Source organism: Sutcliffiella cohnii (assembly GCF_002250055.1).
Taxonomy (GTDB): Bacteria; Bacillota; Bacilli; order Bacillales; family Bacillaceae_I; genus Sutcliffiella; species Sutcliffiella cohnii.
Genome location: NZ_CP018866.1, coordinates 3,496,079 through 3,553,749 on the forward strand (window position 1 = coordinate 3,496,079; position 57,671 = coordinate 3,553,749).

Genomic DNA, 57,671 nt, shown 5'->3' on the forward strand with positions numbered 1-57,671 from the left:
TTACTTTTATTTTCGGCGCATTTGCAAGCGGTTCCAGTTTATTAACACCGATTGGTATAGGAACAGTTATGGGTGGTATATTTATTTTTCTTATGGGAATGTTTTTTATTATAACGGAAGAAGTTTTAGAAAAAACAACGAAAAAATTAAACCCACAAAAATAACATGACAACATATAAAAAGAGCAGAAGCGAATATTCGCTCCTGCTCTTTCTTTTTAAACATAACCCCAAACCATTGTAAGCATTGTACCTAAAATAGTAACAATTGCAATAATGATCCCATATAACACGTTTGTATAAATGGATGCTTTATCGTTTGATTCACCAGCGTGCATAAACAGTATTAACTGTAGACCAGCTTGAATGAAAGCTGTTACTAAAAGAATAGTCATCCCTACAGCAAAAGACATATCAAACAGTAAGACAGCTAACGCTACTGCGGTCAAAACTAATGAAAAAATAAAGCCCATTACTTGCTTGAGAGGAAATAACTCTTTCATATCACATCATTCCTTTCAAGTAGACGAAGCTGAAGATGAAAATCCAGACTACGTCTAAGAAATGCCAATACAATGAAAAGATAAACGACTTATTAGCTGTTTTTGATGTCAAACCATGCTTTTTAACTTGAAGCATGATAAATAATCCCCATACTAACCCAAACGCCACGTGGGCTCCGTGCGTCCCTAAAGTCGTTAGTAGGATCGCTGTAAATGCACTAGTTTGCAGGCCCGCTCCTACATGTACATAATGGAAGAATTCATAAATCTCCACTCCTAGGAACGCTAAACCTAAAACTAATGTAATTCCGAAGAAAGCTAGCATCGCTTTTTGTCTACCAAGTCTCATTGCATGAATAGCAAGACCAATCGTAAAACTACTTGTTAATAATAAAATAGTTTCGATTAATACAGGTGTTATTTCAAATATTTCTGCACCCGATGGCCCATTGCCAGTGCGATCGACTAAAACGAAGTACGATGCAAATAGCGTTGCGAAAAGCATAATTTCCGCACCCAGAAAAATCCAAAAGCCTAATATTTTCAAACGATTTTCTTCCGTACTATATTCAAGAGGGAGTGAATGATCTATTTTCATATTTTTGTACCTCCCAATTTTTCTTCTGTTTCTTTTACTTCTTCTACAGATATATATCGGCCATCGTCTTTTTCAAATGACTGATAAGCCATACATGCAAAGATAGCTATTGTCGAAAGGATTAAAGGTATCCACATCGCAAATATGAACGAGAATCCCCAAATAAAGAAAATGCTAGCCATTATAAATGGAACGCCACTATTATTTGGCATGTGAATTTTTTCAATTTTACCTTTAAATAGCTCATGACCATGCTTTTTAGCATCCCATAATGCTTGACTTGATTTTACGTTTGGAACAATTGCAAAGTTGTACTCAGGTACTGGACTTGGTGTTGCCCACTCTAATGAACGTGCATTCCAAGGGTCTGAGCCGACATTTCTCGGTGCATAACGAATGCTGTAATAAATGTTATATACTATTAGAATAAATCCAATTGCTAGACCAATTGCCCCAACAAAAGAAATCATATTCCAAATTGTAAAGCCAGTTGATTCAGAATACGTGTACATTCTACGCGCTTGACCGTCTAAACCTGAAATAAACATCGGCATAAACGCCACAAGTGTACTTATAGCAATAATCCACGCGGAAATTTTTCCGATTTTTTCGTTAAGCATAAAGCCAAACATTTTCGGCCAATAAAACGTTAGCCCTGCTAACATCGCAAATACAACACCTGGAATAATTACTAAATGGAAGTGAGCTACTAAGAACATCGTATTATGATATTGATAGTCAGCTGCAGACATCCCTAGCATAACTCCAGTTACTCCACCAATTGTAAAAATCGGAATAAATAGTAATGAGTATAGCATTGGAGTAGTAACTTCGATTTTCCCTTTCCAAAGTGTAAGTAACCAGTTAAAGATTTTAACACCTGTTGGCACTGCGATTGCCATTGTTGTAATAGAGAAAATACTATTTACTAATGCTCCTTGCCCCATCGTATAGAAATGGTGTACCCAAACGGTAAACGACAATAGTGAGATGATAACCATCGACCAAACCATTGACTTATATCCGTAAAGGTTACGTCTAGCGAAAGTTGAAATAACTTCACTATATATACCGAAAGCTGGCAAGATTAAAATATAAACTTCAGGATGTCCCCAAACCCAGAACAGATTGGCCCAAAGCATATCCATCCCACCATTATCTGATGTAAAGAAATTTGTTGCAAACAAACGGTCCATCGTTCCCATCGCTAGTGCTACAGTTAAAACCGGGAAAGCAAATACGATGATAACGTTAGTAATTAGAGCAGACCATGTAAACATAGGCATTTTCATTAGTGTCATGCCTGGTGCACGCATTTTTAATATAGTTGCAATAAAGTTAATACCTGTCATTAGCGTACCTAATCCAGCAATCTGAAGAGCGATCATATAATAATTCGTACCGACAGATTTACTAAACTCGGTACCCGCTAATGGGAAATAAGAAGTCCATCCTGCATCAGGAGAGCCCCCGATGACGAATGATATATTAAATAACATTGCGCCCATAAAGAATAACCAAAAGCTAAGTGCATTCAGTCTTGGGAATGCTACATCTCTTGCTCCAATTTGTAGCGGTACAACGTAGTTCATTAATGCAATAATGAAAGGCATCGCCATGAACATAATCATAACAACTCCATGAGTTGTAAAGACTTCATTATAGTGTTGTGCATCTAGTACTGTGTTTTCTGGTACCGCTAGCTGTGCACGCATCATAATCGCGTCCACACCACCACGGAATAACATTAACAGAGCAGAAATAAGGTACATGATACCGATTCTTTTATGGTCAACAGTTGTAAGCCATTCTCTCCATAAGTAGCCCCATTTTTTAAAGTACGTCAACCCTGCTATTATCGCAATAACAGTAATACCTATCGCAACCATCGACGCATATATTGCGGGACTTGGATGAGGTATGGCAAATCTTTCAAAGAATTCCATACAATTTAACTCCTTTCAGGAAGTATAGAAGCTTGTTATCTATCAAGCTTGCAGTTTACTAATTAATGGTGATGATGTTCTTCATCTTTATCGTGATCATCATGATCGTTGTTTGTACTACTTGAACCGTGATTATGTCCACCATGTTCTCCTTCAGGAGGCGGTAAGAACGATAAGTGGGTTCCTGTAAAAGTCATTTGTCCAAGATGCCCATGTTCTAGAAGCTCAGTAAACTTCTCCTCCGTAAGAGGTTGAGCAGTATTCTTCACGTCTTCTATCCATTTATCAAACTCTGCTTGAGACATTGCTTTCACATTAAACGTATTTTCGGCAAACCCTTCACCGTTGAAATTGGCGTTTCTTCCCATATACTCACCAGGAACGTCTGCTGCTAAGTGCAACGTATTAACCATGTCAGCCATTCCATATTTTTGTCCACCTAATTGTGGAATCCAAAAACTTGATATCGTTCCAAATGAATATATTTTAAACTCAAGTGGACGGTCTGTTGGAATATATAAGTAGTTTAAAGTTTCTATATCCTCTTCTGGATAGCTAAAGTGCCATTTCCAGTTAGAAGAAGCTGCATAAATAACTAGTGGCTCCGCTTCATAACCTTCGGGTGGAGCCTCTACTTTATAGTTACTTTGAACAGAAACGACCGATAAGAACGCAACGATTACAATTGGAATACCAATAAAAATTGCCTCTACAAGCGGGCTTCCTTCAATATGTGGTGGCTCATAATCGTCACCTTGTTTTGAAGCACGATATTTCACAAGCATATAAATTAACATTCCGAATACTACGAGGACAATAAATAACATAATTCCAGCTGAAAGTATGATATCTCTTGCCTGAACGGCTGCTTGTGGACCTTTCGGGTCTAGTACTATCATTTGCTCACAACCTGTTAACACAGTTGCAATAGTAAGAACAAAAAATAAAATAGCCCATTTAAATCTCATATTAGGACCTCCATTTCAATAAAGTGAAACTTCAATCATTGGGGGACCCAATGATTGTTAGTTGAACCAATTGGGGTGTTACCAACCGTTACTTCCACACTTACTTCCTTGACTTTACTTACTATTGGTGGAAGTTTACGGATGGTTACACCGGGATAAAGTGAAACTTCAATCATTGGGGGACCCAATGATTGTTAGTTGAACCAATCGGGGTGTTACCAACCGTTACTTCCACACTTACTTCCTTGACATTGCTTACTAATGGTGGAAGTTTACGGATGGTTACACCGGGATAAAGTGAAACTTCAATCATTGGGGGACCCAATGATTGTTAGTTGAACCAATCGGGGTGTTACCAACCGTTACTTCCACACTTACTTCCTTGACATTGCTTACTAATGGTGGAAGTTTACGGATGGTTACACCGGGATAAAGTGAAACTTCAATCATTGGGGGACCCAATGATTGTTAGTTGAACCAATCGGGGTGTTACCAACCGTTACTTCCACACTTACTTCCTTGACTTTACTTACAGATGGGGATGTTTTTACGGTTGGTTGAATTATTATACCGTTATAGAGTTACTACTCATTAATACATGTTATTCTTTGAGACTGCTAGAAAACAATAGTTTGTGAAACATGACACAAAATAGTCAATAATTCTTTGACTAAAATGCCACAATTCGTTCAAAAATTTAAGCTCTTTTTCTAGACGAGGAAATTTTTAGTCGAAATAAAGCGCTTATAACTACATTTTATAAATATATTAGAATAATATTTCTAAGATTGTTTTTCTAAGAAAAAGAAACTTGTACTCCCAGAAACATAAATATCGTTTCGTATAGTATGTTTAAATACTATTAATATTTATGGAGGTCTAATTATGAAGATGGCCAAGTTGGATATAGATGAACTGCTAGATGCAACATCTGAAATGACCAAAATAGATACTAAAAATGTGATAAAACTTATTGAAATAGATCATTTATTAGAAACTACTAAAGAGTGGTAGTTTGTGTTTTAACATCTACTATTTTAAAAATGAAAAAAAGCTTTAAGAGGATTTTTTCCTCTTAAAGCTTTTTTCTTCTTATTATTTAGGAAGACTTCCTCCATTTTTGTATCGTCCGATATGCTCGTCCATTTACATAGAAGAAGAAGGCTGTTCCTCCGCTAGAGCGGATAATTTTTTTCGCCAACGTAGATACTTCCTTACGTTCAGCTACTTTACGATCCGACAAATACACACCAAGCAACCCTCGATTTATTAATCGATGAAATTTTTCGTTTGGTAGTCCTGCAGTAAACTCATCTGCCTTTTCTAAAAAGTGCTGGAGTCGTTCCAAAAGTTTTGTCTCATCTGGGTAGTAAAAACAAAAATTCAAATCTCCACCAAGTTGGTCCTCTTCTTGATCAATAAAATAATCTAATAAAATATGTAGCCCTTGAATATACGGAAAATAACCTTTCACAATTCGCTTGCCATGCTCTAATTGAAATGATTGATGGAAAGAAGAAGAAACTAAGCAGAAAATTCCTAAAGTGGAACCTGAGCAAGCAGAAAATTCATACCACTCCATTTCAGGCAGTGTACTTTTATTTTCAGTAAACCACTTTTGCAATCTTGGGACTCTTTCTTCTTCCGCTACATGTTTATGCACTTGTAAATCACAATAGTAGTTCGCTAACTGTAATAGCTCTTGCCGAATACTGGCATAATGTTTATTTTCCTTTAACACCGATTGACAAGCAAGAACGAGATCAGCTAAGTAACCCCCATCCTCTTGATCCTCTCTATAGGCATAATAATTTTTTATCGGTGCGCCTACTGTTAGTGCATCAGGCATTGCATCATGTAAAGCTCGAAAATCGATAGGATCTAGTGATGTACTTCTGTCACACAAATTATCTAAGTAATCACTAATCGTTTGGTAGGCTACAATAAATTTAATACACTTTTCTAGTTCATCTTCTGATAATAATGAAAGAATTGCCCCACCTTCGCAATGAAACGTCTTTGTTTCAATACTAGCTAATGCTTGCGTCCGTAATTCATCATTAGGGATTTTTTCTGCTCTCGCTTTCCAATAACTTAATTCACGGTAGACAATTGGGAATACATCTCTATAAACTCGCTTCATTAGACTAATTGGATGGGTAGGAATCTTCAAGATTAATCACTTCCTTCCAAGTTCAATTGTAAAAATGCAAGGATATGGCGATACACTTGTTTTCTTTCTGGTTCATTAAAGAGCTCATGATATAAACCGTTAAATTCACGATAACTTTTATTTATACTCGCTAAACGATCGAACCATTGAATAGTAGATTCTTTTTCCACCACTTGATCGTCACCCGCTTGCAACACTAAAAGTGGTAATTCGTAAGGAAAATAATCTTGTTCATTAAAAGCTAATTTCATTGCGTTCGTTACTTCTCGATACCAATGAACGGAGATTTTGGCACTATATTTCGCGTCCTCTCTCCCAATAAGATACATCTCTTCATTTCTTGTAACATCTTCTATACTTAATCCTGTCGAGATTAGTAACGAAGGCTTAATTTTATCTAATCCCTTCGCAAACAATTCTATCCCTTTGCTAGGTTTTTTAGAAAGTTCGAGGCTTGGGGATGATAATATAACACCTTGAATTAATAAATCCTGTCTTTTTTGTAACGTTCTAATAACAGCAAGCCCGCCAATGCTATGGCCATATACAAATACTGGCGGTTCTAATAAATATGCTTGCTTTACCCATTTATCCACTTCATTTATATATTCCTCAAAGCTTTCTATATGACCTTTCCTTCTAGTCGATAACCCTTGACCAGGAAGATCACCCATTATGACATGAAAACCAGAACGGTTGAAAAATTTAATAAGTAATTCATATCGTCCGTGATAATCTAAAGCACTATGTACAATTACAATTGTACCTTTTTTGTTATCAGCAGTTGTTAACCATTGTCTCACATTCTCAACTCCCACATGTAAATATGTAAGTTTCTTTGTTATGATAAAAGAAAAAGCATATTGGGGGTAACCAACATGTATAAACTTTATCCTTACAAAGATAAGAAACCAAATATTGATTCTACCACATATATTGCTGATTTCGCAGTAATTACTGGTGACGTTACAATTGGCCAACAGTGTAGTATATGGTTTCACACTGTAATACGCGGTGATGTCGCTCCAACTATTATTGGAAACCGAGTAAATATTCAAGATCAGTCTCTTCTTCACCAAAGTCCAAATCGTCCGTTAGTTATAGAGGATGACGTTACAATCGGCCATCAATGCACATTACATAGCTCGATTATTCGAAAAGACGCACTAATAGGCATGAATTCCATTATTTTAGATGGTGCTGAAATAGGAGAAGGAGCTTTTATAGGGGCAGGTAGCTTAGTACCTCCCGGCAAAGTAATTCCTCCTAATACGCTAGCGTTCGGAAGACCAGCAAAAGTAATTCGAGATTTAAATGACGAAGATCGTAAAGATATGGCACGTATTAGAAGAGAATATGTGGAAAAAGGCCAATATTACAAATCCATCCAATCATAATTATTTTCTACTATTATCTATTATTACTATTTTGTTATGAATCGTAATTAAATTCAAATTATACGCTAATGATACAATCTTTCGCTTTGTATTAATGATTTTGTTGCCAGTCGCTTTAACATGACCATGAATGTATTCATACATGGTCATTTTTTGGTTGAAAAAAGCTTTAACATTCTTTTTACAACATGTTAGTATTTCCTAAATATTCCTCTATTAAAATGATTATAAAAGAAATGAAAAGGGGTTATAAGATGGCTAAGCTTTTCACTCACATTTATACATTCGAATGCTTCCTTTTTAAGTATATTAACCAATTTTACAAGAGAAAGCTATTAAACACATTTTTTCATGGGGTTACACATTTAGGTGGAGCATCTTTTACTATTTCAATTTCACTACTTTTCATTATTTTTTCTTCTCATTCACTGCATACTACTGCAATAGCAAGTGCAGTTGCTCTTACTATTAGCCATATTCCAGTTGCTCTATTAAAAAAATTATTACCTAGGAAACGTCCCTATTTAGTAATTGAACATATTAACGTTACTCAAAATCCTTTAAAAGATCATTCTTTTCCATCTGGTCATACGACAGCAATCTTTTCCATTGTAGTTCCTTTTATTATTTTTTATCCTACATTATCAATTTTATTACTGCCTGTCGCTTGTGCTGTCGGTCTTTCTAGAATTTATTTAGGACTGCACTATCCATCAGATGTTATTGTCGGTTGTTTACTAGGCTGTACAGCGGGATATGTTTCTCATGCTTTTATACACACCTATTTTATCTAATTTGGAGGGAATACAATGAAAATCGCTATTTTCACTGATACTTTTTTTCCTGAAGTTAATGGGGTTGCGAAGACTTTAAAACGCTATACAGATTATTTAACAAAGGAACAAATTGAATTCCGTGTTTTTGCACCGGAAAGTACCGAAAAAGAATTTTTCTCTACACATGTTCATCGTTTTACTAGTTTTCCATTTTTCCTATATCCAGAATGTCGACTCGCCTTACCTAAAACATCACAAGTAAAAGAAGAGCTTATTCGATTTAAGCCTGACATTATACACGTTGCTACTCCCTTTAATATGGGGTTATGTGGATTGCATTATGCGAAAAAACTAAACATCCCCATTGTCGGTTCGTATCATACAGATTTCGATAAATATTTAGAGTATTATGACCTTCAATTGTTTTCTAAACTTCTTTGGAAATACATGGGATGGTTTCATCGGCCGTTAGAAAAAATATTTGTTCCTTCTATACAAACCGAAGAACATTTAACAAAAAAAGGTTTTACAAGGTTAGCTATTTGGTCACGAGGTGTAGATAGTACCGTTTTTCATCCATTATTTAATGAACAGGAAGTGAGGGGGAAATATAATATTAAAGAAAAATATATCCTCTTATATGTAGGTAGACTTGCACCGGAAAAAGATGTTTTACTCTTACCTGAAATTGCTGAAAACCTACCTCCAGAAATCAAGCAAAACTCGCACTGGTTAGTAGTTGGCGATGGCCCACTTAAAGAAGAATTAAAGAAACTTGCACCAAAAAACATGACTTTTACAGGTTTTTTAAAAGGAGAAGAGTTGGCAGCAGTATATGCTAGCGCTAACGTTTTTGTATTTCCGTCTACAACAGAAACGTTCGGTAATGTAGTGTTAGAAGCATTAGCCTGTGGCACCCCAACGATTGCGGCAAATGCAGGTGGAGTACGTTCGATTGTCAAAGAAGGAGTAACAGGGTTTTTATGTGTTGAAAAAGATACGAATGAGTTTGTAGAAAAAATTACTTATTTTTTAAAAAATGAGGCTGTTATGTATAATATGAGTCAAAAAGCAAGACAATACGCATTAACACAGTCCTGGGATTCTATTTTCGATAATTTAGTAATGGAATACGAAGAAGTGTTAAAAAGTATTGCTCTTCAACATTTAGCTTAATTTTTTAAGAGGTGAGTAGTAATATGTCAACTTGGAATAAACAAGCTAGTAGAAATAATAATCTACCTCCTAACATGAATATTAAAAGCGAGTCTATAATAAATAAAAAGATTCAAAATAATATTCAAGAGCAAAATGGAATGGAACCGAATGAACAAGAGGAATTATTAAATAACCCACAGTCTGAAAGCTAAAGAAAAGGGTGTTCTAAATACTCGCCCCCAATTAATTACAATGGCGGCTGGCTATTTAGTACACCCTTTTAAATTATTAGCCTAAGTCTACGTTATGATAAACTTGTTGAACATCTTCTAAATCTTCTAACGCATCAATCATTTTCTCAAACTGTGCTAATGAATCTTCCGATAAGGTTACTTCCGTTTGAGGTAACATTGTTAATTCCGCTACTTTAAATTCTGTAACCCCTGCATTTTTAAACGCCTCTTGAACAGCATGAAATTGGTCTGGCTCTGCATAAACGATGACCGTATCTTCTTCCTCTAATATATCACGTGCATCAAGATCTGCTTCCATTAATAACTCTAATACCTCGTCAGCAGACTTCCCTTCTACACCAATAACCGCAGTCGAATCGAACATGTAAGCGACAGAACCACTTACACCCATGTTACCACCATTTTTACCAAAAGCAGCACGAACTTCCGAAGCTGTTCTATTCACATTGTTCGTTAATGCATCTACTATAACCATTGAACCATTCGGACCAAATCCTTCGTAACGAAGTTTATCGTAAGTTTCTTCTCCGCCACCTTTTGCTTTTTCAATGGCACGGTCAATAATTGCTCTCGGAACATTATATGTTTTTGCCTTTTCTAAAACAAAGCGTAATGCTTGATTTAGTTCTGGGTCAGGCTCTCCCTGTTTTGCTACTACATAAATTTCACGACCGAATTTCGCATATATTCGGCTCGTATTTGCATCTTTTGCAGCCTTTTTTTCTTTAATGTTGTTCCATTTACGGCCCATCAAAAACACTCACTTTCAACATAAGTCTATAAGCAGAAGTTTTATAGCAAATATATTATAACGCTATAGGCTATGATTTGTTAAGTGTTAGAAAAAATAAACATACAAAAGCGAAGGTGCTATAGTATTCTACCATGTTACAGTTTCACTTCGCTATCGTCCATGAATCTCTCCGGTGTATGCCTTCCGTATTCTTCTTCACTATGTTGTTAGTTTTGAAAATAAAAATCCTTTCAATTTTACACCAAAAAACTGCAAAGGAATCTCTGCAGTTTTTTGGTTACATCTATTAAGCGTTTGCTTGTTCTTTTAATGCAGTAGCTTTATCTGTACGCTCCCAAGGAAGGTCAAGGTCGTTACGTCCGAAGTGGCCGTAAGCAGCTGTTTGTTTGTAAATCGGGCGACGTAAGTCAAGCATTTTAATAATACCTGCTGGACGTAAGTCAAAATTAGCACGTACAAGTTCTACTAATTTCTCTTCTGATAATTTTCCAGTTCCGAAAGTATCAACTGCGATAGAAACTGGTTGAGCAACACCAATTGCATATGCTAGTTGCACTTCACATTTGTCAGCAAGTTCTGCAGCAACGATGTTTTTCGCAACGTAACGAGCAGCATAAGCACCAGAGCGGTCTACTTTAGTAGCATCCTTACCAGAGAAAGCTCCTCCACCATGACGTGCATAACCACCGTACGTATCAACAATAATTTTTCTACCAGTTAAACCAGCATCCCCTTGAGGTCCACCAATTACGAAACGACCTGTTGGGTTGATGAAATATTTAGTGTTTTCGTCAATTAATTCAGCTGGAACAACTGGATTAATAACGTACTCTTTAATATTGCGTTGAATTTGCTCTAACGTAATTTCTGGGTGATGTTGTGTTGAAATAACAATCGTATCAATACGAACAGGTTTGTCGTTCTCATCATACTCCACTGTTACCTGTGTTTTACCGTCTGGACGTAAGTATGGTAAGATTTCTTCTTTTCTTACTTCAGTTAGACGACGAGCTAATTTGTGAGCAAGAGATATTGGTAATGGCATTAATTCTTTCGTTTCATTACAAGCAAAACCAAACATTAAACCTTGGTCTCCAGCTCCAATAGCCTCGATTTCCGCATCTGTCATTTGTCCTTCACGTGCCTCTAACGCTTGGTCTACCCCCATCGCGATATCAGCAGATTGCTCATCTATTGAAGTTAATACTGCACACGTTTCCGCATCAAATCCGTATTTCGCACGCGTATATCCGATACCTTGAATAGTTTCACGAACAATTTTAGGAATATCTACGTATGTAGATGTTGTAATTTCACCAGCAACTAATACAAGACCTGTAGTAACAGATGTTTCACAAGCTACGCGGGCATTAGGGTCATTTGCCAAAATAGCATCCAGGATAGAATCAGAAATTTGATCACAAATTTTGTCCGGGTGTCCCTCAGTAACGGACTCAGAAGTAAATAAACGACGTTGTTTTGTCATTTTATAAAGTTCCTCCTTTATAATTATCGGTGTATATCACCATCATGATACGGATCTCCACTTTCCCAATAAAACTTTAAGATAAGCTCCAATGTTAATATATAACGCTCTCCCTTATCTTGTGTCAAAATATAAAAAACCTTTCCTTTTTTTGAGGAAAGGTTGAAGATTTATCGCCTTTCACTCTTATCACGCAAAGCATATAATACTTTGCTTCAGGTTAGCACCTTTTCTCACTTCATTAAATATGCCCAGTATGTATTGCAGTTAAATGAGCAGGTTGCTGGGTTTCATCGGGCCTGTCCCTCCACCATCTCGGGATAAGAGTATCCGTTCAGTGATTTATATTATCGTAGTGAAACTATCTATGTCAACAAAAACCGACATTTTTCCTAAAGAAAAAAAGAGAAATACTTGTATTTTTATAATATAGTGAATATATACTATGAAATAATCTTCCACTAGCTTTATCAACTACTACAATGTTAGAGTTCATCAATATGACGCTATCTATACCAAATTTGAGAAAAAAGTGTATTTTATGAACTTCCATTGTAATCTTTACATAAAATATCACAATTAGTATGGACTATTGATGTTAATGTGTTATACTTTTAATTATTAACATAAACAATACACTTTTCTGAAGGAGAGTTTAAAGATGAAAACGGTTGGTATCGATAACGGACTATCTACATTATTATATGGAAGCAATGCAAATGTACAATTATCTGTCCCACAATTGGTAGAAAAAGTTTTAGAAAGAAAAGAAGGAACTTTATCTGCAACAGGTGCAGTGCTTGCAACTACTGGAAAATACACAGGTAGATCACCGAAAGATAAATTTATCGTCCAAGACGAAATCAGTAAAGATAAAGTAGACTGGGGAAAAGTAAATCAACCTATTTCTGAAGATGTATTTGATGCATTATATAATAAGGTTGTTCATTACTTAGAAAACAAAGATGAAATTTTTATTTTTAAAGGTTTTGCAGGTGCAGACGAGAAGTATCGCTTACCAATTCAAGTTATCAATGAATTTGCATGGCACAACCTTTTTGCACACCAATTATTTATTCGTCCAACAGAAGAAGAAGTAGCAACACATGAAGCTGGATTTTCGATTATTTCGGCACCAACGTTTAAGGCTGATCCTTCAATTGATAAAACAAACTCTGAAGCATTCATTTTAGTATCGTTTAAAAAGAGAATTATTTTAATAGGCGGTACAGAATATGCTGGCGAAATGAAAAAATCAATTTTCTCGATTATGAACTACTTATTACCTGAAAACGGTATTTTGCCGATGCACTGCTCTGCTAACGTAGGTCGTGAAGGAGATGTGGCGTTGTTTTTCGGGTTATCAGGAACTGGTAAAACGACCCTTTCTGCCGATCCAAATCGTAAATTAATTGGTGACGACGAACATGGTTGGTCCAACACTGGTGTATTCAACATTGAAGGTGGTTGTTATGCAAAATGTATCGGACTTTCTCAAGAAAAAGAACCACAAATTTTTGATAGCATCCGCTTCGGATCTGTATTAGAAAATGTAGTATTAAATGAAAACAGTAGAATTCCTGATTACGATGATTCGTCACTAACAGAAAACACTCGTGCAGCATATCCATTACAAGCAATGAATAACATTGTTGATCCAAGCGTTGCTGGGCATCCAACAACTATTATATTTTTAACAGCTGATGCAACTGGGGTACTACCTCCTATTAGCAAATTATCAAAAGAACAAGCTATGTTCCATTTTTTAAGCGGTTACACAAGTAAACTTGCTGGAACAGAACGTGGCATCACTTCACCACAGGCAACGTTCTCTACATGCTTCGGATCACCTTTCTTACCACTACCTGCAACAACTTATGCAGAAATGTTAGGAAAGAAAATTGACGAACACAACGTTCAAGTATTTTTAGTTAATACAGGGTGGACCGGTGGAGAGTATGGTGTAGGTAATAGAATGAAACTTTCCTATACTCGTTCCATGGTGCAAGCAGCTCTTGAAGGTGAATTAACAAATGCAGAATTTCAACCTGATCCATATTTCGGAGTAAACGTACCTTTACATGTAACTGGTGTTCCTGACGAAGTATTACAACCTAAGAAAACATGGACTAGTGAAGCAGAATATGATAAAAAAGCACGTGAACTAGCAGAGAAGTTCAAACAAAATTTCACAAAATTCCAACATGTTCCAAATAACATTTTAGCTCTTGGTGGTCCAACAGTTTAATTAAAAAGCACGACTGTATGATAGTCTATACCATACAGTCGTGCTTTTTCTATGTAACAAGGTACTGCTATTGATTCTTCATCCACTCCGTTAATCTTCTCACTGTTCTTCGGTTTTGCTCTGGCGGAAAATAATGAGTAAATTCATAAAAATACCAACTTTCCACTCTTTTCTCTAATTCTTTCAAACGCTTCTCAAGACGAATGGAGTGTTCAATTGACACATTCTCATCCTTAGCACCATGAATTAATAGTACAGGACTTTTAATCTTTTCTACTTCATATAGTGGCGTTCGCCAATCATATCGCTCTGGTACTTTATTAGGAGTTCCACCAACTACTCTCTTTAACATTCTACGTAAATCTACTCGCTCCTCATATGTTAAATGCATATCCGAGACACCGCCCCAGCATACAACTGACAGAACAGTAGGAAAATGAATGGCTGTTAATAAAGCCATTACACCTCCTCTTGAAAATCCAAACACATGGATGCGATTTGCTTGAACTTTTTCGTATCGCTCAAGTAATTGATAAGCCGCAAATGCATCTTGGCGATCATCTCCTGCGAAGTCTTCGTTTCCCTCTCCACCTTGGTTCCCACGATAGAATGGTGCCATCACAACAAAACCTTCAGACGCAAACTGAACAATTCTTGCTACCCTAACTTGTCCAACATTTTTTATTCCCCCACGCAAGTAGAGGAAACCGTCATACTTTCCAGCCTCTTTAGGTTCGGCCAATAGACCCTTCACCTTTAAACCACCACTCATATAAGTGATTGTATATACATCTATCTTTGAACTTGGAGAAGGAAACCGTTTTTTATCAATAATTTTTCCATCATTATTCACGTTTTTCATCTCCTTAGGCATTCACACATTTTTTCCTACATGAATATTGTAATTAGTAGTTGAACTTTCCTATTCATTTAGTGATTAGTTTAACTATTCCTGGACATTCCAGCAACTATATTCATTCCCCCGTATATATTGTTGGGCTGTCCAGTTTATATAAAACACTTCAAAGAGGAGGTTAGAAGTAAGATGAAAAGATATGTAAAGATAATAAGTGCTTCCATAATTGGGTTTGTTTTATTATTTTCTATTGTTGCATGCGGAAATTCAAATGGTCAAACTGTTCGCGTTGCCGAAGTAACTCGCTCCATTTTTTATGCTCCCCAATATGTTGCGATTGAAAAAGGCTTTTTTGAAGAAGAAGGCTTGGATGTACAATTAACAACTGCATGGGGCGGGGACAAAACGATGACAGCTTTACTTAGCAATGGAGCTGATATTGCATTAGTAGGCTCTGAAACTTCTATTTATGTTTATGCACAAGGTGCAACAGACCCTGTTATAAATTTTGCACAATTAACACAAACAGATGGAACTTTTTTAGTTTCTCGTGAAAAACTGGATAATTTCAGCTGGGATGACTTGAAAGATACTACATTTTTAGGCCAACGTGTCGGCGGCATGCCACAAATGGTCGGTGAATTCGTATTAAAACAGCATGGTATCGATCCTCATAGCGACTTAAACTTAATTCAAAATATAGATTTCGGAAATATACCTAATGCTTTTGCATCTGGAACTGGTGACTTCGTACAATTATTTGAACCACAAGCAAGTATATTTGAAAAAGAAGGAATCGGTTATATTGTGGCTTCATTCGGAACAGAGTCAGGTCTTGTCCCGTACACAACTTTTATGTCAAAACAAAGCTATATAAATGAAAATGAGGAAACTGTTGAAAAATTTACGAGAGCTTTATATAAAGCACAACAATGGGTAGATAACCATTCTGCTAAAGAAGTGGCGGAAGTAATTCAAAGTTATTTTGATGATACTGAATTAGAACTAATCGAAATGGTTGTTGATCGATATAAAAGCCAAGGCTCTTTTGCTACAGACCCAATATTAGATAAACAAGAGTGGGAGAACTTACAAGCAATTATGGAAGAAGCAGGAGAACTACCGACTCAAGTTGATCATGGGACGTTAGTAAATACAAACATCGCAGAAAACGTTATTGGAAATTAAGGTGATTTAAATGAGTTTTTTAAAAATAGAAGCAGTAGATCATATATATTTATCTATGGATCGTACAACGAAAGCTTTAGAAAATGTCTCCTTATCTGTTGAAGAAGGAGAGTTCATCTCCTTTTTAGGCCCTAGTGGTTGTGGAAAAACGACGTTATTATCCATTGTTGCTGGGCTAATAAAACCAACGAATGGAGAAGTCTGGATTAAAGGAGCGAATCCACTTCTAAACCGAGGAAATATTGGCTACATGCTACAACAAGATTATTTATTTCCTTGGAAGACAATTGAAGAAAATATTTTGCTCGGTCTAAAAATCACAAATATGTTAGAAGAAGAAAAGAAACAGAAGGCACTATCTTTATTAACGGAAATAGGGTTAGAAAATGTTGAAAAGATGTATCCATCTGAACTATCGGGAGGAATGAGGCAGCGGGTAGCTTTAGTCAGAACGTTAGCAACGAATCCAATGTTATTACTTTTAGATGAGCCATTTTCCGCATTGGATTATCAAACAAAGTTAAAACTAGAAGATTTAGTTTCGGCTACATTAAAGGCTTTTGAAAAAACTGCGCTCCTTGTTACACACGATATCGGAGAAGCCATCGCAATGAGTGACCGCATATTTTTATTTAAAGCTAATCCAGGGAAAATCGCAAAGACTTTTATCGTGCCAAATTCATTAAGAGAATTATCTCCTTTTCATGCAAGACAACACCCTGACTACGCAACACTATTCCAAAAAATATGGAAGGAGTTGGAACAACTTGAACACCCAGAACAATGACAAACTGCTTCATGAAAAATATATAAAGCAGAAAAAAGTTGAAAAGCGATGGGTACGTTTTTTCCAGCTTCTCCTCTTCGTTTCTTTTTTCTCACTATGGGAAATAGCAGGAAAAAAACATTGGATTGACCCGTTACTATTTAGTTACCCATCTAAAATATTTCAACTGTTTATCGAAAAAATAGGCGATGGTTCGTTATACGTTCATACGAGTATCACTTTAATGGAAACGATATTCGGATTTATATTAGGAACTCTATTAGGTACCATTTTAGCTGCAATTTTATGGTGGTCACCATTTTTCTCTAAAGTATTAGAGCCATATTTAGTAGTACTAAATGCAATGCCTAAAATTGCTTTAGGGCCTATCTTGATTGTAGCGATTGGCCCACATATGGGTTCTATCATCGCAATGGGTGCGCTTATTTCCATCATCATTACAACAATAGTTGTTTATACATCTTTTAAAGAAGTAGACACCAACTACTTAAAAGTGTTACAAACATTTGGAGCTTCTAGAACTCAACTATTTAAAGAAGCCGTTTTACCAGCCTCCTATCCTACTATTATTTCCACATTGAAAGTAAACGTAGGGCTAGCTTGGGTTGGCGTTATTGTAGGTGAATTCCTTGTATCGTCAAAAGGTCTTGGCTACTTAATTATATACGGCTTCCAAGTATTTAATTTCACTTTAGTCCTTTTAAGCTTACTCGTAATCGCGGTCCTTGCTACAATTATGTACCAATTAGTTGAGTTTTTAGAAAAAAAGCTAATTAAACACACAAAATAAAAAAGGCTCCCTATAGGGTAGCCTTTATTTAATTAATAAATTGCTTCTCTCTTAATTTTTGTATGCTAAAAGTTAAAACATCATCTTTCATAATAAAACTATATGCATTATTACTTTTTATATTGGATGGTAACGATTGTAAAAGTACCGGACCTTTCGTTTCAAAATAATGCGCTTGTTTTTCTATTTCTTTTATTTGAGCAAAGTATACATTCTTAATAATCGTCTTATCTCGTCCGTTCACCTTATATTGCCCGACGTAGTAAAGCATATCTACTATTCCACCAGTTTCTTCTTTCACTTCTCTTATTGCCGCCTCATCAGCACTTTCTCCTTGCTCTACCTTTCCTCCTGGGAACTCTAATCCTCTATTTTTATGTTTTGTCAATAACCACGTGTCGCGATATTTACATATGACCCAAACATGTTTTGGATGTTCACTAAAAGGTAAATATTCGAAAGATAACATTACTTTATTATCGTACATATCATCAAATTGTAGCATAAAAATAACCCCAACATTCCATTTTAAGAACAAGTATTACTCATATACTTGATCGTTTTTTTACATCATAACATATCTTTCTAGCTAAATGGGAAGGAATTATTATTATGATAATGGTCCATCCAAAAGTCCCTCATTTTTAATATGCGCCTTTGTTTCGTCATCCCCTAGTTCATACAGCATTTTAAAAACTAACTGCAATCCATTATCATATCCATCGTTTTGTTTATCGTTATGATACTGAATGTATGGCACGTGCGCTCTCCAAAATGATTGCCAATCAGAAGAATAGTTTTGGTCAAATAACTCCCTTAATTTCGTTATTTCTTCGTCATTAGCTTGAATCTCATAGTCCCAAGAAGTTGCTGTTTTAACTTGAGTAATAGCTCCTTCTGCAAGTGATACGTAATAAGTTTTTTTTTCCATCTTAACCATCCCTTTCTTTTACAGTGGCATGCATCTCTTTCCATTATTCTTACTCAAACATGCCACTTTATTCTCGTTTAGAAGGTACATTGCTTATTACTACAATCGAATACATGATTACCACGTTTATACATAAGCTAAAAAAAGAGGAGGTTAAAATGATGTCATACTTAGATCGAATTTTTGAAAAATATCGGCACAAATGGGTACGTGAGGATGAAGATGTAGATGCGATTACAATTTCTATCGTCCAAAATTTAGATAGAAATAACTGCTTAACTATTTTAAAAGAACTTGAGGAAGAAGAATTACAAAGCTTAATAGCTATAGTATTACGGGAGAAAATAAAAGACAGACTATCTATAGATAGTGATATTTATCCGACTACATCTAGTAGCGGGCTGTTACATTAACATAAAAGAGCCTACAGGTTTATAGAACTATTTATAAACTTTCCTTACGATAACATAAGCATGAAAAGAGCCTTCGATAATATATCGAAGGCTTTTACAAACTATTATTGCATGAATGCTTTTAACATCCAATTATGCTTTTCTACACTTGCATGAATTGCTAACAGCATATCTCCAGTTGTTTCATCGCCTGCCTGTTCAGCAATTTCCATTCCTTCTCTTAATTCAGAAATTAAAACGTCAAAGTCAGAAGCGATAGAAGCTACCATTTGTTGAGCGCTTTTCTCTCCTTCTGCTTCTATAATAGAAGAAATTTCTAGTATTTCCTTCATTGTACCAACAGGTTCCCCACCAATTGCTAGTAACCGTTCAGCTAGAGAATCAATATGTGTAGCCGCCTCGGTATAAAGCTCTTCAAACTTAGCATGTAAAGTAAAGAACTCTGGTCCCTTCACAAACCAATGATAGTTATGTAATTTGATGAAAAGTACACTCCAATTGGCAACTTGTTTATTTACGACATTCGTTAATTTTTGTTCCATATTTATCTCCTCCTATTACTATCAATACCCGTTTATTTTTACCTTAAACTTTTATTCATATCCTCACAAATAGCTTTTTTCATGATAGAATGAAGTTGCTAGAGGAGGAATGTCATGATAAAAATATTAATTCTATGTATTGTTATCGTAATAGTTGTCTTGCTTCTAACGTTACTTACGACAAATAAAGCATATAAATATGAACATACTGTTGATCCTATAGACGATGACCAATTACGAGATGATAATTGTGAACAAAGGAATAAATAGAAAATCTCCAGTAGCTGCCGTATCCGCATGCTAACCAATTTTTTAGAGGTACGCTTTAAGACAATAACGTAAAAAAGTTGCGAATACAATTCGCAACTTTTTTAGTAATATTCATAAATATAGGGATTTTTCGGCTGTTCGATCTTTTCTAATGAATCTACTTGTATATACGGTAAAATCCATCCATTGTATTCAATTACTTCTAAAACACCTGAAACACTAACCCATTCATCTAGCTCTAGGTTTTGTCCACCAGGCATATTCGATAAAGTCCCATATACACCAGCATCCGCTACACAACACGATAAGCCGAAACGGGCTACTACAAACTGATTTTCTGTAAAATCAGGCTCCCTATAAACGAAGCCAATCATCTCAATTCGCTTTCCTACAAATTCTTCTGGGGACATGTCCACAATATTCATAATCGGAATATAACGGTCATCATCGACAACAATCGTATCAGAATTTAGTAACTCTACTTTTAATTCCTCATAAAACCCTTCAGGTGGCTCTATTATTTCAAATCCTTCTGGATGCTCTAATGGAACATCATTTAACCGTTCATCTAACGACTCCATGTATGCTTCTGGATCTTCTAAATACCGCTCCGCTCTTGACGTATCAAATTCCTCTATTTGCTCTTGGCGCTCCTCCGCAAGCTTCTTAGAGCTCGTAAAACCTCTTTTATCGATAATCGAGCTGTCTAGTATGTTATCTGAGAACATAAACCCTGTTACAATAGGAAAGATAAATAGGGAATAGATTAAAACAGACTGAATTGGAGAAGAGTTTCCTCCGTGATCAAATCCACAATTGCACACAAGTTCTTCGATTTTTTTAGAACCACTTCTCCAAATTTGTTGGATTCCTAATATGAACAACACTGCAACTGCAAAATACATAAACGGCATCATACGTGGTGCAATAAAATTAATGATATCACCACTTACAATTAATTTAAAAAACAGCAATGTAAATCCTAAAAGAATAATTCCTCGTATATAAATATGAAAACTATAGTCCCTGTTCTGTTCCACTTTTCTCACCTTCCTTAAAGAACAATTTGTTGAAATACTAGAATACTAGAAAATACCACTACCGTAACTACTGCAATAAATACTAGCACGAATTTCACTCTAAAATACGCAAATAACATGACCGTATTTTTCAGATCAATCATTGGTCCGTAAATTAAAAACGCAAGTAAGGAACCGGTAGAAAAAGTGGACCCAAATGAAGCAGCTACAAACGCGTCTGCCTCGGAACATAGTGACAGAACATATGCAAATGCCATCATTACAGCAGGTCCAAAGATTTCATGAGACCCAATAGCTGTTAGAAGACTACGGTCTAAAAACGTTTGAAATAAACTAGCGACAAAGGCACCGATAATGAAGTATTTACCCATTTCGAAAAATTCATCACTAGCATGATAGAAAGTAGTTTTCCACTTATTTTGTGGCTTTTCTTCCACCATTTCTTGCCTACCGATTAATTCATTTTTTGTCCAGCGTAATTGATTATTATTTTTAAAAAGTAAAAGCATAAGGAGTCCAATTATAATAGATAGAAAGAACGCTAGTCCAAATCTTCCATACAAAATAGTTGGATTGCCATTAAAAGCATAATAGGTTGAGAGTACAACGATGGGGTTTAATATTGGAGCACCAACTAATAAGACAACTCCTACGTGTAGCGGCATCCCTTTTTTTATTAGCCTCCGCACAACCGGAATTATCGCACATTCACAAATCGGAAAAATGACCCCTAATATAGCAGCTGGTATGATGGCACCGACCGCATTTTTAGGAAGAAACCTTTTAATGGTATCTTCCGAAACAAAAGTTTGAATGAGCGCAGAAGCAAAAACTCCAAGTAGTAAAAAAGGGATTGCTTCTAATACTATACTTAAAAAGATGGTATTAACATTCAACCATTGTCCAGGAATATTAAATGTTAAATCTTTTAAATCGACAAAGAAAAATAAATATAAAAACAGACCGATTAATCCTAGTCCAATAACTTCTTTCCAAACTTTTTTAAACATATTCATCTCCTTAAAAAAATATTTATAACTTTTACAATGTATTTATCAATTTCCAAGCGTTATTTTTTGTATTATATCATATCGTTTTTATATCTTTTTAAATATTTATTAAATTAGTAAGGGAAATAGATGGAAAAGTTGATTATAGAATAAAAAAAACTGCCACTTGGCAGTTTTTTTACATTAACCGAAAACTTTTGTTAATTCCATTTTATCTTGTGATAACCAGAAACGCATTAATCGTTTCGCACCTTCTAAATCATGCAATTTCGCCTGCCCACACTCTTTTTCAGTAGCAGCTGGAACAATTTCTGTTTCAAGCGCATCTGTTAGTGTAGCTTCTAGTAAATCGATAACCTCTTCTACTGTTGGTGCCCCACTTACTACTAAATAGTAACCAGTTTGGCAACCCATCGGAGAAATATCAATTATATCAAAATGATTATATTTTTCAGCATGTGTTCTTATGTTAATTGCTAATAAATGCTCTAACGTATGAATCACGTCTGGCTTCATCGCTTGTTTATTTGGTTGACAAAAACGAATATCAAATTTATTTACTTCACCGTCTGTACCTACTTTGTGTACACCACAATGGCGAACATACGGTGCTTTTACAGCATTATGATCAAGTTCAAAGCTTTCAACTGAAGGCATGAACAACACCCCTATCATTTAATTTAATACATCTCTAACATTATAACAAACTTTTATTCCGATTAAAACAATCCGAATTATTAGTTTTTCTCTTTTAATCGTTTTAGTCTATAATAATAGTAGGAGGCGACTGCTTTTGAAACAGCTTTTCTTACTTTTAATTAAATTTTACCAAAAAGTAATTTCCCCACTAAAACCACCAACATGTCGTTTTTATCCAACGTGTTCTCATTATGGAATGGAAGCAATCCAACGTTTTGGTGCTTTAAAAGGTGGCTGGCTAACTATAAAAAGAATTTTCAAATGTCACCCATTTCATCCAGGTGGTATGGATCCTGTACCTGAAAAGAAAGCAAAAAATTAATCGGATTCGTAACCATTTATTACTACATCTAACTTTCCTGTATGAGGATCAATGACAAGTCCATGTACAGGAAGGTTAGAAGGAAGTAGGGGATGGTTATTAATAGTATCCACACTTTCACGTACACTCTCTTCTACACTTTGAAACCCTTTTAAGAAGCTCTTAATATCTACACCTGCATATTTTAATGCTTCAATTTTTTCTACAGCAATTCCACGATCTTTCATTTTTTGAATCATAGAATCTGCGTTAATACTTCCCATTCCACAATCATGATGGCCTACTACCATTACTTCATCTGCATTTAGTTCGTATACTGCTACTAATATGCTTCTCATAATACTTCCGAATGGGTGAGAAACTAATGCACCAGCATTTTTTACGATTTTCATATCTCCATGCTTAAAGTTTAGTGCACTTGGTAGTAATTCGAGTAATCTAGTGTCCATACAAGAAAGTACAACAACTTTCTTATTTGGAAACTTAGTTGTTTCGTATTTTAAATATTCTTTGTTTCTAACAAAATTACTGTTATGTTCTAAAATTTCTTCTAAAAGTTTCAACTAAATCACCTCTAAATCAAATAATTTCATAGCCCTAAAATAAATGATAAAATAAAACTGTTGTCAAAGCCAATCTTTTTTAGTAATATACATAATGTAAATCGTAATAATTACGATTAGTTAATCATATTCATTACTCAAGCGCAGAAACACACTTTTTAAATCGTAATGATTTTGATTTAATAGTTTAATAAAAGGAGAACGAAATGAAAAAAAGAATTCCAATTACTGTCTTAAGTGGATATTTAGGGGCAGGTAAAACAACCTTACTGAACCACCTCTTACATAACCGTGAAGGTTTAAAAGTCGCTGTCATTGTTAACGATATGAGCGAAATTAATATCGATTCTACTCTTATTCAACAAGGTGGTTTTACTAGAACAGAAGAAAAATTAGTAGAAATGCAAAATGGCTGCATTTGCTGTACTCTTCGTGATGATTTAATGCAAGAAGTAGATAGGTTAGTTGAGGAAGGAAATATAGATTATATTGTCATTGAATCTTCAGGAATTAGCGAACCGATTCCTGTTGCACAAACATTTACTTACATCGATGAGGAGCTCAATATTGATTTAACAAACAAATGTCGACTAGATACGATGGTAACAGTCGTTAATGCTGAAACTTGGCCAGACGAAATTGTTAGAGCAAAAGGATTCTTTTGGCTTGCAACGAGAAATAACATGGCTGGACTCCTATCACAAGCAGGAGCATCCATTATGATTCAAGGTGCTGGCGAATGGGTGGCTAGTTATAACGAAACAGAAAGAGAACAAACGTTACGCGAAGAGCCTGAACTATTAGATGACTGGGATAGTATATATGGCGATCGAAAGAATGAACTAGTTTTCATTGGCGTAGAAATGAATAATTCAGATTTGATAGCTTCTCTAGACATCTGTCTATTAACTGAAGAGGAAATGAAGCTTGATTGGAGTTCGTTTCATGATCCATTACCAAAATTTATCGTAGAAGAATAAAAAAATATAGTTCTCAAATCGTAACGATTACGATATAATGTCAAAGGATAAAAAATATATTAACGGGGAGAGTAATATGAAAATAAAAGCAATAGTTTTTACATTTTTACTATTAATATTTACAGCTCTTGTTGGCTGTAGTAATAATAATACAACGAACGATGCAACTGAAACTAATAATAAAATAAAGGTATATACTACAATATATCCACTTGAAGATTTTACCAATAAAATTGGTGGAGAATTTGTTGATGTTGAATCCGTATATCCTCCTGGAGCAGATGCACATACGTATGAGCCAAGTACACGTGTTGTAAGTGAAATTGCTGTAGCAGATGTATTTATCTATTCAGGTGTAGGCGCAGAAGGTTTTGCTGACAAAATGAAAGATGTATTAAAAAACGAAAAAGTTATGATTATTCCTGCTGGTAAAGATATTGAACTATTAGACTATGACCATGATCACGATGCTCATGAAGAAGATCATAACCACGATCATGACCATGATCACGATGCTCATGAAGAAGATCACGACCACGATCACGATCATGAACATGATGCTCATGAAGAAGATCACGACCACGATCATGACCATGATCACGATGCTCATGAAGAAGATCACGACCACGATCACGATCATGAACATGATGCTCATGAAGAGGATCACGACCACAACCATGATCATGATACTCATGAAGAAGATCACGACCATGATCATGACAATGAACATGAGACACAAGAAGAAAGTCACGACCATGATCATGCACACGCACATGATGGCGATCCACATATTTGGATTGACCCTATTTTATCTATCCAATTAGCAGAAAATATTAAAGACGCACTTATTTCTTTAAACCCTGACCAAACAGAATTTTTTGAGAGTAACTTTAATGAATTAAAACAAGAATTAGAAGCAGTACACAATGAGTTTGATGAAATGGTTCAAACAGCTTCAACAAACAACATACTAGTTTCACATGCCGCTTACGGATATTGGGAACATCGTTACGGAATTAATCAAATCAGTGTGACAGGATTATCCCCAACAGATGAGCCTTCACAAAGACAATTAACTGAAATTATTAAAACAGCACAAGAAAATGATATAAAATACGTTATTTTTGATCAAAACATTACTGGAAAAATAGCAGAAATGGTTAGAACAGAGATTAATGCAGAAGCATTGACTCTGCATAACCTTGAAGCGCTAACCGAAGAAGATATAGAAAATAATGAAGATTACTTTTCTCTCATGAGGAAGAATATTGAAACATTAAGAAAAGCATTAAATTAAGACGAAAAGTGCAGGCGGCTCGCTCAGGTCAAAAGGAATTAAATTTTTTCCTAAACAACGAAAGAAGAGGAAGGCGGATTGTAACATCCCCCTTCCTTTTCTTTCGTTTATTTTTTATTTCTTAATAACGCTTGGTGTGCATTTACAATACCATGACCATAAATTTCATCATACCCATTTTTTCCAGCATCAACAGCAGTTTGCTGTAGACGTGTTTGTACTTGCATTGGGGATGGTTTTTTACCCGTATCCGCTAATACACTAGCGATGTACGCTGCCGCGGCTCCAGAAACTTGAGGAGCAGCCATTGATGTGCCACCTTTCCAACCATAGCCTTCTCCAAATAATGCTTTAGCTTCTAATCCTCTCGCTGTATTAAATGTCATATACGTTGGGACTGCACTTAAAACTAAATGTTTACTTCCACCTTGATTGTTTGGACCTAGGTCTCCACCTGGAGCCCCAAGATCAATAGCTCCGTTTCCATAGTTAGAATAGTACGCTAATCTATTTTCAGTACCAAAACCAGCACCAATAGAAGAAACTGTTACTACTCCTGGTATTTGAGCAGGTACATAAAATACTGCTCCTTTTGCTTCCCAACCGTCTGTTCTGCCTTCATTTATTTTTTCCGCGACTTTAGAAGGATTACTTAAATCGTAAGATGAATTTCCAGCGGATGCTACTACTGTAGCCCCTTTTTTCACAGCATATCTTACTGCACGTGTATACGCTGTATAATCTGCTGCGCTATTGCCACCTCTTATTTTTTCACCAGTATTTGGATTTGTATAGAACCATTGACCAAGAAGTCGCGTACCACCTAAGCTCATATTAATAACATCGACACCGTCATTTGCAGCAGCAATAATCGCATCCGTAATCCAAATTTGTTGTGCCCCACCGGTAGCTCCAAAAACTCGATAAGAACGTAATGTAACACCAGGTGCTACCCCTTTCATTCTACCATCAGCACCAATTGTACCTGCTACGTGAGTACCATGACTATTCCAATCCCAAGAGTCAGTTGTCCCAGGTACGAATGTTTTAGATCCTTCTAGATCAACATTTGCAACTAGATCCGGATGATTAAAATCAAATCCTGTATCGATAACAGCTACAACCACTTCACTTCTTCCCTCTTTATTAATACTATGGCTAGCCCCATTGTTTGTCACCTGCTCAATATCCCATTGATAACCCGATTCCCAAATATTCTCGATAATATTAGTGTTTGTTTCTACCTCGTTACCATCTGTTTCAAATTCAGGTAATTCAAGATTTACTTCTACGGAAGGTCCAATAGATAACACTTGTTTATTTTTCAACATTTCTTTTAGAAAAGTTCCTGAATTATTTGTTGCAACTTCAATTACACCAATTTGTGGTACTTCATATGTAATTTGTCCTCCTGCTTTTGAAACAAGTGTATTCACATTTGAAGGTAAATTCTCCGACTGAATGAAATACTACTAACAGTCGCTGTTCATGAAGTGATGCGTTAACTGTGGAAGTGTTCCCAAAACTTAATGAAGAAAAAGCTAAAATTAATACTAATGTTGCGGAAAAAATTGATTTCAACACCTTTGCCATTCCATTCCCTCCCTATAATAAAAGTCTATTTAACTTAGACAACCCTATTTTATTGTATAAGTAGGAAAAATGCGTCAACCGATAGCGCTAATTTTCAAAATATTCAAAATAGGTTTTTCTACTCTTTTTTTATTGAAAATAAGTAGAATGTTATTAAAAAACGCAAAAAAGCGTATAAGAGATATATACACTCTTTTACGCTTCATTTAATTCTCCTCTTGAAAAAGCCTCTCTATTTCTTCCTTTGATAAATCTTTCCCGATTAAAATAATTTTAGGTGATTCATTCTCCTTAATTTTATGTACAGATAATTGCTTAGCTGCGTATTGAAATTCATATAAGTCATTTGACGTATCTAAATAAACAATCCCTTTTGCCCTAATTACTTTCGTTGCTAATGACTTTAACTTTTCTTCTAGCTGCTTGCGAGTAATTGGTTTAGCCCACTTCATTTTTATTGCTTCAATATGATGGTGATGATGGTGATGATGGTGATCTTGTTCACTCACCTCTACAACATGTACCCTTTTTTCTAACAATATTTCAAGTGGAATTTCTCCATGAGTCGTCTGATACATCGGAATATCTCGATTCATCTCAAGTAAGATTTTTCTCTCTACCTTTTTCAATTCTTTTTCAGATACTAAGTCAATTTTATTTATAATAAGTAAGGAAGCAGCTTCAATCTGTTCCTTAAGGAGTGCTCTAATTTCTTTAGAACTTGCAAAAAAGCTTTGATATTCTAAATAGTGACTTGCATCAACGATACTTATCATAGATTGTAGCTCAAACGTATCAATAAAATGAGGATCAAAAAGTATGTCTCGGATTTCTAACGGGTTTGCTACACCGGTTCCTTCAATTAGTAACACATCAATGGGCTCATTTTTTAATGATTGGAGCGTACCCTTTAAATCACCTTGGATCGTACAACATATACAGCCATTTAAAAGTTCAATCATCTTTTCTTCACTAAAGAGATGTTTCTCTACGTTTTCATCTCCTAGTTCATTTAATATAATGCCAGGCTGTTTATTCTCCTTTTTGAAGTGGTTAATCATGTGAAGTAAAACCGTTGTTTTTCCACTACCTAAAAATCCACTAATAACGTAGACAGGTATCTTTTTCATGACCTTCCTCCTTATTTTTCCCTCTATTATCGTTATTCCCATTTATCGCTTTCATACTCATTATTGTATACTTTATTATAACATAAAGCGTAACAATTACGATTTATGTTATATTTGAATAACCACTGAAATAAATAAATGGTGAGTATAATATGAAAAGACACGTTGAGGAAAATGCACCTTGCACTCCCACTTATTAACAGAATTATCTTCTTTTTGACGATACATAATAATGTTGTATCTTCTGAAAAAGGGGGCACAACAATGGGAAGAGAAGTTGAAGTTTTATGTGAAGTGAAAAACTGTCACTATTGGGGACAAGGAAACCTTTGTAATGCAGATGCCATTTATGTTGTATCACATAGAGGTACTGAAGCATCTGATTCGAAGGAAACGGATTGTAAAACATTTGAACCAAGCACTAGCATGTAAAAAAAGTAGCAGTTCCAGATTTACACTGGAACTGCTCTTAATTGGAGCTCGATTGAACGAATTTTTTACGAACTAACCATTTAATAAATATCCCATGTTTCGGGGAGAAGAAAAAGCATAAAACAAAAAGAATCCCTGCCATTGTTGCCATTGAACCTGAAATAGACACATTTAAAATAGATGCTGCGTAATACCCTAAACCTGCTGCTAAAACACCAAGTAAAGCACTTAGTAGTAACATAATACTTAGTCTATCTGTTAATAAATATGCACTTGCTCCAGGGGCTATTAACATAGCAACAACTAGTATAGCACCAACGCTATCAAAAGAAGCAACGGTTGTTATAGAAAGCATTCCCATCAGTACGTAATGAATAAACATAACCGGAATTCCAATCGCTGTTGCCATTTCAGGATCAAACGAGGTTATTTTTAATTCCTTATAGAAAATTACGATTAAAGTGAGGTTAATGAAAAGAACTATCCCTAACATCCAAACTGCTATTGGTCCTAAATCCACTCCACCTATTTCCCAAGTATTCCACGGTACGAAGGCAATCTCACCCATTAGAGCATGATCCACATCTAAATGAATTCTGCCAGCATAAAGAGAGATTAGTACTACTCCAAGTGCAAATAAGGAAGTAAAGACTACCCCTATTGCAGCATCTGATTGAACTCCTGAGGAATGGAGGAGCTGTACAAAAAATGCTGTTAACAAACCAACAATTATAGCACCAGCAAACATATAGATTCCTTCCATACTACTGCTAACCAAATACGCTGCTACGATTCCAAGTAAAACAGTGTGACTAATTGCATCTGCTAACATAGCCATCTTTCTTAAAATTAGAAAGCATCCAGTAATACCACAAGTAATACCGACGAGAGAACCAGTTACGATAATCCATGCTTCGTACGTCATGAATGTCCTGCCTCCCTTTTGCTTATCATTTGGTAGTTTCGTTCTTTACTATTTTTTAATTGATATAGTGATAAGGCAATCGGTTCTCTTCCGAATTCTTTGAGTAAATGTGTTAGCTGTTGTATTAATTCTTTTGGTTCGTTGAGCACATTATATCCACTTTCTCGCCAATTTAATTCTGGAAATTGACTTTCATTCATTAAATACATATCTAATAATCTTTCTTTTAACACAATTTCATGCGCTATAAATAACCCTTTTTCGGTTAAATAAATTTGATAGTTTTCGTCTATAGAAATTAATTTTTCCTTCATTAATCTTTTATAAATAAAAGGAGTGAATAAGGAGTTTTCACTCTCTTTAATATTAACAACACCTATACAATTGGAAGAAGCTAATGATTTTTCTGTCTCATTATATAAACTAGTTAGGATGTTTTCTAGTACAACTTGTTTTCTGACCATTAATAGTTTATATGCTTGGAATAGCACTCCTCTTTTTACACCAAATAATAAGGAAAACAAAAACATCATAGTTGCTGCTAGAATAATTAATGGCCCGGTAGGCATTCCTCTAGTTAGGGTACTAAGAAGGGTTCCTATTACTCCAGACACACCTCCAATGACTCCTGAAATAATAACCATATAATCTAGCCTTTCTGTCCAATACCTTGCAGAAATTGCCGGAGTAATTAACATCGCCGCCATTAGAACAACTCCAACTGCTTGAAGACCAATCACTACCGCACAGACAATTAAAGTCATTAATAAGCCATTTAGCCATTTAACAGGTAACCCAATTCCTTGTGCAAATTGTGCATCAAAAGTTATTAACTTTAATTCTTTGAATAATAGAATGGTAGTTGCTATAAGAATTATAGAAACAGTTGTTATAATGTTTACATCACTGCCTACAATTGAAGCTGCCTGCCCAAAAATGAAAGAATCTAAGCCTGCTTGATTCCCTTTACCTAGCTGTTGAATGTAAGTTAATAACGTAATTCCTAATCCGAAAAACACACTTAATACTAATCCAATCGCTGTATCTTCCTTAATTCTCGAGTGCTTAATTATCGCTTGAATACAATAAGTACCTATTAAACCAGATAAGGCGGCACCAATCATAAACCACGACATAGACTTAGCCCCATAAATAAGAAATGCAATACAAATACCAGGCAAAGCGGCATGGGCCATCGCATCTCCTAATAAGCTTTGCTTTCTTAGTAAAGCAAAACTACCTAAAACACCACTGGCGATACCTAACAAGGACGTACCAATTAATACCCATTGTACATTGGGATCTTGAAGCATTTGTAAGAGGAAATCCATATTTTCACCCCTACTGTTCGATTAGCGTATTATTTTGATCTAAAAACGCTAATCTCCCACCATATGTTTTTTGTAAATTTTCAATTGTAAAGACTTCATTAGTAGGTCCTAGTGCTACTTTACGTAAGTTTAGAAGTAATACCCAGTCAAAATATTCTTTAACAGTTTGTAAGTCATGATGTACGACTAGTACTGTTTTCCCTTGTTCTTTTAATTCATTTAAAATTGTAATGATTGCCTTCTCCGTTGCTGCATCTACCCCTACAAACGGTTCATCCATAAAATAGATGCTAGCATCTTGTGCTAACGCTCTAGCAAGAAACACTCTCTGTTGCTGACCTCCTGAAAGTTGGCTAATTTGACGTTTAGCATATTCTTTCATTCCAACTTTATCAAGGCATTCAAGAGCATAAGCAATGTCCTTTTTGTTTGGCCTCTTAAACCAACCGATATGCCCATATCTCCCCATTAATACTACATCTAAGGCATTTGTTGGGAAATCCCAATCAACAGAGCCTCTTTGCGGTACATAACCAATTAATTTTCTTTGACTTTTATATTGCCTATCGTATATAGTTACATGCCCTGTTGCTCTCGGAATTAATTCCAGTATTGCTTTTATTAAAGTAGATTTTCCGGCACCGTTTGGACCTATTATTCCAATTAGCTTTCCTTCAGGAATCGAAAAGCTTACTTCTTTTAAAACAGGTTTTCGATTATACGCAACAGTTAAATTTTCCACTTTTAATGGGTCCATAATATTTTTCTTCACATCCTTAACGTTAATGAAACAATTAAGAAGGATGGGCATTTGACATACAATTTCTCAAATACCCACTCCTCCCATATTATTTAAGTGCATCTACAATGGTTCTTATATTATGTTTAAACATTCCTATATACGTTCCTTCTTCTGTTCCAGCATCTCCCATTGCATCTGAGTATAGTTCTCCACCTATAACTACTTCATGGCCTCTGCTTTTTGCACCTTCCACAACAGATCTTATAGATTCATCGGATATACTACTTTCTACAAAAACTGCTTTTATATTGCGTGTTGTAATAACCTCGATTAATTCACGAACATCGTGCAAGCCATATTCAGCATCTGTACTTAATCCTTGTAAGCCCATTACTTCAATGCTATACGCACTACCGAAATATTGAAAAGCGTCATGAGCTGTAATTAATACTCTACTCTCTTCAGGGATCGATTTTATTTCTTCTATTGCCCATTCGTGTAAATCCGTTATTTCAGCTATATAGCTATCCGCATTTTTTTCATAAAACTCTTTATTATCGTTATCAAGCTTAATAAGCTCTTCTTTAATAGCTTCCACTACATGAATCCATAAGTTTATATCAAACCACACGTGAGGATCAGGCATACCAGCCTCTTCTTCATCCTCTAACAATAAATGTGCAGGTATCGTTTCCGCTACTGCAATAGTAGGTTTGTCTTTTTCCATATTTTTAAATATTTCTCCCATTTTTCCTTCTAAATTTAAACCATTATAAAAAATAATGTCAGCATTACTTAGTTTCGAAATATCACCTTGAGAAGCATTATATGCATGTGGGTCAATACCAGGGCCCATTAATGATTCAACTTTAACTTTTTCTCCTCCAACATTTTTAACAACATCTGCAATTTGTGCAATTGTAGTTGTTACGTGAATTTCATTTCTTTCCTCAGAGCTTGTGTTATTTGATGAGCAACCTACGAATAGTAACATGCAACCAACTACGGATATTACTAAAAACTTTTTAATAAGATTCATTTTCCCTAACTCCCCTTTTTTGTATTAGGATATAAAAGTTTCCTTAAGGCAAAAAATAATGTAAAAAAAGACATAAGCTAAAATTAATGTATGCAGTCTTTTTTATGTGGTGCAAACACTTATTTGATTATATGCATTTTTTTAGACTATATCACAAAAAGTTTCCCTAATACAAAAATTAAACCTTGAGCAAACTTTTGTCAATATATTTTTTTGAAAAGTTGATTTATTTTTTTACTTTTTAATATAGCTTTTATACAAAGAAAAAAAGCTAACATAGTGTTCAACTAGTTAGCTCCGTTTTGATGTAGTAGATCTTTTAATTTTCTTCTTTGTAATTTATTTGTCGCATTACGTGGTAATGTATCTACAAACATAATTCGTTTCGGTATTTTATATTTCGCAAGTCTATCGTATAAAAAGTTCATGATGTCTTCTTTCGTCGTTTTGGCACCTGACTTTAAAACGACAAAAGCGTTTGGAACTTCGCCCCATTTTTCATCTTCGACACCCGTAACACCCGAGTCTATAACATCAGGATGAGATTGAAGCACACTTTCAATTTCGGCTGGATATATATTTTCCCCACCTGATATGATTAAATCACTTCTTCTATCTAAGACATATAAAAAACCTTCATCATCTAGATAGCCAATATCTCCTGTATATAACCATCCATCTTCAAAACTAGCACGATGGAGATAACCTGTTGTCACATTAGGACCTTTTACTACAATTTCTCCAGGAGAATTTGGGCCCTGTTCGACGCCGTCTACAACAATTTTTAATTGACAAGGAAATAACGCTTTTCCACTAGAACCGACTTTGGATATTGCATCCGTTGCAGATAATGTAACAATTTGTGAGCATGTTTCCGTCATGCCATAAGTTTGAACGACTGGTATGTTTTTTTCATGACATCTTTCCAACATTGATAAAGGAACAGGACCGCCTCCAGCTAACATACATCGAAAGGACGTTGGATAGCTCTCTTCCCCTAATTCGTCAACTAATTTGGAAAGCATAGTCGTGACAACAGATATAATTGTCACTTTTTCCGACCGAATAGCTTTATTTACTTTTTTCGGATCAAATTTAGTATGTAAGACAACCTCCATTCCATAAATCACACCGCGCATCAAAATAGAAAGTCCACTTATATGAAATAATGGAACTGCAATTAGCCAACAATCATCTTCTCTTATCCCTAAATTTAAAGCGGATGCTGTCGCACTCCAATAATGATTACCGTAAGTCTGTTTTACCCCTTTTGGAAAACCGGTTGTTCCTGATGTATACATGATAGTATCTGTATCAGAAAGGTTAAATTCGTGTTGTATTGGAACCTCTTCATATTTCACAGTATTGTCAATGGTTGAAAAGGAGTATACAAAGGAATGATTCCAAGGTTCTTGTAATAGCGAACATTTCTCCTCATCCGTTATGATTATTTTCGAATCAGAATCCTTTACTTGATATGTTAACTCTTCAACTGTTAATCGAGTATTGTGTAAAACAGTAATACAGCCAATATTTTTTAAAGCAAAGATTAGTTCCATTAGATTTAAACTGTTTTCCATATAAATGGAGACATAATCTCCTTTTCGTATTCCAAATGATGCTATTTTATATGCTAATTCTTTACTGCGTGTAAATAGTTGCTCAAACGTTATGCTACTCGTTTCAGTCTTAATTGCCATTTTTGCAGGTGATATTTGGGCCCTTTTTTCTAGAAAATTGGGTAGTACCAATTCCATAAAAATCCCTTCCTTTCATACGGGGCAATTCATGAATGTAAGCATATACACTTGAAATAGCCCATTCAAACAAACTTTGTTTAGAATCCAGAAATAAAAGAAGGATACCTCTTAAACCCTTAAGTTTAAGAGACATCCTAACTTTTCCTTAATATTAAGGGAAACGTGGGAATTGTCCAAAGTCTGGTTTTCTCTTCTCTTTAAAGGCATCTCGACCTTCTTTTGCTTCGTCAGTCGTGTAGTAAAGAAGAGTAGCATCTCCAGCAAATTGCTGAATACCAGCTAAACCATCTGTGTCTGCATTGAATGCAGCTTTTAAGAAACGAAGAGCTGTTGGACTTTTCTCTAACATTTCTTCACACCATTTAACAGTTTCTGCTTCTAATTCCTCTAGAGGAACAACAGTATTTACTAAGCCCATATCTAACGCTTCTTGTGCGTTATATTGGCGGCATAAGTACCAAATCTCACGAGCTTTTTTATGACCTACGATGCGAGCTAAATATCCTGAACCGTAACCGGCATCAAAGCTACCAACTTTAGGTCCTGTTTGTCCAAAGACAGCATTATCAGCAGCAATCGTTAAGTCACAAACGATGTGGAGTACATGTCCCCCACCAATTGCATAACCAGCAACCATCGCAACAACTGGTTTAGGTGTTACCCGTATTAAACGTTGTAAATCAAGGACATTTAGACGAGGAATTTCATCTTCTCCAACATATCCACCATGTCCACGTACTTTTTGGTCGCCACCTGAACAGAATGCCTTGCCGCCTTCACCAGATAAAATAATTACACCAACATCTGCGTTGTCTCTAGCGCGAGAAAATGCATCAATTAGCTCATGTACTGTTTTCGGACGGAATGCGTTATGTACTTCTGGTCTGTTAATAGAGATCTTTGCAATTCCATTATATGTTTGATATAAAATATCTTCATACTCACGTTCTGTTACCCATTCAATTGCCATTACTCTTCCTCCTCTAACTTAATTTCGACAAAACTCACTTACTATTTTACCAAATTTTTCGGCTTGTTCCACATGAATTGCATGTCCTGCTTCTAAAAATTTATAAAAAGTTGCATTTGGTAACAAAGCATTCATTTCTTTCCCTATTTTTACGAACTTCTGGTCAAGTTCTCCTGTTAGGATTAAAACTGGAAGCGAAAGAAGGGGAAGGTGGTCCCATAAAGGTGGTTGGCAACCTGTGCCAATTCCACGCAAACTATTTGCGAGACCCTTTTCATTATTTTGCAATTTTTGCTTACGAATAGCTTCCCATTTTTCATCGTCTAAAAATTGTTTTTGAGATGCGAATAAAGGGATATTCATCCAGAAATCGACAAACGAATCTAACCCATTATTTTCAATTTTTAAAGCTAGTAATTCATCTTGTACTACTCTATCTTTTCTTTCTATCTCTGTTCGAAGTCCAGGAGACGCGCTTTCTAAAACAAGTTTATTAACTAAGTGTGGATAACGATTCGCGAAAGATAAAGCAATCCTGCCTCCCATAGAATACCCTACAACTGTTACCTTATTATACCCTAAAGACTCGATAATCTCCTTTAAATCCTCCAGTGTGTGTTCCATTGAATAACGGTGATGAGGAAGTGGAGACTCGCTTTTACCATGCCCTAGTAAATCTACTAGTATAAATGTAAATTTTGATTTATCGTTAAAATGATCAATTATTTTACTCCAATTACTATGTTGTCCAGTAAAACCGTGAAGAAATAGGAGATGTTTTGGCCCATTACCAATTGTTCGAACAAAATATTCGACATCTCTTATTTTCATCAAAATTCCTTCTTTCTTGACAGTTGGATTTCCCGGGAAACATTTTCCCACATTTTTCGATGAAGCTGCTCATTTTCCAATCGATTTGTCGAAACTTCAATAACGTTCAGTCCTTTAGTCGAAAAAGCGTGCTCCATTTTTTCGTGGAAATCCTGCCAATTTTCGACTTTGTCGTATTGACCATTGTAAAGAGCAACAGCATGTCCAAAAGGTAAATCGGTAGGGGTACCAAATAACGCTTCAAAATGCTTTTCCACTTTCGACTGAGGGAGGAAGGAAAATATCCCGCCACCGTTATTATTAATTAATACGATGGTAATATTTAAATTTAATAATTTTGCAGCGAGTAATCCATTCATATCATGATAGAAGGACAAATCACCAATGACTAAAACAGTATGTTCATGAACAGAGCTTGCTGCCAATGCAGAAGAAACAACGCCATCTATTCCGTTCGCTCCTCTGTTAGCAAGTAATTTTATACGTTTATTATTTGTGAAGAAGAAAGTATCTAAATCACGAATTGGCATACTATTACCAACAAATAAGCAAGAAGAAGCCGGTAAGATTTGCTGTAATTGTGAGATTACTTTTCCTTCAAATAGTGGAACATCATCTAAATGATTGGTTAACACCTTTTTTGTTGTTTCATTTATTAATAAAAATTTATTTAACCAATCAGCCTGCTCATTTACTACTGGTAATTTTGGCAAAATCGCCTCACAAAATAAAGCTTCGTCGCTATGAATGATATGGGTAGCTTGTAACGTTGGGTCCCGCCACGTACCATCTCCATCTACAATTAACTGTAAACAGTCAGTCTTTTTTATGTATAAGCTTAAAAACTTAGAAACAGGCATCGAACCGAAGCGAATAATCACTTCAGGCTTAAGTTCCTGTAGAGCATGTTCACCTCGTAAAAAAGCATCGTATCCTTCTACAATGACTTGTTTACGATGTACTCCACTTCTTAATTGAGAAAGTGGATCAGCTAAGATTGGGTATTGTAATTTTTCTGCAAGTGCTACAATTTGGGCACGCAGGTGCTCGTCATCTTTTATTTCACCACAAACAATAACACCTTTCTTGTTTTCGGACAGCAGTGTTGAAATTTTTATAGCTTCAGATTCCGTAATTGTTAATTTACCTAAATTATTTTCCATAATGGAGAGCACTTTTTCATGATGTCTTGTCCAAATATTTTCTAAACTTAAATCTGGTACAAGTGGCTCAGCTAAAGGGAAATTTAAATGTACTGGACCTGATGGTGCTGCAAGTGCTGTCCCGGTTGCTCTAGCTGCAACAGTCCTCACATACTGTAGTTTTCCCTTGTCTTCTGATGGTAGTGACATTTCTACAAACCACTTTGCGTAATCACCATAAAGTTTTATTTGATCAATTGCTTGCGGAGCACCAACGTCTCTCAGTTCATGCGGTCGGTCTGCTGTAATAACTACTAGCGGAATTCTCGAGTAATACGCTTCAACAATTGCTGGGTAGTAGTTAGTTGCAGCTGTACCTGAAGTACATAAAAGTGCAACTGCCTTTCCAGTTACTTTGGCAAGTCCTAATGCATAAAATGCTGCTGACCGTTCATCGATTAAAACTTTAATATTTAAATTGGGATGTTCAGCCATCATGATGGCTATAGGTGTTGAACGTGAACCTGGACTAATAACTACTTCGTTAACACCGCTTTTCACGAGCTCATCCACAAAGGCTCCAATATAATAAGTTAACTCACTCGTTGCTGTCATGATGACGGATGCCTCCTAAAGCCGATAGCATCGGTTTAAATTTAATTCTAGTTTCTTCATATTCACTCTCTGGATCAGAGTTTTCTACAATTCCACAACCTGCAAATAAGGAAGCTTCCTTCTCTTGTAGGAGAGCAGAACGTATGGCAACAGCAAACTCGCCATCACCCTTCAAATTCATCCAGCCGATTGGACCTGCATACCATCCACGGTCAAGCACTTCTACCTCTCTTATCGTTTCTAATGATATCTCTTTCGGGTAGCCACCAAGTGCAGGTGTTGGGTGAAGCCTTTCAATTAGTTGAAATATGGACACGTCATCCTTTAGCTCCCCTATCACAGATGTAAATAGATGTTGGATGTGCTTTAATTTATACAATTTAGGACGATCACCTGTTGTTACTTGTTGACATACTGCCTTAAGCGAGTTACTAATCATTTGTACGACAAAATCGTGCTCTTGTAGGTTTTTACTGTCTGATAGTAGCGTATCTCCTAAATTTTCATCCTCAGCTATTGTTTTTCCTCGTGCAATCGATCCAGCTAAACACATCGACTTTACTATCTCACTTTCTTTTTGAACCAATTGTTCTGGACTTGCCCCAATAAAGCAATTATCCTCGCGTTCAAATGCAAATACATAACAGCTTGGTTGTTCTTCTAGTAGAATACTTAGTACACTTTCAACATTTATTGAATCAAGAAATTTCGTCCTTAATTCTCTTGCAAGGACCACCTTATCCATATGACCAGCTACAATTCTTCGCTTCACTTCTTCTATAGATTGCTTCCACTCTATAGGATCCATTTCCAAAAAGGAAGAGAGTTCAGAAGAGCCGTAAGAATGCGTTCCATCCTTTAATAAGGCTTCCTCAAGCAAAAGAGTTTGATTTACCTTTTCCTTCGACGTATCTGTAAAAAAATTATACGTTAAAAATGCTTCATCGTCTTTTATGGTAAGCATAACGGTCGGTAATACAAATTCCGTATGCGCGAACTTTTCCCATAACGGTGTCCGCTCTCTCTTAGGGTCAAATGAAAACCCTCCAAACATATATGGTCCAATATGTGAATTCGGAGAATGACAAAAAGAATTAGCAACAATTTGCTTCCATCTTTTTTCGATTTCAAGATATCTTTCTTTTCCATTTTCATTTGAACTAAATTGCAACGTAATTCCTAAGCCCACAATCATTTCATTACGTGCTCTATTTGTCCAAAAAAAGCGTTGACCTTTAAAATTAGCACTTCCATTGTGGAAGAATTGTAGGGGATTAATTTCACTTATTTTCTTTGTATAACTATATAAAACTTCTTTGCTTCTATTTAATGAATCCCAGCCGTTCCAAAAATGTTTCCACTTGCTCTTCTGTAACGTAACCAATTTGCTCCCCCCAAAAACTTTAACCGTAAGACAAAAGTCTCTTAATCACTCCTTTTAAGATACACCTGTCATTACTTTTATGTCAATAAAATGAACCGCTTTCAACTTTTTTCTTCTATATAAATGTATGTTTTCCAAACGTTCCCTTTGTTTCTTCTACTTAATCGTTGACACTAATTAAACCTTTACTTAAACTTAAACTGTATTTATAATTTATACGTTATGCAAAAAAACATTCACCTCCATATTGGGGAAGGAGGAACAACAATGCAATCACAAACAATTCAAACTAATACACCAAATATGATGCAACCGAATAGGCGTTGGAGAGTATGGTGGAACTTAATGCGTCCACATACATTAACAGCTGCTTTTGTTCCGGTAACGATTGGTGCTGTTTTAGCAATGTACGATACTTCACTCCATTGGCCATTATATTTAGCTATGCTAATTGCAAGCTTACTCATTCAGGCTGCAACGAATATGTTTAATGAATATTATGATTTTAAAAGAGGATTAGATAACGAGAACTCTGTCGGTATTGGGGGAGCCATCGTTCGAGAAGGTATATCACCTAAAACGGTCATGACGATTGCTCTGACATTCTATGGTATAGCAGTACTTTTAGGTGTTTATATTTGTATGGAAACTACATGGTGGATTGCAGCAATTGGAACAGTTTGCATGATTGTAGGCTACCTATATACAGGTGGGCCTCTTCCAATAGCTTACACTCCATTTGGCGAAATTGTATCAGGCTTCTTTATGGGATTTGGAATTATTGCCATTTCCTACTTTATTCAAACGGGAACAGTAAGTACTACAGCAGTACTTGTTTCTATTCCAGCTTCCATATTAGTCGGTGCTATTTTACTTTCAAATAATATTCGTGATTTAGATGGAGATAAAGAAAACGGTCGTAAAACATTAGCAATTCTAGTTGGTCGAGACAATGCTATTAAGGTCCTTGCGGGAATGTTTATTATTTCTTTCGCCTTAATCGTATCCTTTGTTTTAATTGGTTTCATTTCATATTGGACATTATTAATTTTCTTATCTGTTCGAAAACCTATTACAGCCGTCACAGAATTCAAAAAAAATAACAGCAATGTGAGCATGATGCCAGCAATGGTAGCTACTGCAAAAACGAATACAATCTTTGGGTTTTTAGTATGTATTGGTTTATTAATTGGATATTTCGTATAATTTTTAAAGGACTGCCTGCAGTCTTTTTTATTTTTTACTCACATATTGCCAATCATTATTTCTTCCATTCCGTTCATAATACAAATAGATGGTGAAAATTGCTTTCACTTCGTAATCGGAGGAAGGAGATTTAACATGATACAAAATGACAAATTAGCTAAATTAAAAGCTGAATTAATTCATACAAAAAAAGAAATCGAAGAACGCTTTAAAGAAAATGACCATTATCAATTAGAGCGGGAAAACCCTTATAATTCTGTAGGTGAGCTATCCGCTTACGATAATCATCCAGGTGATTTAGGGACGGAATTATATGAACGTGAAAAAGATATCGCTTTAAATGAGCATACGGAAAAAGAATTAGCTGATATTAACCATGCACTCCAAGCAATGGAGAATGGTTCGTATGGTAAATGTGAAGTTTGTGGCAAGGATATTGATGAAGAACGACTAGAGGCAATTCCTTCTACTACTTACTGTAAAGAACATAGTCCAAACCAAATCGTTTCACACAATCGACCGGTTGAAGAAGGTGTATTAATGCCTGCATTTGGAAAATTTGAGTTCGATGATGAAGAAGCTGTAACTTTTGATTCAGAGGATACTTGGCAGATTGTATCTGAATATGGGACGAGTGAATCTCCATCTGATTTAGATGATAGAGGTGTGGACCATTATAACGACGTATACGTGGAAAGCGGAGAAAACGAAGGGTATGTAGAAGACTTTGAAAACTTTATAGGTACAGACATGTACGGAAAAGAAATTAAAGTATACAATAACGATCAACATGAAAAATATGAACAACAATTAGATGAAGAAGGGATTATGACTTCATTTGGAGACCTACCTGGTTATGAAAAGGATCCTTATACAGAAGAAGCTTTAGAAGAAGATAAATAAAGGTACTCATTTTAAATTGCTGGTACAGAATAATACTTTATTTCTGTACCAGTATTTTTAGTTTCATTTTTCCTTATTCCTACACATATTTATTGGTAACACCTATTTTTATGGGGATGGGAAAGGGGCTATTTTATTGCGTATGGATCATTTTTCAAAAGAGTGGTCTGTTTTACTTGCAGAGTGTTGTCAATTAGCATATGACCAATTTCATCAAAATGGAATATTTTCTTTACCTCCAGGCTTTCAACTGGAGAAAGAATTTAAAGGAGTTTCTTTCCATTTAACAGAATGGTTTGGCTTTATCATTGAATCAGAAGAAGTTATCGTTGTAGCCTTTAGGGGTACACAAACTAATCTTGATTGGATTTCAGACCTTGAAGTAAGTCAAGAACATTTCCCATACTGTTCTCCCTCACCTTTAGTGCATAGTGGATTTTTATCGATTTATAATTCTGTTAGAGACGAGATACTTTCTACTCTTGAAACATTATCAAAGAAGAAAACATTATTAATTACTGGACACAGTTTAGGTGGTGCACTAGCTACGCTTTTAGCACTTGAATGTAACATAGAAAAACTATTTTCTTCTATAATTATGTATAACTATGGTAGCCCGCGTGTTGGAGATGAAGGTTTCGTAGAAGAGTATAAGAAACAGGGACCTCCGTCCATTCGCTTTGTTAATTTATTAGACATAGTACCTTTTGTTCCAACTTCCCGAGTGTACAGTCCAATTTCAAAACAACATTGGTATTATCGCCATATTCCAAGCGCTATTCGATTTGTAAAAAGAGAAGGTTCTATAATAAAAAACCACAGCATGGAAACATATATCGCTGCAGTTAAAGAAAATAACTGAAATCGTAATACTTCATACCCTACACTTTTTTAATTTTCCCCCAGCACCAAGTCACTGGATCCAGATGCATAAAAAGAGGGACTGTATATTGTCCCTCTCCACTATTAATAGCTTTTCACTCTACTATTTGTAATTCTCCATATTTCTTCTGCATATTGCGCAATCGTTCGGTCACTAGAAAAGTAGCCCGAAGCTGCAATATTGTTAGCGCTCATCGTTAACCACCTAGTACGATTTAAGTACGCTTCATTTACCTGTTCTTGAATCTTTGCATATGCTCCAAAATCTTTCAACACAAAATATTCATCATTTTGTACTAATAAAGAGTCATAAATAGGTTCAAAATGGTCTTGAACGTTTGGGAAAAAGCCATTTATAAGTTGTTCCATCACTTGCTCAATTCGTCCATCATGATGGTAATACTCTGAGGAATTATAGCCACCATGTTGCTGATAGTGAAGAACATCATCAGCTTTAAGGCCAAAAATAAAAATATTCTCTTGGCCAACCTCTTCTAAAATTTCTACATTAGCTCCATCCAACGTCCCTAATGTAACAGCACCATTCATCATAAATTTCATGTTCCCAGTCCCAGATGCTTCTTTGCTTGCCGTTGATATTTGTTCACTGACGTCCGCAGCCGGGAATATATCCTCTGCCAACGAAACACGATAATTTTCTAAAAACACAATTTTTAATTGTTCGCGGACATCCTTGTCATTATTCACTTTCTCTGCTAACGAGTTTATGAGTTTAATAACTTTTTTCGCATAATAATAACCTGGCGAAGCTTTGGCACCGAATATAAAAGTACGTGGGTGTATTTCAAACGATGAGTCTTCCTTCAAACGGTTGTATAAATACATAATGTGGAGTACATTTAAAAGCTGCCTTTTGTAGGCATGCAATCGTTTAACTTGCACATCAAAAATACTATCCGTATCAACTTTCAGTCCTTGTTGCTCGAATATTCGCTTCGCCAGTATTTGTTTCCTCGTTTGTTTCACCTTTGAAAGTTTTTCAAGAAAAGATTGATCGTTTGCTAGATCTTTTAGTGAAGATAGTTTACTAGGTTCATGAATCCACCCTTCTCCAATTGAATCATTAATTAATTGTGTTAATTGTGGATTCGACTTTATTAACCATCTTCTATGTGTAATACCATTTGTTTTACTATTAAACTTCTCTGGATGCGCCTCATAAAATAAACGCATTTCTCTCTTTTTTAAAATATCCGTATGGATTTTAGCAACACCGTTGACGCTATAACTTCCCGCAATAGCTAAATGCGCCATTTTTACTAATCCGTGAGCAATTATCGCCATTTGCTCTATCCGCTGCCAGTCACCAGGATATTTACTCCATAATTCTTTACAATATCTTTCATTTATCTCTTCAACAATCATATAAATCCTTGGTAATAGCGGTTGAAAGATAGAAATCTGCCACTTTTCTAACGCTTCAGAGAGAGTTGTATGGTTTGTATATGAAATCGTATTAGACGTAATTTCCCAAGCTTCTTCCCAACTAAAGCCTTCATCATCTAATAGAATCCTCATTAACTCTGGAATTGCTAAAACAGGATGAGTATCATTAATATGAATTGTCACCCGTTTATGGAAATCTTTTAAATGCCCATTTTTCAATCTATAGGAACGAACAATACTACCTATACTCGCAGCAACTAAAAAATATTGTTGCTTTAATCTTAAAATTTTCCCATCGTCATGTGTGTCATCAGGGTATAAAAATTCAGAAACTGATTCTGTATCTCGCTTATATTGTAATACATCCTTCGTATGTGGATATGGACTAGGTTCAGCACTCCAAAGTCGAAGTGTATTTACTGTTTTCGTTTCGTAGCCAATTACAGGTACGTCATATGGAACCGCTAAAACCTTCTCACCATTTGCATGTCGAAACAACCACTTACCATCCTCTTGATACGACTCGACCTTTCCCCAAAAGTTTACTTCAACTGCGTTTTCAGGGCGTCTCACTTCCCAGACATTTCCGTGTCTTAACCACTGCTCTGGTAATTCGACTTGGTATCCATCCACTATTTTTTGATCGAATAGGCCATGTTTATATCGTATTCCGCAACCGTGCCCAGGTAGGTTTAACGAAGCTAGCGAATCTAGGAAACAGGCAGCTAATCTACCTAATCCCCCATTACCTAAACCAGCATCAGCTTCCATTTCTTCAAGCTGATGCAAATCAATTCCAAGATCATTTAAACCTTCCTCTACAACATCACGAATTCCTAAATTTAGCAAATTGCTACCTAATAAACGACCAAGTAAAAATTCAATCGATAAATAATACACCTGCTTCTCATTATCAGCACGGTACCGTTCATTTGTTTCTATCCAATCTTGGCTTATATGTTCCCTTATGAGGCTTCCTAACGTTTGAAATTGATCTCGTATTGTTGATTCGTCAAACTTTTTACCACACATTCTTTCAAGTTTTTTTAAATATAATCTTTTAAAACTTTCTTTATTCGAGAACATGTACGTTCCTCCTCGTTGACAAAGATGAATATAACTTGTTGTATTTAAAGGCTGAACTCGCCCAACTGTAGTCTCTACTCATCGCGTTTTTAACAAGACGATTCCATACTTTTTTTTCTTTATATAAGGAGATTGCTCGACGTATCGTAAATAACATGTCATGGGCATTATAATTTGTAAAACTAAAGCCATTTCCTTCTGTTGTTTCTTCGTTATAAGAAAAAACAGTATCGTTTAATCCTCCTGTTTCACGAACAATTGGTATCGTGCCATATCTCATTGCGATAAGTTGCCCTAAACCACATGGTTCAAATTTAGAAGGCATTAAGAAAAAGTCTGCTCCAGCATATATTTGATGAGCAAAATCTTCATTAAATCCTATTACAACTTTTACTTTTTGGGGATACTGAGCTGCTAACTGTCTAAAGAATTGTTCAAATTCAGCTTCTCCCGTCCCTAGAACGATAAATTGGACATCTTCTTCTAGCACCTCATGAAAGACATGTTTTACTAAATCTAAACCTTTTTGCTTAGTTAAACGGCTCACCATTGAAATGATAGGAACTTCTGGTCGTACGGGTAATTGACATATTTTTTGTAGATATTGTTTATTTTCATATTTCGGCTCAATATGTTGAACAGAATAGTTTGCTACAATAACTGGATCATTTAACGGGTTGTAAACTTCCTCATCTATTCCATTTACTATTCCCTCTAATAGATGTGACTTTTCTCTTAATACTCCATCTAATCTTTCTCCAAAATATTCGGTTTGTATTTCGTTTTTATACGTTGGACTTACAGTTGTTATCGCATGAGAAGAAACTAGTGCAGCTTTCATGAAGTTAACATTTCCATAAAACTCTAATTGATCTGTAGTGAAGTAACGGTTATCTAAGCCTAATAAGTCCCCTAAAATATGTTGCGGAAAAATGCCTTGAAACTGTAAATTGTGTATGGTAAAGACGGTTTTTATATCCTTATATCTAACATCATATTTATATTCATTTTCCAAAAGGAAATTGACCATTCCGGTATGCCAATCATGGCAATGGATTACTTCAGGAATAAACGATATAACAGGTATAATTTCTAATACTGCTCGGCAAAAGAAAGAAAAGCGTTCTCCATCATCAAAATGACCGTACAAAGAATCCCTATTAAAATAATATTCGTTATCGATAAAGTAATACGTAACGTCATCTACTATTAACCTTTCAATTCCACAATATTGTCGACGCCAACCAACTTGTATATATATAACCCCAATATTCTCCATTGCATCTTTATATTCAGCAGAAATTTGCCCGTATTTAGGTAGTATTACCCTCACATCTGTCCCTAATTTTTTTAATTCCTTCGGTAAGGCACCTGCTACATCACCAAGCCCCCCTGATTTTACAAAAGGGACACACTCTGATACGACAAATAAAACGTTCACGAGTTCATCAGCGCTCCTTGGACTGTTCCTTTTTTCAATACTAACGGCTCAGCTATTTTTCCAATTAATATTGTTTTTGGTTCTACTCTTACATCTTTATCCAAAATAACATTGTCTAAAACACTATTTTCCTTTATGACACTTTTTTGCATCACAATACTATTTTTAACTACTGTGCCCTTTTCAATTTTTACTCCTCTAAAGACGATACAGTTTTCTACATGTCCTTCAATAATTGCCCCATTTGCAATTAAAGAATTTTTCACGTATGCATCTTTCGAATATTTTGTTGGAGCCTCATCCTTTACTTTCGTGTAAATTGGACGATTACGTAGGAATAATTCTTTCCAGATGTTCGGATTTAATAGAGAAAGACTGTGTGAATAATAGTTTGATATAGAATCTACTACTGCAACATATCCGCTATGCTCATAATCACATACTGTTAAGTTATGATTACGATCCTTTACTACATCCATAATATTCCTGTAACCTGACTCTTTATTGGAGAACAGTTTAATTAGTAGATCCTTTTCAAGTATGAACATATCTAACATTTTCCCTTTTTGATTCACTTGTGTAATATCACATTGATTTTCTAAATGACGCTCTAATATTTTCTTATAATCAATATTACAAACTGTGTGACTATTCGTAATGAGTACGTATTTTTGCTTACTTCTTAAAAAGAAGTCGATATTCGATCTGAACTGATGAAAAGAACCTATTCCATTTAATAATTCCTTTTCAGAACTTGGAAAGAAGAAAAGTCCATCTCTTTTTCTATTTAAATCCCATTCTTTTCCTGAGCCAAGGTGGTCCATTAAAGAGCGATATTGATAGCGAGGAAATATCGCAACACTTTGTATCCCAGAATTGACCATATTGGATAAAACAAAATCGATTAAACGGTAGCGTCCACCAATTGGAACCGCCGCTAATGAGCGGTTACTTGTTAAATCTTGAATTTCTTCTTTCTGTGCAGTTGCATCTATAATCCCTAACATTGATTGATTCATTCCACATCCCCCTATACAGTCAAATTAAGTTAGCTTTGAAACCTTTGTAATTCCTTCTTCTACTAATTCTTCCGTAACTAAAATAATTTCTTCTTCGTATTTTTCTGGTGCTACAACTGTTCCATCCGGGATGACTAACCCACTAGGAATAATTGCACGTTCTATATACACGTTTTCCCCTATTTGCGCATCTGGCATAATAACCGACGAGCGTACGATACTATTTTTCCCTAGCGTTACCCCTTGAAAAAGTACGGAATGATCTACTTTCCCTTCAATAAAGCAGCCTTCATTTACGAGGGAATCATTTACTTCTGCGTATGAAGCAATAAATTGTGGGGGCTGATTAGGATTAACGGAATATATACGCCAATCATGATCGAACAAATTCAGTTCACAGCCTTCTTCTAACAAATCCATATTAGCTTCCCATAAGCTTTTAACAGTACCGACATCCTTCCAGTACCCTTTAAAAGGATAAGCGACTAATTTCTTTTTCTCTTCAAGAAGTAGAGGGATAACGTCTTTTCCGAAGTCATGGCTAGATTCTGGATTCCGGTCATCCATTTCTAAATATTCTTTTAAAATTGACCACTTAAATATATATATCCCCATTGAGGCTAAATTGCTTTTTGGGTGAGCTGGCTTCTCATCAAATTCAATAACCTCTTGTTGATCATTCGTATTCATAATTCCAAAACGACTCGCTTCTTCCCATGGAACCTCGATAACAGATATTGATACATCTGCATTTTTTTCTACATGAAAATCGAGCATCTCTGCATAATCCATCTTATAAATATGATCTCCTGATAATATTAAAACGTACTCAGGGTCGTACTGCTTTAAGTAATTCATATTTTGATATATTGCACTAGCAGTACCTGTATACCATTTCACTCCAGCTGATTCACTGTATGGTGGAAGAACAGTTACCCCACCATTTCGTCGATCAAGATCCCATGCACTTCCAATTCCAATATAGGAATGGAGCTCTAAAGGTTGATATTGCGTTAATATGCCAACCGTATCGATTCCAGAATTCGTACAATTACTTAACGTAAAATCGATAATACGGTATTTTCCACCAAACGGAACTGCTGGTTTTGCAATATTTTTCGTTAGCGAGCTCAAACGACTGCCCTTTCCACCCGCTAACAACATTGCTACACAACTTTTTTTCATTTTCATGAATTCCCTCTCTCCCATCGTCTTCTCTTCGGCCTCCACATACTAAAACCAAATGGTGCAATATCGACCAACATATGATACGGCTTTCCATGATATTCTCCTTCTACTGAAGATGATTCTTTGCTTTGTAAACTACTCGAACCTCCATACTCACTTCGACTACTAGTGAAAAATTCTTCGTAGTTAGTAAGTTCAGGAACTCCAATTTTATAATCTACGTATTGCTCTTTCGTGAAATTACATAAAATAATGACAAATTCATCATCTTTTTTTCCTTTACGTATAAAACTAAAAATACTTTGATCAGAGTTATTAGCATCAATCCATTCAAAGCCATCTTGCTCATGGTCTTTCTCAAACAAAGCTGGTGTTTCAGTATATGTTTTAATTAAATCTTTCATAAATATTTGCATCTGTTTATGGGTATTAAATTCGTCCATTAACACCCAATCTAATTGGTCTTGGTCTTTCCATTCATCCCATTGACCGAACTCGCTTCCCATAAATAATAATTTTTTGCCAGGGTGAGTCATATAATATCCATAAAAAAGCCTTAATTGATCAAATTTCCCACTGTAGTCACCTGGCATTTTATTTAGTAAAGATCGTTTACCATGAACTACTTCATCGTGAGATAAGGGTAAAATAAAGTTTTCTGAAAATGCATAAAGGAGGGAAAAAGTGACTTTATTATGATGATTTCTACGTTGTTCAGGCGATAGAATCATGTAAGATAACATGTCGTTCATCCAACCCATATTCCACTTATAATTAAAACCTAATCCATCAACAGAGGTTGGTTTTGTTACTAGGGGCCAATCTGTTGAATCTTCAGCAATCATTAACGCACTATAATCAAATTCATATACTGCTTCATTTAATTTCTTTAAAAAATTTATCGCAAAAGGATTTGCATGGAGCTCATCCGAATTAGGCCAAAACAGCATATTTGCTACTGCATCCACACGGAAGCCATCTACATGGAAATATTCCATCCAAAAGATCGCATTGGAGATTAGAAAGCTCTGAACCTCCGTTTTTCCTAAATCAAAATTTGCTGTTCCCCATACCTCATTTTCTCTATCGTTATATGCAGCATATTCAAATGTTGGAGTACCATCAAACATATATAATCCATGTGCATCTTTACAAAAATGCCCTGGAACCCAATCAAGAATGACTCCTATATCTTCTTGATGACATTTATCAATAAACATCATCAGTTCATGTGGAGTTCCATACCGACTTGTTGCAGAGTAATAGCCAGTACCTTGATATCCCCACGAACGATCATATGGATGTTCAACTAATGGTAATAATTCTATGTGGGTATAACCCATTTCTTTAACGTACGGTATTAATTCATCTGCCAATTCCTCGTAATTATACAAAGAACCATCTTGTTTCTTTTTCCAAGATGCAAGATGTAGCTCATATATAAACAATGGCTTTTCATATATAGATTGTCTTTTTTTCTTACGTCGCCAATTTGCATCCTTCCATTTATAGCCGTTTAATGGATAGACGATAGAGGCAGTATTTGGTCGCACTTCTGAATAAAAAGCGTACGGATCTGCTTTATGTAAAATCTCACCAGTTTGTGTGACTATTTCGTACTTATAAAGATGTCCACTCAAGTCCTCATCTGGAATGAGTATTGTCCAAACACCTTCCTTATTCAACCTTTCTAATTCATTACTAGATCCATTCCAATTGTTGAAGGAACCAATCAATCTAACATTTTTAGCATTTGGTGCCCAAACAGTAAATCTAGTACCTACTAACTTTCTTCTTTTCTTTACAATGTGTGAACCAAACAATTCAAAGCTTTTGTAGTATGTTCCTTCATGAAATAAGTGCAACTGATAATCTGTTGGAGTAGCGACAAGCATTTCTTCACCCTTCCTTCATAATGTTTCCTACTAATTATGATAAATAGTTTTCTGACAACTGTATAATTATTTTTGTAGACATGTTTTTACAAAATTTTAAATAATAAAATTATTGTCGAAAGCTGCAGAAGAAATTAACCGCTTTCAATGCTTCTACTAGAACGAACACATTTTTTTATTACTCGTGCTAACGTTTTCACAAATTTCACAAACGAGTAGCATTTTGTAGAAACCTGTCGATATGTTTTTATGTTAAATGGAAAAATTTTTGTGGAATAATAGTTTCTTATTGTATATTTTGACCTATTTTTATACTGTGAAAACTTAATGCCACCATTTTCTTAATTTACTTGCAAAAAAAAAGCTCGTAATAAACGAGCTTTTTGCATTTACATACTATATATAAAAGTAAACCATAAAATTAAGATTCTTGTATAAATGTTAGGTGTTGTATTATCTTATACTTTCTCCAAACGATACTTAGATGGAAGGATAGTACATTATTTTTATATTAGGACCATAGAGCTTTCGTATAAGCTACTTGTAAGCCCAACTTGTGCATATTATAATGGCTAACACTTCCATACTTAGCTTGTCCACATATTAATTGAGCACCACTACCTAAAGCATCATATATGCGTTCATATATTAAGCTAGTATGTATACCCTTATCACGCTTTTCTGGAAGTGTAGCGGCTACAGCTAAAGTTGCAACATGATGATGTATATGTAATACTCCTACTCCGACTGGCTTTTCTTCAATAGTGGCCAAATAGAATTTCCAACCTTCTAAACCATGCAATATTATGTTGTTTCCACTTACTGCTTCTTTAAAAGAAGTTGGCATGTTAAAAGCTTTTACATAAATTTCTCCATATAGATGAAACTGTTCAACGGTTAATTCAGTAATGTTTACATGGCTATTTAACTTATGAATAGTTGGCTTTGACCCAGAACTAAACAATGTAGTATGAAAATCTTTGTGAGAAACTCCGTAGTTTGGAAGTTTGGATAACAGTCGTGAGCTTACATGTCCAGGTACTATCTCTAGTTGTATTGGAATTTTTTTCGCGGCATAATGGAAAAAGATTTCATCTAAAAGATGTTCTTCTGCATCTGTTAATCCTTTCACTGTATTGTAAGCTGGACCAGGTATACCATTAATTGAAAAGGCAGTTGCATTGCCAAATTGAGTAATATTTACACCTAATTCGTTATTAGATATTTGTTGAAGGGCACGTAATCGTGAGGTAACCATATTAATTTCGGAGAGTTCTAGCTGTTTTGATAGATTAAAAGGTAACATCTTAAATTCACTTCCTACTTAAAAGAGTAAGATGTCGATCTAGTTGTGTAACTATATTTATTATAACAAACTATAGAAATATGGATAGAATCAACCATTTTAAACAAAGGGAAAGAGGAAACGAAATGCAGTGGTAACTAGGATAATTCGAGTTGCTATGTCATATGGACGTAACAGAAAATTTGCAGTTGGTTTATGCGCTCGTCCTAGAAGAGACAAATAGGTTATACTGTTCACTACAAAGTTACAATTTTTTTAGTTTCCTAGCAAAAGAAAAAACAGTAGTCTTATAGACTACTGTTTAGATGACCCGTACGGGATTCGAACCCGTGTTACCGCCGTGAAAGGGCGGTGTCTTAACCGCTTGACCAACGGGCCAAATTTCATATAGCTGGCGGAGAAGGAGGGATTTGAACCCTCGCGCCGGTTACCCGACCTACACCCTTAGCAGGGGCGCCTCTTCAGCCACTTGAGTACTTCTCCAAATGGCTCCACCAGTAGGATTCGAACCTACGACCCTTCGGTTAACAGCCGAATGCTCTACCGCTGAGCTATGGTGGAATAGAAATATTATTTTCTTTTACGAACTAGATTTCATATAGCCGAATGTCCTCGTCTCAGAAAGCTAATTCAAGATGCTGCTCGACGAGTACAACTCGCAGTTATTCTATGAAGCTTTGCTCGTTGCTCTACCGCTGAGCTATGGTGGAATAAAATATGGTGGGCCTAAATGGACTCGAACCATCGACCTCACGCTTATCAGGCGTGCGCTCTAACCAGCTGAGCTATAGGCCCCTAAATGGAGCGGGTGATGGGAATCGAACCCACGACATCAGCTTGGAAGGCTGAGGTTTTACCATTAAACTACACCCGCATAAAGGGCGATTGATGGGAATCGAACCCACGAGTGCCAGAGCCACAATCTGGTGCGTTAACCACTTCGCCACAACCGCCATGGTAATGTACTAATAATATTGATGGTGCCGGCGATAGGAGTCGAACCCACGACCTACTGATTACAAGTCAGTTGCTCTACCAACTGAGCTACACCGGCATTTAAGATTTATAATAATAATTAAAATGGTGGCTCGGGACGGAATCGAACCGCCGACACATGGATTTTCAGTCCATTGCTCTACCGACTGAGCTACCGAGCCATTTAATATTTTCGGGCCTAAACTTTGTCTTTCGTATCCATTGTCCTCGTCTCAGGAAGATTATTCAAGAAGCCTCTCGACGAGTACAACTCGTAGTAATTTCGATGATGCTTTGCTCGTTGCTCTACCGATTGAGCTACCGAGCCTAAATATTAATTTTTATAATGGCGGTCCCGACGGGAATCGAACCCGCGATCTCCTGCGTGACAGGCAGGCATGTTAACCGCTACACCACGGGACCTGGTTGCGGGGACAGGATTTGAACCTGCGACCTTCGGGTTATGAGCCCGACGAGCTACCGGACTGCTCCACCCCGCGACGATAAAAATTACTACATATTCTTTTTCTAAAGTAGCCATTTTTCATCATTCGAACGATATAATTTCTTGAATGATAAATATAATATGGCGGAGGAAGAGGGATTCGAACCCCCGCGGGCTTTAACACCCCTGTCGGTTTTCAAGACCGATCCCTTCAGCCGGACTTGGGTATTCCTCCGAATTATGAATGATACATGGTGGACCTTGTAGGACTCGAACCTACGACCGGACGGTTATGAGCCGTCTGCTCTAACCAACTGAGCTAAAGGTCCTTTGGTAGCGGCGGAGGGAGTCGAACCCACGACCTCACGGGTATGAACCGTACGCTCTAGCCAGCTGAGCTACACCGCCAAAGTATTTTATTAAAGATAAGTGGAGCCTAGCGGGATCGAACCGCTGACCTCCTGCGTGCAAGGCAGGCGCTCTCCCAGCTGAGCTAAGGCCCCATGAGTTAAATCAATTAAAATGTTATCTGGTCGGGAAGACAGGATTTGAACCTGCGACCCCTTGGTCCCAAACCAAGTGCTCTACCAAGCTGAGCTACTTCCCGTGAATGGCGCGCCCGAGAGGACTCGAACCCCTAACCTTTTGATCCGTAGTCAAACGCTCTATCCAATTGAGCTACGGGCGCTATTCTTATTTTTAAAAATGGTGCCGAGGACCGGAATCGAACCGGTACGGTAGTCACCTACCGCAGGATTTTAAGTCCTGTGCGTCTGCCAGTTCCGCCACCCCGGCAACTTTCGTGGAGCGGAAGACGGGATTCGAACCCGCGACCCCCACCTTGGCAAGGTGGTGTTCTACCACTGAACTACTTCCGCTAATATTTACTTATGCGGGTGAAGGGACTCGAACCCCCACGTCAAAGACACTAGATCCTAAGTCTAGCGCGTCTGCCAATTCCGCCACACCCGCGTAGATGGTGTGCCATGAAGGACTCGAACCTTCGACCCTCTGATTAAAAGTCAGATGCTCTACCGACTGAGCTAATGGCACTTAATTATTATTCTGCCTAAAGTCTAATACAACTGTAAGCATGATACTATTCGAAGAAGTGTTTCCTTTAGACGTCCATGCCTCAGGATGTTAATTCAAGTAGCAGCTCGGCATGTACGCTGAAGCTTATGCTTCGTAGCAAATTCCGACGTGCTCTACCGACTGAGCTAATGGCACTTAATAAATGGTGCCGGCGATAGGAGTCGAACCCACGACCTACTGATTACAAGTCAGTTGCTCTACCAACTGAGCTACACCGGCATATATAATTTGCATTTAAAACTATTACTTCTTTTTAATAGCCGTCACCCAAATCTCAGAAAGATTATTCAAGTAGCAGCTCGATTTGTGCGCTGAAGTGATTCCTTCGAAGCGTATTCGATCGTGCTCTACCAACTGAGCTACACCGGCATATTTAGTTTAGTTAAATAATAATGGTGGAGGATGACGGGATCGAACCGCCGACCCCCTGCTTGTAAGGCAGGTGCTCTCCCAGCTGAGCTAATCCTCCGTTATAACAGCCTGGCAACGTCCTACTCTCGCAGGGGGACAGCCCCCAACTACCATCGGCGCTGAAGAGCTTAACTTCCGTGTTCGGTATGGGAACGGGTGTGACCTCTTCGCCATCATTACCAGACTATTATTAAGTGACAAGAATAATTATATTCACTTTTCATAAAAAATCAAGTGTTTTTTTATTCTTTCAAAACTAGATAATATTTTCATCAAGATAGTTCGTATCGTTCATATACATTGGTTAAGTCCTCGATCGATTAGTATTCGTCAGCTACACGTGTCGCCACGCTTCCACCTCGAACCTATCAACCTGATCATCTTTCAGGGATCTTACTAGCATAATGCTAAAGGAAATCTCATCTTGAGGGGGGCTTCATGCTTAGATGCTTTCAGCACTTATCCCGTCCGCACGTAGCTACCCAGCTATGCCTTTGGCAAGACAACTGGTACACCAGCGGTGCGTCCATCCCGGTCCTCTCGTACTAAGGACAGCTCTTCTCAAATTTCCTACGCCCACGACGGATAGGGACCGAACTGTCTCACGACGTTCTGAACCCAGCTCGCGTACCGCTTTAATGGGCGAACAGCCCAACCCTTGGGACCGACTACAGCCCCAGGATGCGATGAGCCGACATCGAGGTGCCAAACCTCCCCGTCGATGTGGACTCTTGGGGGAGATAAGCCTGTTATCCCCGGGGTAGCTTTTATCCGTTGAGCGATGGCCCTTCCATGCGGAACCACCGGATCACTAAGCCCGACTTTCGTCCCTGCTCGACTTGTAGGTCTCGCAGTCAAGCTCCCTTGTGCCTTTACACTCTACGAATGATTTTCAACCATTCTGAGGGAACCTTTGGGCGCCTCCGTTACTCTTTAGGAGGCGACCGCCCCAGTCAAACTGCCCACCTGACACTGTCTCCCGAGCCGATAAGGCTCGCGGGTTAGAATTTCAATACAGCCAGGGTAGTATCCCACCGACGCCTCCACCGAAGCTAGCGCTCCGGCTTCTCAGGCTCCTACCTATCCTGTACAAGCTGTACCAAAATTCAATATCAGGCTACAGTAAAGCTCCACGGGGTCTTTCCGTCCTGTCGCGGGTAACCTGCATCTTCACAGGTACTATAATTTCACCGAGTCTCTGGTTGAGACAGTGCCCAGATCGTTACGCCTTTCGTGCGGGTCGGAACTTACCCGACAAGGAATTTCGCTACCTTAGGACCGTTATAGTTACGGCCGCCGTTTACTGGGGCTTCGGTTCAAAGCTTCGCGCCAAAGCGCTAACCTTTCCCCTTAACCTTCCAGCACCGGGCAGGCGTCAGCCCCTATACTTCGCCTTACGGCTTCGCAGAGACCTGTGTTTTTGCTAAACAGTCGCCTGGGCCTATTCACTGCGGCTCTCTCGGGCTTTAACACCCTAACAGAGCACCCCTTCTCCCGAAGTTACGGGGTCATTTTGCCGAGTTCCTTAACCAGAGTTCTCTCGCTCACCTTAGGATTCTCTCCTCGCCTACCTGTGTCGGTTTGCGGTACGGGCACCATATTCCTCGCTAGAAGCTTTTCTTGGCAGTGTGGAATCAGGAACTTCGGTACTATATTTCCCTCGCCATCACAGCTCAGCCTTTAGGATAAGCGGATTTGCCTACTTATCCAGCCTAACTGCTTGGACGCACATATCCAACAGTGCGCTTACCCTATCCTCCTGCGTCCCTCCATCGCTCAAACGGAATGAGGTGGTACAGGAATATCAACCTGTTATCCATCGCCTACGCCTTTCGGCCTCGGCTTAGGTCCCGACTAACCCTGAGCGGACGAGCCTTCCTCAGGAAACCTTAGGCATTCGGTGGAAGGGATTCTCACCCTTCTTTCGCTACTCATACCGGCATTCTCACTTCTAAGCGCTCCACCAGTCCTTACGGTCTAGCTTCAACGCCCTTAGAACGCTCTCCTACCACTGTTCGTAAGAACAGTCCGCAGCTTCGGTGATACGTTTAGCCCCGGTACATTTTCGGCGCAGAGTCACTCGACCAGTGAGCTATTACGCACTCTTTAAATGGTGGCTGCTTCTAAGCCAACATCCTGGTTGTCTAAGCAACTCCACATCCTTTTCCACTTAACGTATACTTTGGGACCTTAGCTGGCGGTCTGGGCTGTTTCCCTCTTGACTACGGATCTTATCACTCGCAGTCTGACTCCTGAGAAACAAGTCTTTGGCATTCGGAGTTTGACTGAATTCGGTAATCCGATGAGGACCCCTAGTCCAATCAGTGCTCTACCTCCAAGACTCTTTACTCAAGGCTAGCCCTAAAGCTATTTCGGAGAGAACCAGCTATCTCCAGGTTCGATTGGAATTTCTCCGCTACCCACACCTCATCCCCGCACTTTTCAACGTGCGTGGGTTCGGGCCTCCATTCAGTGTTACCTGAACTTCACCCTGGACATGGGTAGATCACCTGGTTTCGGGTCTACGACCACGTACTATGACGCCCTATTCAGACTCGCTTTCGCTACGG

The 57,671-nt window shown here is 36.8% G+C and carries 52 protein-coding genes, 22 tRNA genes, 2 rRNA genes and 1 riboswitch (2 of these 77 running past the window's edge); of the genes, 19 read left to right on the forward strand and 57 right to left on the reverse strand.

Going from position 1 to position 57,671, the window contains the following annotated elements; genetic code table 11:
• On the forward strand, positions 1-164 hold the 3' portion of the coding sequence (locus tag BC6307_RS17450) for a hypothetical protein (RefSeq protein WP_328225855.1). It extends 73 nt beyond the left edge of the window; 164 of the gene's 237 nt are visible here — the last part of the coding sequence; the start codon falls outside the window, past its left edge; it ends in the stop codon at positions 162-164.
• A gap of 53 nt (positions 165-217) precedes the next feature.
• On the opposite strand, the gene qoxD is transcribed toward BC6307_RS17450, so the two are convergent.
• From qoxD to qoxA, 4 genes are all read right to left on the reverse strand, one after another.
• Complete coding sequence (gene qoxD, locus BC6307_RS17455; RefSeq protein WP_066419047.1) at positions 218-502, reverse strand: cytochrome aa3 quinol oxidase subunit IV; 285 nt, start codon at positions 500-502, stop codon at positions 218-220.
• 1 nt (position 503) lies between these two features.
• The gene (qoxC, locus tag BC6307_RS17460) at positions 504-1,100 is read right to left on the reverse strand and encodes a cytochrome aa3 quinol oxidase subunit III (RefSeq protein WP_066419051.1); all 597 of its coding nucleotides are present in this window, start codon (positions 1,098-1,100) and stop codon (positions 504-506) included.
• Positions 1,097-3,046: a cytochrome aa3 quinol oxidase subunit I gene (gene qoxB / locus BC6307_RS17465; protein WP_066419054.1), complete on the reverse strand. Its 1,950-nt coding sequence runs from the start codon at positions 3,044-3,046 to the stop codon at positions 1,097-1,099. Before qoxB ends, qoxC begins: the two co-directional genes overlap by 4 nt.
• Before the next feature lie 62 nt (positions 3,047-3,108).
• A complete protein-coding gene (gene qoxA, locus BC6307_RS17470) occupies positions 3,109-4,014 on the reverse strand; it encodes a cytochrome aa3 quinol oxidase subunit II (RefSeq protein WP_066419056.1) in 906 nt (301 codons plus the stop codon).
• An 885-nt stretch (positions 4,015-4,899) separates the two neighbouring features.
• On the opposite strand from qoxA, the gene BC6307_RS25570 reads away from it, so the two are divergent.
• Positions 4,900-5,028: a hypothetical protein gene (locus tag BC6307_RS25570; RefSeq protein WP_268874271.1), complete on the forward strand. Its 129-nt coding sequence runs from the start codon at positions 4,900-4,902 to the stop codon at positions 5,026-5,028.
• An 85-nt stretch (positions 5,029-5,113) separates the two neighbouring features.
• Here the strand turns inward: BC6307_RS25570 and BC6307_RS17475 are convergent, their stop codons facing one another.
• Entirely contained in the window at positions 5,114-6,187 is a 1,074-nt protein-coding gene (locus BC6307_RS17475; RefSeq protein WP_066415523.1) for a tetraprenyl-beta-curcumene synthase family protein, read from the reverse strand.
• A 2-nt stretch (positions 6,188-6,189) separates the two neighbouring features.
• Entirely contained in the window at positions 6,190-6,990 is an 801-nt protein-coding gene (locus BC6307_RS17480; protein WP_066415525.1) for an alpha/beta fold hydrolase, read from the reverse strand.
• Positions 6,991-7,065: 75 nt separating this feature from the next.
• On the opposite strand from BC6307_RS17480, the gene BC6307_RS17485 reads away from it, so the two are divergent.
• The 4 genes from BC6307_RS17485 (at position 7,066) to BC6307_RS25120 (ending at position 9,730) form a co-directional block, all read left to right on the forward strand.
• On the forward strand, positions 7,066-7,584 hold the full coding sequence (locus BC6307_RS17485) for a gamma carbonic anhydrase (RefSeq protein WP_066415530.1): 519 nt from the start codon (positions 7,066-7,068) through the stop codon (positions 7,582-7,584).
• Positions 7,585-7,838: 254 nt separating this feature from the next.
• The gene (locus tag BC6307_RS17490) at positions 7,839-8,378 is read left to right on the forward strand and encodes a phosphatase PAP2 family protein (protein WP_066415536.1); all 540 of its coding nucleotides are present in this window, start codon (positions 7,839-7,841) and stop codon (positions 8,376-8,378) included.
• Positions 8,379-8,393: 15 nt separating this feature from the next.
• Positions 8,394-9,536, forward strand: a complete 1,143-nt coding sequence (locus BC6307_RS17495; protein ID WP_066415539.1) for a glycosyltransferase family 4 protein — start codon at positions 8,394-8,396, stop codon at positions 9,534-9,536.
• 23 nt (positions 9,537-9,559) lie between these two features.
• Positions 9,560-9,730: a hypothetical protein gene (locus BC6307_RS25120; protein ID WP_169714890.1), complete on the forward strand. Its 171-nt coding sequence runs from the start codon at positions 9,560-9,562 to the stop codon at positions 9,728-9,730.
• Between the two features lie 76 nt (positions 9,731-9,806).
• Here BC6307_RS25120 and BC6307_RS17500 read toward each other — a convergent pair whose 3' ends face one another.
• Complete coding sequence (locus tag BC6307_RS17500; RefSeq protein ID WP_066415543.1) at positions 9,807-10,523, reverse strand: YebC/PmpR family DNA-binding transcriptional regulator; 717 nt, start codon at positions 10,521-10,523, stop codon at positions 9,807-9,809.
• Positions 10,524-10,812: 289 nt separating this feature from the next.
• Entirely contained in the window at positions 10,813-12,012 is a 1,200-nt protein-coding gene (gene metK / locus BC6307_RS17505; protein ID WP_066415545.1) for a methionine adenosyltransferase, read from the reverse strand.
• Positions 12,013-12,195: 183 nt separating this feature from the next.
• Positions 12,196-12,339: riboswitch (SAM riboswitch) on the reverse strand.
• A gap of 334 nt (positions 12,340-12,673) precedes the next feature.
• Between metK and pckA the strand changes: the two genes are divergently transcribed.
• Positions 12,674-14,260, forward strand: coding sequence for a phosphoenolpyruvate carboxykinase (ATP) (gene pckA / locus BC6307_RS17510; RefSeq protein ID WP_066415547.1), 1,587 nt, complete (start codon positions 12,674-12,676; stop codon positions 14,258-14,260).
• Positions 14,261-14,327: 67 nt separating this feature from the next.
• Here the strand turns inward: pckA and BC6307_RS17515 are convergent, their stop codons facing one another.
• On the reverse strand, positions 14,328-15,122 hold the full coding sequence (locus BC6307_RS17515; RefSeq protein ID WP_066415625.1) for an alpha/beta hydrolase family protein: 795 nt from the start codon (positions 15,120-15,122) through the stop codon (positions 14,328-14,330).
• A 183-nt stretch (positions 15,123-15,305) separates the two neighbouring features.
• Between BC6307_RS17515 and BC6307_RS17520 the strand changes: the two genes are divergently transcribed.
• Genes BC6307_RS17520 through BC6307_RS17530 form a run of 3 tightly spaced genes read left to right on the forward strand, consistent with a single transcriptional unit; the run spans position 15,306 to position 17,881 of the window.
• Entirely contained in the window at positions 15,306-16,304 is a 999-nt protein-coding gene (locus BC6307_RS17520) for an ABC transporter substrate-binding protein (RefSeq protein WP_066415549.1), read from the forward strand.
• A gap of 10 nt (positions 16,305-16,314) precedes the next feature.
• Positions 16,315-17,091 (forward strand): ABC transporter ATP-binding protein, encoded by a 777-nt coding sequence (locus BC6307_RS17525; protein WP_066415552.1) that lies wholly within the window; start codon positions 16,315-16,317, stop codon positions 17,089-17,091.
• Positions 17,072-17,881: an ABC transporter permease gene (locus BC6307_RS17530; RefSeq protein WP_066415554.1), complete on the forward strand. Its 810-nt coding sequence runs from the start codon at positions 17,072-17,074 to the stop codon at positions 17,879-17,881. The genes BC6307_RS17525 and BC6307_RS17530 overlap by 20 nt, the downstream gene beginning before the upstream one ends.
• A gap of 28 nt (positions 17,882-17,909) precedes the next feature.
• Here BC6307_RS17530 and ytkD read toward each other — a convergent pair whose 3' ends face one another.
• Both ytkD and BC6307_RS17540 read right to left on the reverse strand, forming a co-directional pair.
• The gene (ytkD, locus tag BC6307_RS17535) at positions 17,910-18,386 is read right to left on the reverse strand and encodes an RNA deprotection pyrophosphohydrolase (protein WP_066415560.1); all 477 of its coding nucleotides are present in this window, start codon (positions 18,384-18,386) and stop codon (positions 17,910-17,912) included.
• A 105-nt stretch (positions 18,387-18,491) separates the two neighbouring features.
• Entirely contained in the window at positions 18,492-18,821 is a 330-nt protein-coding gene (locus BC6307_RS17540) for a hydrolase (RefSeq protein ID WP_066415562.1), read from the reverse strand.
• A 149-nt stretch (positions 18,822-18,970) separates the two neighbouring features.
• Here BC6307_RS17540 and BC6307_RS17545 point away from each other — a divergent pair, with 149 nt between their 5' ends.
• Positions 18,971-19,225, forward strand: a complete 255-nt coding sequence (locus BC6307_RS17545) for a DUF6154 family protein (protein WP_157076642.1) — start codon at positions 18,971-18,973, stop codon at positions 19,223-19,225.
• A gap of 104 nt (positions 19,226-19,329) precedes the next feature.
• Here BC6307_RS17545 and BC6307_RS17550 read toward each other — a convergent pair whose 3' ends face one another.
• Positions 19,330-19,767 carry a Dps family protein gene (locus BC6307_RS17550; protein ID WP_066415566.1) on the reverse strand — a complete coding sequence of 146 codons (438 nt, stop codon included), beginning with the start codon at positions 19,765-19,767 and terminating at the stop codon, positions 19,330-19,332.
• A 114-nt stretch (positions 19,768-19,881) separates the two neighbouring features.
• Here BC6307_RS17550 and ytzI point away from each other — a divergent pair, with 114 nt between their 5' ends.
• Positions 19,882-20,037: a YtzI protein gene (ytzI, locus tag BC6307_RS17555; RefSeq protein ID WP_084380395.1), complete on the forward strand. Its 156-nt coding sequence runs from the start codon at positions 19,882-19,884 to the stop codon at positions 20,035-20,037.
• 101 nt (positions 20,038-20,138) lie between these two features.
• On the opposite strand, the gene BC6307_RS17560 is transcribed toward ytzI, so the two are convergent.
• From BC6307_RS17560 to BC6307_RS17570, 3 genes are all read right to left on the reverse strand, one after another.
• Positions 20,139-21,077 (reverse strand): TIGR03943 family putative permease subunit, encoded by a 939-nt coding sequence (locus BC6307_RS17560; RefSeq protein ID WP_066415567.1) that lies wholly within the window; start codon positions 21,075-21,077, stop codon positions 20,139-20,141.
• Positions 21,078-21,091: 14 nt separating this feature from the next.
• Complete coding sequence (locus BC6307_RS17565) at positions 21,092-22,093, reverse strand: permease (protein ID WP_066415569.1); 1,002 nt, start codon at positions 22,091-22,093, stop codon at positions 21,092-21,094.
• Between the two features lie 177 nt (positions 22,094-22,270).
• Positions 22,271-22,744 carry an S-ribosylhomocysteine lyase gene (locus tag BC6307_RS17570; RefSeq protein ID WP_066415571.1) on the reverse strand — a complete coding sequence of 158 codons (474 nt, stop codon included), beginning with the start codon at positions 22,742-22,744 and terminating at the stop codon, positions 22,271-22,273.
• 136 nt (positions 22,745-22,880) lie between these two features.
• Here BC6307_RS17570 and yidD point away from each other — a divergent pair, with 136 nt between their 5' ends.
• Positions 22,881-23,108 (forward strand): membrane protein insertion efficiency factor YidD, encoded by a 228-nt coding sequence (yidD, locus tag BC6307_RS17575; protein ID WP_066415574.1) that lies wholly within the window; start codon positions 22,881-22,883, stop codon positions 23,106-23,108.
• Here the strand turns inward: yidD and BC6307_RS17580 are convergent.
• On the reverse strand, positions 23,105-23,671 hold the full coding sequence (locus BC6307_RS17580; RefSeq protein WP_066415575.1) for a beta-class carbonic anhydrase: 567 nt from the start codon (positions 23,669-23,671) through the stop codon (positions 23,105-23,107). The two genes, yidD and BC6307_RS17580, sit on opposite strands and share 4 nt — an antisense overlap.
• A 206-nt stretch (positions 23,672-23,877) precedes the next feature.
• Here BC6307_RS17580 and BC6307_RS17585 point away from each other — a divergent pair, with 206 nt between their 5' ends.
• Complete coding sequence (locus BC6307_RS17585) at positions 23,878-24,651, forward strand: GTP-binding protein (RefSeq protein WP_066415577.1); 774 nt, start codon at positions 23,878-23,880, stop codon at positions 24,649-24,651.
• A 76-nt stretch (positions 24,652-24,727) separates the two neighbouring features.
• Complete coding sequence (locus BC6307_RS17590; protein WP_066415579.1) at positions 24,728-25,948, forward strand: metal ABC transporter solute-binding protein, Zn/Mn family; 1,221 nt, start codon at positions 24,728-24,730, stop codon at positions 25,946-25,948.
• Between the two features lie 107 nt (positions 25,949-26,055).
• Here the strand turns inward: BC6307_RS17590 and BC6307_RS17595 are convergent, their stop codons facing one another.
• Entirely contained in the window at positions 26,056-27,384 is a 1,329-nt protein-coding gene (locus BC6307_RS17595) for a S8 family serine peptidase (RefSeq protein WP_066415581.1), read from the reverse strand.
• A gap of 363 nt (positions 27,385-27,747) precedes the next feature.
• A complete protein-coding gene (locus BC6307_RS17600; RefSeq protein WP_066415583.1) occupies positions 27,748-28,671 on the reverse strand; it encodes a CobW family GTP-binding protein in 924 nt (307 codons plus the stop codon).
• A 264-nt stretch (positions 28,672-28,935) separates the two neighbouring features.
• On the opposite strand from BC6307_RS17600, the gene BC6307_RS17605 reads away from it, so the two are divergent.
• Entirely contained in the window at positions 28,936-29,103 is a 168-nt protein-coding gene (locus BC6307_RS17605; RefSeq protein ID WP_084380401.1) for a DUF1540 domain-containing protein, read from the forward strand.
• Between the two features lie 37 nt (positions 29,104-29,140).
• Here BC6307_RS17605 and BC6307_RS17610 read toward each other — a convergent pair whose 3' ends face one another.
• The 9 genes from BC6307_RS17610 to BC6307_RS17650 form a co-directional block, all read right to left on the reverse strand.
• On the reverse strand, positions 29,141-30,028 hold the full coding sequence (locus BC6307_RS17610) for a metal ABC transporter permease (protein ID WP_066415585.1): 888 nt from the start codon (positions 30,026-30,028) through the stop codon (positions 29,141-29,143).
• The gene (locus BC6307_RS17615; RefSeq protein WP_066415587.1) at positions 30,025-31,359 is read right to left on the reverse strand and encodes a metal ABC transporter permease; all 1,335 of its coding nucleotides are present in this window, start codon (positions 31,357-31,359) and stop codon (positions 30,025-30,027) included. Before BC6307_RS17615 ends, BC6307_RS17610 begins: the two co-directional genes overlap by 4 nt.
• Positions 31,360-31,369: 10 nt before the next feature.
• A complete protein-coding gene (locus BC6307_RS17620) occupies positions 31,370-32,116 on the reverse strand; it encodes a metal ABC transporter ATP-binding protein (RefSeq protein ID WP_066415590.1) in 747 nt (248 codons plus the stop codon).
• Between the two features lie 91 nt (positions 32,117-32,207).
• Complete coding sequence (locus tag BC6307_RS17625) at positions 32,208-33,140, reverse strand: metal ABC transporter solute-binding protein, Zn/Mn family (RefSeq protein WP_094366161.1); 933 nt, start codon at positions 33,138-33,140, stop codon at positions 32,208-32,210.
• Positions 33,141-33,427: 287 nt separating this feature from the next.
• Positions 33,428-34,897, reverse strand: coding sequence for an o-succinylbenzoate--CoA ligase (locus BC6307_RS17630; protein WP_066415592.1), 1,470 nt, complete (start codon positions 34,895-34,897; stop codon positions 33,428-33,430).
• A gap of 154 nt (positions 34,898-35,051) precedes the next feature.
• Positions 35,052-35,870 (reverse strand): 1,4-dihydroxy-2-naphthoyl-CoA synthase, encoded by an 819-nt coding sequence (gene menB / locus BC6307_RS17635; RefSeq protein ID WP_066415593.1) that lies wholly within the window; start codon positions 35,868-35,870, stop codon positions 35,052-35,054.
• Between the two features lie 18 nt (positions 35,871-35,888).
• Positions 35,889-36,701 carry a 2-succinyl-6-hydroxy-2,4-cyclohexadiene-1-carboxylate synthase gene (menH, locus tag BC6307_RS17640; protein ID WP_066415595.1) on the reverse strand — a complete coding sequence of 271 codons (813 nt, stop codon included), beginning with the start codon at positions 36,699-36,701 and terminating at the stop codon, positions 35,889-35,891.
• Complete coding sequence (gene menD, locus BC6307_RS17645) at positions 36,701-38,458, reverse strand: 2-succinyl-5-enolpyruvyl-6-hydroxy-3-cyclohexene-1-carboxylic-acid synthase (RefSeq protein ID WP_066415597.1); 1,758 nt, start codon at positions 38,456-38,458, stop codon at positions 36,701-36,703. The genes menH and menD overlap by 1 nt, the downstream gene beginning before the upstream one ends.
• The gene (locus BC6307_RS17650) at positions 38,442-39,842 is read right to left on the reverse strand and encodes an isochorismate synthase (RefSeq protein ID WP_066415599.1); all 1,401 of its coding nucleotides are present in this window, start codon (positions 39,840-39,842) and stop codon (positions 38,442-38,444) included. Before BC6307_RS17650 ends, menD begins: the two co-directional genes overlap by 17 nt.
• A 267-nt stretch (positions 39,843-40,109) precedes the next feature.
• On the opposite strand from BC6307_RS17650, the gene BC6307_RS17655 reads away from it, so the two are divergent.
• From BC6307_RS17655 to BC6307_RS17665, 3 genes are all read left to right on the forward strand, one after another.
• The gene (locus BC6307_RS17655; RefSeq protein ID WP_066415602.1) at positions 40,110-41,048 is read left to right on the forward strand and encodes a 1,4-dihydroxy-2-naphthoate polyprenyltransferase; all 939 of its coding nucleotides are present in this window, start codon (positions 40,110-40,112) and stop codon (positions 41,046-41,048) included.
• A gap of 135 nt (positions 41,049-41,183) precedes the next feature.
• Positions 41,184-41,951, forward strand: a complete 768-nt coding sequence (locus BC6307_RS17660) for a TraR/DksA C4-type zinc finger protein (RefSeq protein ID WP_066415605.1) — start codon at positions 41,184-41,186, stop codon at positions 41,949-41,951.
• A gap of 142 nt (positions 41,952-42,093) precedes the next feature.
• Complete coding sequence (locus BC6307_RS17665; RefSeq protein WP_084380403.1) at positions 42,094-42,813, forward strand: lipase family protein; 720 nt, start codon at positions 42,094-42,096, stop codon at positions 42,811-42,813.
• Positions 42,814-42,917: 104 nt separating this feature from the next.
• Here BC6307_RS17665 and BC6307_RS17670 read toward each other — a convergent pair whose 3' ends face one another.
• The 30 genes from BC6307_RS17670 to BC6307_RS17815 all read right to left on the reverse strand — a co-directional run.
• A complete protein-coding gene (locus BC6307_RS17670; protein ID WP_066415609.1) occupies positions 42,918-45,326 on the reverse strand; it encodes a glycogen/starch/alpha-glucan phosphorylase in 2,409 nt (802 codons plus the stop codon).
• Positions 45,313-46,767, reverse strand: a complete 1,455-nt coding sequence (gene glgA / locus BC6307_RS17675; RefSeq protein WP_066415617.1) for a glycogen synthase GlgA — start codon at positions 46,765-46,767, stop codon at positions 45,313-45,315. The genes BC6307_RS17670 and glgA overlap by 14 nt, the downstream gene beginning before the upstream one ends.
• Positions 46,764-47,786, reverse strand: coding sequence for a GlgC family sugar phosphate nucleotidyltransferase (locus BC6307_RS17680; protein WP_066415620.1), 1,023 nt, complete (start codon positions 47,784-47,786; stop codon positions 46,764-46,766). Before BC6307_RS17680 ends, glgA begins: the two co-directional genes overlap by 4 nt.
• A gap of 24 nt (positions 47,787-47,810) precedes the next feature.
• Positions 47,811-48,971, reverse strand: coding sequence for a glucose-1-phosphate adenylyltransferase (locus BC6307_RS17685; RefSeq protein ID WP_169714904.1), 1,161 nt, complete (start codon positions 48,969-48,971; stop codon positions 47,811-47,813).
• Between the two features lie 2 nt (positions 48,972-48,973).
• Positions 48,974-50,869, reverse strand: a complete 1,896-nt coding sequence (gene glgB / locus BC6307_RS17690; RefSeq protein ID WP_066415623.1) for a 1,4-alpha-glucan branching protein GlgB — start codon at positions 50,867-50,869, stop codon at positions 48,974-48,976.
• 511 nt (positions 50,870-51,380) lie between these two features.
• Positions 51,381-52,175, reverse strand: coding sequence for a GNAT family protein (locus BC6307_RS17695; protein WP_066415624.1), 795 nt, complete (start codon positions 52,173-52,175; stop codon positions 51,381-51,383).
• 306 nt (positions 52,176-52,481) lie between these two features.
• A tRNA-Glu gene (locus BC6307_RS17700) sits at positions 52,482-52,553 on the reverse strand.
• Positions 52,554-52,567: 14 nt separating this feature from the next.
• A tRNA-Ser gene (locus BC6307_RS17705) sits at positions 52,568-52,658 on the reverse strand.
• 3 nt (positions 52,659-52,661) lie between these two features.
• A tRNA-Asn gene (locus BC6307_RS17710) sits at positions 52,662-52,736 on the reverse strand.
• Positions 52,737-52,893: 157 nt separating this feature from the next.
• A tRNA-Ile gene (locus BC6307_RS17715) sits at positions 52,894-52,970 on the reverse strand.
• Between the two features lie 5 nt (positions 52,971-52,975).
• Positions 52,976-53,049: transfer RNA gene (locus tag BC6307_RS17720), tRNA-Gly, on the reverse strand.
• A gap of 6 nt (positions 53,050-53,055) precedes the next feature.
• Positions 53,056-53,128: transfer RNA gene (locus tag BC6307_RS17725), tRNA-His, on the reverse strand.
• 25 nt (positions 53,129-53,153) lie between these two features.
• A tRNA-Thr gene (locus BC6307_RS17730) sits at positions 53,154-53,229 on the reverse strand.
• 27 nt (positions 53,230-53,256) lie between these two features.
• Positions 53,257-53,332, reverse strand: a tRNA-Phe gene (locus BC6307_RS17735).
• A 165-nt stretch (positions 53,333-53,497) separates the two neighbouring features.
• Positions 53,498-53,573 (reverse strand) — tRNA-Asp (locus BC6307_RS17740).
• Positions 53,574-53,650, reverse strand: a tRNA-Met gene (locus tag BC6307_RS17745).
• An 87-nt stretch (positions 53,651-53,737) separates the two neighbouring features.
• A tRNA-Ser gene (locus BC6307_RS17750) sits at positions 53,738-53,830 on the reverse strand.
• A gap of 17 nt (positions 53,831-53,847) precedes the next feature.
• Positions 53,848-53,924, reverse strand: a tRNA-Ile gene (locus BC6307_RS17755).
• Positions 53,925-53,926: 2 nt separating this feature from the next.
• Positions 53,927-54,003 (reverse strand) — tRNA-Met (locus BC6307_RS17760).
• 22 nt (positions 54,004-54,025) lie between these two features.
• Positions 54,026-54,098, reverse strand: a tRNA-Ala gene (locus BC6307_RS17765).
• A gap of 27 nt (positions 54,099-54,125) precedes the next feature.
• Positions 54,126-54,202 (reverse strand) — tRNA-Pro (locus BC6307_RS17770).
• A gap of 4 nt (positions 54,203-54,206) precedes the next feature.
• A tRNA-Arg gene (locus BC6307_RS17775) sits at positions 54,207-54,283 on the reverse strand.
• An 18-nt stretch (positions 54,284-54,301) separates the two neighbouring features.
• A tRNA-Leu gene (locus BC6307_RS17780) sits at positions 54,302-54,390 on the reverse strand.
• A gap of 8 nt (positions 54,391-54,398) precedes the next feature.
• Positions 54,399-54,473: transfer RNA gene (locus BC6307_RS17785), tRNA-Gly, on the reverse strand.
• 13 nt (positions 54,474-54,486) lie between these two features.
• Positions 54,487-54,567, reverse strand: a tRNA-Leu gene (locus BC6307_RS17790).
• Between the two features lie 5 nt (positions 54,568-54,572).
• A tRNA-Lys gene (locus BC6307_RS17795) sits at positions 54,573-54,648 on the reverse strand.
• A gap of 185 nt (positions 54,649-54,833) precedes the next feature.
• Positions 54,834-54,909, reverse strand: a tRNA-Thr gene (locus BC6307_RS17800).
• A 174-nt stretch (positions 54,910-55,083) separates the two neighbouring features.
• Positions 55,084-55,159 (reverse strand) — tRNA-Val (locus BC6307_RS17805).
• Between the two features lie 9 nt (positions 55,160-55,168).
• A 5S ribosomal RNA gene (gene rrf / locus BC6307_RS17810) occupies positions 55,169-55,285 on the reverse strand.
• Positions 55,286-55,401: 116 nt separating this feature from the next.
• Positions 55,402-57,671, reverse strand: a 23S ribosomal RNA gene (locus BC6307_RS17815); it runs 666 nt beyond the window's last position.

Excerpts from the sequence above, each read along its gene's own strand:
- qoxD (WP_066419047.1), bottom strand. The coding sequence starts at position 502 with ATGAAAGAGTTATTTCCTCTCAAGCAAGTAATGGGCTTTATTTTTTCA.
- qoxC (WP_066419051.1), bottom strand. The coding sequence starts at position 1,100 with ATGAAAATAGATCATTCACTCCCTCTTGAATATAGTACGGAAGAAAAT.
- qoxB (WP_066419054.1), bottom strand. The coding sequence starts at position 3,046 with ATGGAATTCTTTGAAAGATTTGCCATACCTCATCCAAGTCCCGCAATA.
- qoxA (WP_066419056.1), bottom strand. The coding sequence starts at position 4,014 with ATGAGATTTAAATGGGCTATTTTATTTTTTGTTCTTACTATTGCAACT.
- BC6307_RS25570 (WP_268874271.1), top strand. The coding sequence starts at position 4,900 with ATGAAGATGGCCAAGTTGGATATAGATGAACTGCTAGATGCAACATCT.
- BC6307_RS17485 (WP_066415530.1), top strand. The coding sequence starts at position 7,066 with ATGTATAAACTTTATCCTTACAAAGATAAGAAACCAAATATTGATTCT.
- BC6307_RS17490 (WP_066415536.1), top strand. The coding sequence starts at position 7,839 with ATGGCTAAGCTTTTCACTCACATTTATACATTCGAATGCTTCCTTTTT.
- BC6307_RS17495 (WP_066415539.1), top strand. The coding sequence starts at position 8,394 with ATGAAAATCGCTATTTTCACTGATACTTTTTTTCCTGAAGTTAATGGG.
- BC6307_RS25120 (WP_169714890.1), top strand. The coding sequence starts at position 9,560 with ATGTCAACTTGGAATAAACAAGCTAGTAGAAATAATAATCTACCTCCT.
- BC6307_RS17500 (WP_066415543.1), bottom strand. The coding sequence starts at position 10,523 with ATGGGCCGTAAATGGAACAACATTAAAGAAAAAAAGGCTGCAAAAGAT.
- metK (WP_066415545.1), bottom strand. The coding sequence starts at position 12,012 with ATGACAAAACAACGTCGTTTATTTACTTCTGAGTCCGTTACTGAGGGA.
- pckA (WP_066415547.1), top strand. The coding sequence starts at position 12,674 with ATGAAAACGGTTGGTATCGATAACGGACTATCTACATTATTATATGGA.
- BC6307_RS17515 (WP_066415625.1), bottom strand. The coding sequence starts at position 15,122 with ATGAAAAACGTGAATAATGATGGAAAAATTATTGATAAAAAACGGTTT.
- BC6307_RS17520 (WP_066415549.1), top strand. The coding sequence starts at position 15,306 with ATGAAAAGATATGTAAAGATAATAAGTGCTTCCATAATTGGGTTTGTT.
- BC6307_RS17525 (WP_066415552.1), top strand. The coding sequence starts at position 16,315 with ATGAGTTTTTTAAAAATAGAAGCAGTAGATCATATATATTTATCTATG.
- ytkD (WP_066415560.1), bottom strand. The coding sequence starts at position 18,386 with ATGCTACAATTTGATGATATGTACGATAATAAAGTAATGTTATCTTTC.
- BC6307_RS17540 (WP_066415562.1), bottom strand. The coding sequence starts at position 18,821 with ATGGTTAAGATGGAAAAAAAAACTTATTACGTATCACTTGCAGAAGGA.
- BC6307_RS17545 (WP_157076642.1), top strand. The coding sequence starts at position 18,971 with ATGATGTCATACTTAGATCGAATTTTTGAAAAATATCGGCACAAATGG.
- BC6307_RS17550 (WP_066415566.1), bottom strand. The coding sequence starts at position 19,767 with ATGGAACAAAAATTAACGAATGTCGTAAATAAACAAGTTGCCAATTGG.
- ytzI (WP_084380395.1), top strand. The coding sequence starts at position 19,882 with ATGATAAAAATATTAATTCTATGTATTGTTATCGTAATAGTTGTCTTG.
- BC6307_RS17565 (WP_066415569.1), bottom strand. The coding sequence starts at position 22,093 with ATGAATATGTTTAAAAAAGTTTGGAAAGAAGTTATTGGACTAGGATTA.
- BC6307_RS17570 (WP_066415571.1), bottom strand. The coding sequence starts at position 22,744 with ATGCCTTCAGTTGAAAGCTTTGAACTTGATCATAATGCTGTAAAAGCA.
- BC6307_RS17585 (WP_066415577.1), top strand. The coding sequence starts at position 23,878 with ATGAAAAAAAGAATTCCAATTACTGTCTTAAGTGGATATTTAGGGGCA.
- BC6307_RS17590 (WP_066415579.1), top strand. The coding sequence starts at position 24,728 with ATGAAAATAAAAGCAATAGTTTTTACATTTTTACTATTAATATTTACA.
- BC6307_RS17600 (WP_066415583.1), bottom strand. The coding sequence starts at position 28,671 with ATGAAAAAGATACCTGTCTACGTTATTAGTGGATTTTTAGGTAGTGGA.
- BC6307_RS17605 (WP_084380401.1), top strand. The coding sequence starts at position 28,936 with ATGGGAAGAGAAGTTGAAGTTTTATGTGAAGTGAAAAACTGTCACTAT.
- BC6307_RS17610 (WP_066415585.1), bottom strand. The coding sequence starts at position 30,028 with ATGACGTACGAAGCATGGATTATCGTAACTGGTTCTCTCGTCGGTATT.
- BC6307_RS17615 (WP_066415587.1), bottom strand. The coding sequence starts at position 31,359 with ATGGATTTCCTCTTACAAATGCTTCAAGATCCCAATGTACAATGGGTA.
- BC6307_RS17620 (WP_066415590.1), bottom strand. The coding sequence starts at position 32,116 with ATGGACCCATTAAAAGTGGAAAATTTAACTGTTGCGTATAATCGAAAA.
- BC6307_RS17625 (WP_094366161.1), bottom strand. The coding sequence starts at position 33,140 with ATGAATCTTATTAAAAAGTTTTTAGTAATATCCGTAGTTGGTTGCATG.
- BC6307_RS17630 (WP_066415592.1), bottom strand. The coding sequence starts at position 34,897 with ATGGAATTGGTACTACCCAATTTTCTAGAAAAAAGGGCCCAAATATCA.
- menB (WP_066415593.1), bottom strand. The coding sequence starts at position 35,870 with ATGGCAATTGAATGGGTAACAGAACGTGAGTATGAAGATATTTTATAT.
- menH (WP_066415595.1), bottom strand. The coding sequence starts at position 36,701 with ATGAAAATAAGAGATGTCGAATATTTTGTTCGAACAATTGGTAATGGG.
- menD (WP_066415597.1), bottom strand. The coding sequence starts at position 38,458 with ATGACAGCAACGAGTGAGTTAACTTATTATATTGGAGCCTTTGTGGAT.
- BC6307_RS17655 (WP_066415602.1), top strand. The coding sequence starts at position 40,110 with ATGCAATCACAAACAATTCAAACTAATACACCAAATATGATGCAACCG.
- BC6307_RS17660 (WP_066415605.1), top strand. The coding sequence starts at position 41,184 with ATGATACAAAATGACAAATTAGCTAAATTAAAAGCTGAATTAATTCAT.
- BC6307_RS17665 (WP_084380403.1), top strand. The coding sequence starts at position 42,094 with ATGGATCATTTTTCAAAAGAGTGGTCTGTTTTACTTGCAGAGTGTTGT.
- BC6307_RS17670 (WP_066415609.1), bottom strand. The coding sequence starts at position 45,326 with ATGTTCTCGAATAAAGAAAGTTTTAAAAGATTATATTTAAAAAAACTT.
- BC6307_RS17680 (WP_066415620.1), bottom strand. The coding sequence starts at position 47,786 with ATGAATCAATCAATGTTAGGGATTATAGATGCAACTGCACAGAAAGAA.
- BC6307_RS17685 (WP_169714904.1), bottom strand. The coding sequence starts at position 48,971 with ATGAAAAAAAGTTGTGTAGCAATGTTGTTAGCGGGTGGAAAGGGCAGT.
- glgB (WP_066415623.1), bottom strand. The coding sequence starts at position 50,869 with ATGCTTGTCGCTACTCCAACAGATTATCAGTTGCACTTATTTCATGAA.
- BC6307_RS17695 (WP_066415624.1), bottom strand. The coding sequence starts at position 52,175 with ATGTTACCTTTTAATCTATCAAAACAGCTAGAACTCTCCGAAATTAAT.